A 57,468-nucleotide genomic window follows, 5' to 3' on the forward strand; every position below is an offset into this window, starting at 1 on the left:
TCAGCGGTAGATGCCCAGGTCAAACACGCAAGTGATGCCCCCCACCATCGGTCTGTTGCTGTGCAAGAGCAAGAACAAGGGGGTCGCGGAATACGCGCTGCGCGATATCAACAAGCCCATTGGCGTGGCGGAATACCCATTACTGGAGTCGCTGCCCGCCGAGCTACAGACCGACTTGCCCAGCATCGAGATGATCGAGCAGGCCTTGGCTGACCCCGCCTCAAAAGCCGAGTAAGCATGTACCAAGAAATCGACTTTGAAAACGACATTGAGCGTGCGCTGACCAGCAGCGGTGGCTAATGAAGGAGACAAACAAAATGTTCACCAAAATTCTGATCGCCAACCGCGGCGAAATCGCTTGCCGCGTTGCCGCCACCGCCCGCCGCATGGGTGTCAAAACCGTGGCCGTTTACTCCGAGGCAGACGCACGCGCCAAGCATGTGCAAGCCTGTGACGAGGCGGTGCTGATCGGTGGCCCCGCCCCCAAAGACTCTTACCTGCAATGGCAGCGCATCATCGACGCCGCCAAGGCCACGGGCGCACAGGCCGTGCATCCAGGCTACGGCTTTTTGAGCGAGAACGAGGACTTTGCCAAGGCCTGTGCTGAGAACGGCCTGGTCTTCATCGGCCCCTCGGCGCAAGCCATTTTGGCCATGGGCCTCAAGGCCGAATCCAAGCGCTTGATGGAAAAAGCCGGCGTGCCCCTGGTGCCCGGCTACCACGGTGCCGATCAGGATGCGGCCCTGCTCAAGCGTGAGGCGCAGCGCATCGGCTTCCCGGTGCTGATCAAAGCCAGCGCCGGCGGCGGCGGCAAGGGCATGCGGGCGGTGTTGGCGGCGGAGGAGTTTGACGCGGCGCTGGCCTCCTGCAAGCGCGAGGCTATCAATAGTTTCGGTGATGATGCCGTGTTGATTGAACGCTATGTTCAACGACCGCGGCATGTGGAGATTCAAGTCTTCGGCGATAACTTTGGCGATTGCGTTTACCTCTTTGAGCGTGATTGCTCGGTGCAGCGTCGGCATCAAAAGGTGCTTGAAGAAGCCCCCGCGCCCGGCATGAGCGAGGCACGCCGCCAAGCCATGGGTGAAGCGGCCGTGGCGGCCGCCAAAGCGGTGGGCTACAGCGGGGCGGGCACGGTGGAGTTCATCTGCGAGCACGACTTTGTTGACTCGGGCCGCTTCTATTTCATGGAGATGAACACCCGGCTGCAGGTAGAGCATCCGGTGACGGAAGCCATCACCGGCCAAGACTTGGTGGAATGGCAGCTGCGCGTGGCGGCGGGCCAGCCCCTGCCGCTCAAGCAGAGCGAGTTGCGCATGCAGGGCCATGCCATCGAGGCGCGCATCTGCGCGGAGAACCCCGAGGCCGGTTTCTTGCCCGCCACCGGCGCGTTGAAGGTGGCGCGCTGGCCCGAACACGTGACGTTCGAGCGCGGCGCGGTGCGCATCGATGCCGGTGTGGGCGAGGGCGACGAGATCAGCCCCTTCTACGACTCCATGGTGGCCAAGCTGATCGTTTGGGGCGAGGACAGGGCGCAAGCCCTGGCCCGCCTGGATGCCGCCTTGCGTGACACCCATATCGTCGGCCTGCAGACCAATGTGGCCTTTCTGCGCCGCTGCGCCGCCACAGCCTCTTTTGCGCAGGCTGATCTGGACACCGCGCTGATCGAGCGTGAGCGTGCAGCCCTGTTTGACCAACCCGGCCTGCCGTTGGCGATCACCGCAGCCGCAGTGGTGGCCCACAAGCTGGCCCATGAGACGGTCCTGCAGGACGCTGACCCCTGGAGCCACCGAGATGGCTGGCGCCTCTCCGGGGCGTCGGTGCGGCGCTTTGACCTGCGGGTGGGGGATCACATCCAGACGGTGGGCTTGTCACGCCATCATCAAGGGGGCATGCAGCTGCAGTTGGCCGATCAGACCTTGTCCTTTGCGATCAACTCCCGAAATTTGGAAACGCACGAATTGCTGCTGGGCACCGACTTGGGTCAATCACGGGTGATGGTCAACACCTATGCCGTGGGTGAAACGATCGCCGTGTTTGCGCCGCAGGGCTCGGCCTTGGTGACCGAGATTGACCCGATTGCGCATGCAGGCGATGGTGCCGCTGAGGCTGGGCGTTTGACCGCGCCTATGCCCGGCAAGCTGGTGTCTTTTTTGGCGCAGGTGGGCGCCACCGTGAGCCAGGGGCAGCCCCTGGCAGTGATGGAGGCGATGAAGATGGAGCACACCATCCTCGCGCCGCGTGACGGTGTGGTGGCCGAGTTGTTGTTTGCGGTGGGTGATCAGGTCGGCGATGGTGCTGAACTGCTGCGCTTGAAGACGGCTGATTGAAGCAGGAAACCTCGTGCTATGAACGCTTTGCCTCAGAAAGTCACCCTCGTCGAAGTCGGGCCGCGTGATGGCCTGCAGAACGAGAAGACCCCTGTTTCAACCGAGCACAAGGCGGCGCTGGTTGCCATGTTGCAGGCCGCCGGCTTGACGGAAATCGAGGTCACCAGCTTTGTCTCGCCCAAATGGGTGCCACAAATGGCCGACAACCTGGCGGTGATGGCGGCGATTGAACGCCGTGCCGATGTGCGCTACTCGGTGCTAACTCCCAATCTGAAGGGGTTGGAAGCGGCCTTGCTGGCCCTGCCGCATGAGGTGGTGGTGTTCGCCGCGGCGTCCGAGGCGTTCAGCCAGAAGAACATCAACTGTTCGATCACTGAAAGCATCGAGCGTTTTGCACCTGTGGTGCAGGCCGCGCATGCGGCGGGCATCAAGGTGCGCGGGGCATTGTCTTGTGCGTTGGGTTGTCCGTACCAAGGCGAAGTTAGTCTGGATGAGGTGGAGCGCGTGGCGCGTTTGATGCGCGCGATCGGTGTTGATCATCTGGGCGTGGCCGACACCATCGGCGTGGGTACCCCGCGCCGTGTTCAGCAGGCGCTGGAGCGGGCGTTGCGGTATTTTCCTCTGGCCGAGGTGAGCGGGCATTTTCATGACACCTACGGGCAGGCGCTGGCCAATATCTACGCCAGCCTGGAGGTGGGCGTGCACACCTTCGACGCCAGCGTGGCGGGCCTGGGCGGCTGCCCCTACGCCAAGGGGGCTACGGGTAATGTGGCCACCGAGGACGTGGTCTTTATGCTGAACGGTTTGGGGATAGACACCGGGGTGGACATCGACCGTTTGGTGGATGCGGGCGCCTTCATCTCCGGCGTTTTGGGGCGTGCGCCGGTATCGCGCGTGGCACGTGCCCTGCTGGCCAAGCGCGTGGCTTGAGCATCTCCTTTAGCCCTTTCAGTCCCTTATTCACCTAATTGCGAAACTGCGCGGGTTTCAGTTCAAAGACTTCGACGGAAGCCGCTCTCCCGCGAACGGCTTGCTGACCCAGGCTGACACTGCTGCAAATGGGTGGCAGGTCGGCGGTGCTCGCCGCCATGGCGGCTTGCGTGGCTTCGCCAATCAGGATCTCTGCACCCCGCTCGGCGCAGAGAGACTGCAGGCGTGCGGCCAGATTGACCGAGTCGCCCAGCACGGTATAGGCGCGCCGCTGGCGCGAGCCGAGATCACCCACCACCATGGGCCCGGTGTTGATGCCGATGCTGATGCGCAGGGTTGGCCAGCCCCGGGCGGCGAAGCGGCGATTCAACTCGGTCATGCTGGCGTGCATGGCCAGCGCGGCTTCGACGGCGTGCCGCGCATGTAACTCGTCAGCCAGTGGGGCGCCCCAGAAGGCCATCACGGCGTCGCCCATGAATTTGTCCAGCGTGCCCCGATGCTGGCCGATGATGCCAGCCATGGCGGTGAAGTACTCGTTCATCAACTCTGCCAGGGCGGTGGGGTTCAAGTGCTCTGAAATGCCGGTGAAGCCTTTGACGTCGGCGAACATCACGCTCAGCACCGCACTGCGGCTGGCCATGGAGTAGTGATCGGGCCGGTGGCTCATTTCTTCCACCAACGTGGGCGGCAGGTAGTGGCCGAACAAGCGGGTCAACTGGCGCCGTGCGCTGCGTGCACCCACGTTGGCAATGAGCAGCAGCAAGCCCGCCATGCCGGCCAACAAGGCCAGGGGGCTGGCCAGGGGCCAGGCTTCGTGCAGGCCGCGCCATGCCCAGAGGTTCAGGCTCAAGAGGCCGATCAGCAGGCTCAGCAGCAAGCCGGCATTGCGCCAGGTGGACAAGTGGGGCGCAAGCACCATCAAGGGCAGCCCGGTCAGTAGCAGAAGGCCGAGTTCGATCCAGGCGGTGTTGCTGGGGGTGTGCGCTAACGTGCCGTCGAGAATGCCCGTCAGCATGCTGGCATGAACCCCAACGCCTGGGTAGGACGGATGCAGGGGCGTGGCACGCTGGTCGAGCAAACCCGGCGCACTGCTGCCCAGCAAGACGACGCGCCCGTGCAAGGCCTGGCGTGGCAACTTTTTGTCCAGCAAGTCAGCGGCTGAAAAATGCGCGTAGTCGCCTTCGGCGGCACGGTAGGGGATCAGCGCGCCCGCGCTGTCATCGGTATTCAGCTGCAAAGGGCCACGCGGGGTTTGCAACCGCAACCCCAGCAGATTGCCGGCAGGAGACTCGACGCTTTGCAGCTTGGGGGCGTTCAGCAGCGTTTGCGCCAAAGCCAGCGGCAGTGAGGCAAAAACGGCGCTGCCTTGGCGGGCGAGCAAGAGGCTGCGCCGGGTGATGCCATCTTCGTCAGCCACGGCATTGAGAAAACCCGCCTGCCCAGCCGCGCTTTGCAGTCGGTCCAGATTGCCGCCGTGGCCTTGCCAATCGGGCAAGTCCTTCAAGCCTGGGCTGGAGGCTGCAAGGCTGGGCGGGGGCAAGGTGGCGGTTTGGGCAGAACCGTCTCCGTCAGAAAAATAGAAGCCCAGCACCACAGGGTGGCGTTGCAGCACCTGGGCCAGATGGCCGTCTTCATCGAGGCTTGGGCGCAGCGCGGCCAGTTGCTGGGCAAAAGCTGTGTTGCCTTGCAAGGGCCCGGCCGCAAGTCTCTCCAGCGTCGGCAGGCCGGAGCTTTTGTCGGCTTCGGCCAGAATCAAATCCAAGCCCACGACCAGCGCGCCATAGTCCTGGAAGGTGGACTCCAGCAGTTCGGCCAGCAAGCCACGCCGCCACGGCCAGCGCCCGTGGGCGGCCAGCGCCCGTTCATCGATGTCGATGATGACGATGCGCGGGTCTTGCTGGTCGGGCGAGAACAGGGCCAGGCGCGCGTCATAGAGGTAGCGGTCGAGCGCACGCAACGGGGCCAGATCGATCTGCTGTGCGGCGTGCGCCAGCAGCAGCACCCACCACACCAAGGCCGCGAGCCAGAGCACTACGGCGCTGCGCACGTTGCGAAAGGGCGTGCGCCGCGCTGGTCCACCAGGGTTTGAAGCGTCGGGCGCCGCCATACGCGGCGAGGCGGATTGTGGCGGTCGAGCGGGCGTCAAGGCTGCGGCGTTAGCGGAGTTTGATTTCGACACGCCGGTTGCGTGCTTCGGCCACCCCGCTGGCCGTGGGCACCAGGGGGTCGCGTTCACCGCGACCCGCGACGCTGATGCGCTCGCGCGGGATGCCTTGGCGCACCAGCAGATCGCGCACGGTCTGGGCACGCACCAGCGACAGTTTGTCGTTGGCCTCTGCGGAGCCGACGCGGTCGGTGTGGCCGATCACCACCAACTCACCCCCTGGTAGCGCATTCAGGGCCTCGCGGACCTGGTTGACGATGGGCGCTGTTTCGGCGGTCAATTCATTCGAGTTGCTGCGAAAGTTGACGATGAAGCTGCGTGGCCGCGCAGGTTGCATGACCAGCAAAGTGGCGTAGTTTTTCTGGACTGTGGCGGCGTCGCTCATGCTGGGCTTGAGCGCGCCCGCCGCAGCATCGGCCTGCGCATAGGCTTGCTCCAGCAGAAGGCTTTGCCCTTGCTCGGTGGTGACGAGCACGGCGCCACTGCTTCGGCCATCAGCCTGGGGCAGCAAGATGATGCGTTCACGCGGACTTTGGCAGCCGATGAGTGCGGCCAACACTGCGGCCGTTAAGGTTGCCCGCAATGAGCTCCGCAATGGGGCCGTTCGCATCAAATGTCACCCCCGGGCGCGTCGACGATGAATTCCGTGCCGCGCACACCCAGCACCACGCTGCGGGCTTTGATGCTGACTTTTTCAGGCGATTTCTTGGCGATCAAGCCGCTGACCATGTGCAGGCTACCGCTGGATAAGTTCACCTCCAGCGCGCCCTCGTAGGTCGTGGAGTTGAAGCTGAAATTACTCAGCAGCAAACTGCTGTTGGGGCCTGCGGTCAGCAGGCTGTCATCGTTGAGGGTGAGTCCTGCTGCACCATCAGCGCCGGTGCGCAGCCGATCGCCCTGTTGCAGGGTCATGCCGGACTGCACGGGCAGTGATTGGCCACCTCGCTCGACCGTGACTTGACCGCTGACGCGCTTGATCCGGCCGATGGCGGCGTTATCGTCCGCGTGAGCGGTCGGCAGGCCCAGCGCCAAGCTGGCCAGCAGTGGCAGCAGCGCCAGGGTGCGTGGGTTGAAGGTCATCATGCGAGTTGCTTGGAGAGAATCCGGTGAGTCTAAACCTTATGCCCGACGTGCTTGTCCCGCGTAAGAGCGACCCGATCTACGGGTGAATCAATGGCGGCGGGGCTCGGGTTGCGCTGCAGACATGCTGTATTCAGGGCTTTTCGGCGTTCAAGATCTTGGCGACCGGGTTGGGGCGCAGTCGAAAAGCATCTGGCAAGCCGGAGCCCAGCAGCGGGCGCAGATACAGGCGAAAGGCATCGGTCACGTCGGTTCCGCTGGCGCTGATGAACTCGTCCTCCATCACACGGGTTTTGCCGGCCACGGCGTTGAGCGGCAGCAGCACGTAGTCCACCGAGTAGTAGCCGCTGCGCTTGATGGCGACCGAGCCGTCTCGCCCGCCGTGGAAGGCGAACTGCACGGCCTTTTCGCCCACCTCGCGGGCTTCGCGCTGATCGACATCAGACACGCAACCGATGAAGCTGCGCTGGAGGTAACCCAGGGTGTCGCCGCGCACGCGTTTGATGCCCAGGCGCGCCTTGATTTCTTCGCACAACAGATCGGCCAGGGCACCGGTTCCGGACAATTGCACATTGCCATGGGCGTCGTGCTCCAGGTCTTTGGCCAGCTGTGCCGCAATCGGCTGGCCTGAGGCGTCGTGGATGCCTTCGGACACCGCAATGACGCAGCGGCCGTGGTTTTGCATCGTCGCCTTCACGTCGTCGAGAAAGCGTTGCAAGTCGAACACCCGCTCTGGTAAATAGATCAGGTGCGGGCCGTCGTCGGGAAACTTTTTGCCCAAGGCCGACGCGGCGGTGAGAAAACCGGCATGGCGCCCCATCACAACGCCCAGGTAGACGCCGGGTAGAGCGGCATTGTCGAGATTGGCGCCCGCAAAGGCCTGGGCCACAAAGCGCGCGGCCGACGGAAAGCCGGGGGTGTGATCGCTCAGTACCAAGTCGTTGTCAATGGTCTTCGGGATGTGGATGCAGCGCAGCGGATAGTGGGCGGCAGCGGCCTCTTCGCTGACGATGCGCACAGTGTCAGATGAATCATTGCCGCCGATGTAGAAGAAGTGCGTGATGCCGTGCGCCTGCAGCACGCGGAAGATGCGGTGGCAGTAGGCGGCGTCGGGTTTGTCACGGGTGGAGCCCAGGGCCGACGAGGGGGTGCTGGCCACCAGCTCGAGGTTGTGGCTGGTTTCCTGAGCGAGGTCGACGAAGTCTTCATCCACGATACCGCGCACGCCATGCCGTGCGCCATACACCGCTTGAACGGCGAGTTGGCGGCGAGCCTCCAGCACGACACCCACCAGGGATTGATTGATCACGGCGGTGGGGCCACCGCCTTGGGCAACGAGGATTTTTGCGGGTGTCATGGCCGTCTCCTGCAGGGGCAATGTGCAGAGTGTGCCGGGCGGCGCCCGACTGCATCACATCAGTTTCCCTTATGAATGTGTAGGCGTGTTGATGCAGATTCCCTTTCAAACACTTCAGCCGTACAACTCGTAGCGCTGTTTGTGCGATTCGCAGACGGCGTCAAACATAAAGCAGGCCGAGCGGCCCAGGAGACACTGATGAATGCAAACGTTATGACCGTGGGTTGCCCCAAGGAAATCAAAAACCACGAATACCGCGTGGGCTTGACGCCCGCCAGTGTGCGTGAGCTCACCTCGCGTGGGCACCAGGTGCTGGTGCAGGCGGGTGCTGGCGCGGCCATTGGCTTGCTGGATGAACATTACGCGGCGGCGGGTGCCACCTTGGTGCCTGACGCTGCGACCGTGTTTGCCAAGGCCGATATGGTGGTCAAGGTCAAGGAGCCGCAGCCGCAAGAATGCGCCATGCTGCGCGAGGGGCAAATCCTCTACACCTATCTGCACCTGGCGCCCGATCCCGAGCAAACCGCTGCCTTGGTGAAATCGGGCGCGATTTGCGTTGCCTATGAAACCGTCACCGGCCCGGGGGGCGGCTTGCCCTTGCTGGCCCCCATGAGCGAGGTGGCGGGGCGCATGTCGATCCAAGCGGGTGCCGCGCACCTTGAAAAGAGCAAGGGCGGCATGGGCGTGCTGTTGGGCGGCGTGCCCGGCGTGGCGCCGGCGCATGTGGTGATTTTGGGGGGCGGCGTGGTGGGCACGCATGCCTTGCAGATGGCGGTGGGCATGGGCGCCCGCGTGACCGTGTTGGACAAGAGTGTGGACCGCTTGCGGCAGCTTGACCTGGTGTTCGGCAATCGCATCAGCACCCAGTACTCGAATGTGCAGAGCGTTGAAGAGGCGGTACTTTCGGCTGACCTGGTGATCGGCGGGGTGCTGATCCCCGGCGCCGCTGCGCCCAAGCTGGTGACCCGTGCCATGGTGTCGCGCATGAAGCAAGGCGCGGTGGTGGTGGATGTGGCCATCGACCAAGGGGGGTGCTTTGAAACGTCACATGCCACGACCCATGCTGACCCCACCTTCATGGTGGACGGCGTGGTGCACTACTGTGTGGCCAATATGCCGGGCGCGGTGGCCCGTACATCGACCTTCGCGTTGAATAACGCCACGATCGCTCACGCGGTGGCACTGGCCGACAAGGGCTGGAAACAGGCCCTGAAAGACAACCCGCACCTGCGCGCCGGGCTGAATGTGGCGCAAGGGCAGCTGACCTACGAGGCCGTGGCGCGCGACCTGGGTTACGCCTATGTGCCTGCGGAGCGCTTGCTGGCTTGAGTGGGATGTATCGCATCCTGTGCGCAGGGCGGTGCGTGTCTTGTGGGGGTTCTCCTTCTGACCCCACTTGATTACGATCAACGACCACCACCCGCTTGCCACGTAGGCTGGGTGCCACCCACCGATCACAGGAGTGACCACCATGTCTGACATGAATTCTGCTCAAAAAGACCGTTTAATGAATGATCTGCATGCAGTCGTCGCCGAGGCTGAAAGCCTGTTGCGAGCCACGGCGGGCTCATCCGGCGAGGGGGCATCCGAGTTGCGGGCCAAGGTGCAGGCCAGCTTGGACAAGGCCCGGCGCAACCTGGCTGATCTGCAAGATGCCGCCGTTGAGCGTGCCCGCGCGGCGGGCCGCGCCACCGATGCCTATGTGCACGACAACCCCTGGCAATCGATCGGGCTGGCGGCAGGAGTGGGCTTGCTGCTGGGTATGTTGATCAGCCGCCGCTGAGACCCCAATGCCCTAAGGGGCACGTGAGACGGCCGGTTCGGGCGGCCGTCTCGGCGTGTTTTATTGCGGCGTTCCTTGCGCCATCCACCGCTCCAACTGCTCTGCGGGCATGGGGCGGCCAAATAGATAGCCCTGGCCTTCGTGGCAACCCAGCGCCTGCAATTGCAGACGCTGTTCTTCGGTTTCAATGCCTTCAGCAATCACGGTGAGACCCAGGCCGCGGCCCAGGTTGATCACCATTTGTGCAATGGTGGAGCCCGCGGAGGAACTTTGCGCCTCACGCACAAAGGCGCGGTCGATCTTCAGCCGGTCAACGTCGAGTTGGCGCAGATGGCTCAGCGATGAAAAACCGGTGCCGAAGTCGTCGATCGCGACGGTGATGCCGCTGCGTTTGATGTCGGCCAGGATGTGCATCACCAGTTCGGTGTCTTCCATGGCCATTGACTCGGTGATTTCCAGCTCGATATTGCGGCCGTCCACGCCGGTATCGCGCAGTGCCCGCAGCAAGGTGGTGATGAAGTCCTGATGGCGGAATTGCGCCAGCGACACGTTCACGCACATGCGGAAATCGGCATACCCCAGCTCCAGCATGCGTTTGGTTTGGTGGCAGGCAGTGCGCAGGACAAATTCGCCGATGCTGATGATGAGCCCGGACTTCTCGGCCAGCGGAATGAACTGGTCGGGCGGCACGAAATTGCCTTCCTCGGTGCGCCAGCGCAGCAAGGCTTCCGCTCCCAGCGCCTGGCCCGAGGTCAGATCCACTTGCGGCTGGTAGACCACGAACAGGCGGTTCTCTTCAAAACCGGCACGCAAGCCCTTGAGCAGCTTGAAGCGCTCGCGGGCGTCGGTTCCCATGGCAGGCGAGAAGTATTGCGAGGAGCCCCGGTGTTGCAGCTTGGCCTGCTTGAGCGCGATTTGGGCGTCCAGCAGCAATTCAGAGCCGATCGCCGCCGAGTCCTCCAGTCGAACCAGCCCCGTGGTGGCCGACAACTGCAGCCGCTCGCCAGACACCGCAAACTGTTCGGTGAATACGTCCTTGATCGACTCCGCGCAAACCAGCGCACTGGGGCCGAGCAAGCCGAAGGTGTCCGCACCGATGCGAGCCATCGACGTATTCAAACCTAATCGCTCACCTAGACGGACAACGACCGCTTGAAGCACCTGGTCACCGAATTGGTGACCGAACGCGTCGTTGATGTCCGAGAAGTCGTCGATATCGATCAGCGCCAGGGTAATGCCATCGGGATCTTTGAGGTTCTTGTCCAGCAATTCAACGAAGCGGTTGCGGTTGGGCAGTCGCAGGAGTTGGTCGTTGTAGGCCTGATCCAAGAGTTGGCTGTAGAGCACTACATTTTCGAGGCCCACCGCGATATTGGCGCAAAAAGCCCGCAGTAGGCGTTGGTCCATCTCACCCAGGGTGCGGCCGACATCCACCAGGGCGGCCATGGGGCGACCATTGGAGAGGCCGAAATACAGGCAAGTTCCGTTGTCGTAGATGTTCTCGCGCAGCTGCAAGCAGCGTTGCAGCGGGTTGCGTACGGAGGCAATCGGCACGGCCGAGAGCGGCAGGTCCATCAGCCCGCTGTACTGGCCGGCTGCTGCCACGATGCGCACATCCGAGAGAGCCTCAGAGCCGACCTGGGCGCAGACCAAGCCTTCGGGCAAGATACCCAACATGGCGCAAATCTGCGTGACCACCCCTTCAGAGAAACGGTGGAGGCCCCGCAGGCGGCTCAATTCGGTGCTGGCCTCGACGATCATTTCAAGGCCACGGCGATTGGCCTCCAGCGCGCAGATCTGGCGGTAGGAGCGAATTGCCGCTGTCAGCACCGTGTACAGCCGGGTGCGGGTCAGTTCAGACTTGGTCTTGTAGTCGTTGATGTCATAGGCTTGTACTGTTTCAATCTCGGGCGCGTAACCGGGCTGGCCAGTGCGCAACACGATGCGGATGGAGTCCAGCCGCAATTCGTCGCGGATGTAGCGCACCAATTGAAGGCCGGAGTCTTCGGTTTCCATCACTACGTCGAGCAAAACAACGGCCAAGTCGCCTTCGTGCGCGAGCACATAACGTGCTTCCGCAGCAGACCTGGCGTGCAGAAAGGTCAGCGATTGACCTTCGACCTGCAGGCCCTGCATGGCCAATTCGGTGGCTTTGTGAACGTCGCTGTCGTCATCGACAATGAGGATGCGCCAAGAAGCGGCAGACGAGCCGCCTTCTTGCTCTCCCGGTTCCGGGCCATCTAGGAATTCCAGCAAATCGTCGTCACCCTGTTCGTCAGAGTGAATCGGACTGTTTGTCTCTTGCATGGGGGCTATGCTCCAGCCGATAGATTGACAATAAGCGCAAGGGTATTCGATTCTGAGCACCCTCGCCATGCTCGCATACCTTTGGAGGGGAAACATCGCAACAGTTTTACAGAAGGTTGTAAAGTTTTCGAGGTTTCCCGTTCGATTGCAATGCGGGTGTGTTGATTGGGTGATGGGGGAATTGGCATGACAGATGAGCAAGAAAGGCCTGCAGGCCCGGCGGCAGCCTCGGACGCTGCGTCCATCGAGGGCTCGGGGTTGTTCAGCGGCCTGCGCCGCGTGGGTTTGCAGGGCATGGAGTTGTTGCAAGTTCGGTTGGAACTATTTTCAATCGAGCTTGAGGCTGAAAAACTGCGCCTGTTTTCTTCAGTGGCTCAGGCCTTGATGGCTCTGCTGTTGGGTGTCGCCGCGCTGGGCTTGCTGACACTCAGCCTATTGCTGCTGTGCCCGGATGCATGGCGTTGGTCTGTCGCGTTAGGGCTGGCGCTGGTCCACGGAGCATTGGCTTGGTGGTGCTGGGCTTGCGCGCGCCGTGGCCTGAGTCAGCCGGGCGGTGCCTTTGCCGGTTCGGTGGCTGAGTTGGCGCGAGACCGTGAAGCAATGGGAGCCTGACTATGTTCAAGCAAGAACTCCAAAACCTCAGGCAGCAGCAATTGGCCTTGCGCCTGCGAAATATCGAGTTACGTGAGCAGATCCGAACGGAGTTGGCCGGCCTGTCTCAGCCCTTGGGGTGGTGGGGACTGGCCGGCGGCGCCGTGGGAGCCGCCCTGCTCATGCGCAATATGCGCAGTCAGGGGCTTGGCAGCCCTCGCTGGCTGGCGTTTGTTCAACTGGCGCTGCGAGTCGTCAATCTGGTTCGGCAAGCGAAGTAGCCGCAGGCCGCACGAGCGCGGCGATTTGCGAATGAGGGCTCAACGACCGCGCTTGTTGGCCGGCCCCGGCTTCGCGGGGCTGGCCGAGGCGGGGCGACGCGCCCCGCCTGCGGCGGTGGGGCGAGACCCGTTGTCGCGAGGGGGCAGCCCGGTATGCTGGGTCATGATCTGGCCCGGGGCTGGGCGTGACTGCGACGGATGGTGCAATTGCTTGTTCAAGGGACGCGCCGCCGCCGAGGTTGGGGTGGAGTTTTTGCGGCGCGCACTCTCATAACTGCCATCCGTGACGGGTTGGTAGGTGGGAATCAGGTGGTGCTTGCCATTGCCGATCAAATCGCTGCGGCCCATGGTCTTGAGCGCCTCACGCAACATTGGCCAGTTGTTGGCGTCGTGGTAACGCAAAAACGCCTTGTGCAGCCGCCGGCGCCGGTCGCCGCGCACGATGTCCACGGTTTCGCTGTCGCGGGTGACTTTTTTCAGCGGATTTTTGCTGGAGTGGTACATCGCCGTGGCTGAGGCCATGGGGCTGGGGTAGAAGGTTTGCACCTGATCGGCACGAAAGCCGTTGCTCTTCAGCCAGACCGCCAGATTCATCATGTCTTCATCAGAGGTGCCAGGGTGGGCAGCGATGAAGTAGGGGATGAGGTACTGCTTCTTGCCGGCTTCCTCGCTGGCGGCGTCGAACATTTTCTTGAAGCGGTCATAGGTACCGATGCCCGGCTTCATCATTTTGCTCAACGGGCCATCTTCGGTGTGCTCGGGCGCAATCTTCAGGTAGCCACCCACGTGGTGGGTGACCAATTCTTTGACATATTCGGGCGACTGCACAGCCAAGTCGTAGCGCAGGCCAGAGCCGATCAGGATTTTCTTGACGCCTTTCAAGGCCCGCGCGCGGCGGTACATCTTGATCAAGGGGTCGTGGCTGGTGTTCAGGTTCTGGCAAATGCCGGGGTATACGCAGGAAGGCTTGCGGCAGGCCGCCTCGATTTCGGGTGATTTGCAACCGATGCGGTACATATTGGCCGTCGGGCCACCCAGGTCGGAGATGATGCCGGTGAAGCCCTTGACCTTGTCACGCATTTCTTCGATTTCGCGAATGACGGAGTCTTCGCTGCGGCTCTGGATGATGCGCCCCTCATGCTCGGTGATCGAGCAGAAGGTGCAGCCGCCAAAACAGCCGCGCATGATGTTCACGCTGAAGCGGATCATCTCCCATGCGGGGATCTTGGTGCTGCCTTCGTGACTGCCTGTTTCATCTGCATACACGGGATGCGGAGCGCGGGCGTAGTTGAGGTCGAAGACGTGGTCCATCTCCGGCGTCGACAGCGGAATCGGTGGCGGGTTGATCCACACATCGCGGTCGCCGTGGCGCTGCACCAAGGCGCGTGCATTGCCCGGATTGGTTTCCAGATGCAGCACCCGGTTGGCATGGGCGTAGAGGACAGGGTCGCTCTTGACCTGTTCATAGGCGGGCAGGCGAATGACGGTGCGCTCGCGCGGCGGCATCTGGATCTTGCCCGCCAAGGGCGCTGCGGCTGCGGTGCTGGTTCGATGAATCGTGATGGGCTGGCTGCCATCGGCATGAGGCACCTTGACTTGACCTGTCACGCAGCCTGCAGCCTTGTCTTCAGCGGTTTGCTCAATCGTTTGGTACGGGCTGATGTGGGCGTCGACGCGGCCGGGCAGGTCCACCTGCGAGGAGTCGATCTCAAACCATCCGTCTGCTGTTGGGTCGTTGGTTCGGCGCATGAAGGCGGTGCCGCGCACATCGGTGATGCTCTCGATGGGCTTGCGGGCCGCCAGGCGATGTGCGATTTCAACAATGGCACGCTCGGCGTTACCGTACACCAGCAGGTCGGCCTTGGCGTCAACCAGCACGGAGCGGCGCACCTTGTCTTGCCAGTAGTCGTAATGGGCGATGCGGCGCAGGGACGCTTCGATGCCGCCGATGACGATGGGCACATCGCTCCAGGCCTCTTTGCAGCGCTGGGTGTAGACCAGCGTGGCGCGGTCGGGCCGCCGGCCGCCTTCGCCGCCGGGTGTGTAGGCGTCGTCGCTGCGGATCTTCCGGTCGGCGGTGTACCGGTTGATCATGGAGTCCATATTGCCGGCCGCAATGCCAAAGAACAGATTGGGTTTGCCCAGCACCTTGAAGGGGTCTGCGCTCTGCCAGTCCGGCTGCGCAATGATGCCCACGCGAAACCCCTGGGCCTCCAGCGTGCGACCAATCACGGCCATGCCGAAGCTAGGGTGATCGACATAGGCGTCACCGGTGACGATGATGATGTCGCACGAGTCCCAGCCCAATTGCTCCATCTCGGCCCGGCTCATGGGCAGGAAGGGGGCGTGACCAAAGCGCTTTGCCCAGAACGGCCGATAGGCGGTCAGTGCCTTGGCAACTGGGGTGGATTTGGCGTTGGTTTTTTGGGCTGACATGCTGAACTGGCGCGGCAAAGGATCAGGCGGGCAGGGGCCAGCCAGATCACGCTCTAGATTTGGGGGAGGGGGTGATTGTCCCTTGTCCTGGGTCAAACCCGTACAAAGCCTATGGATTTCAGGGGCTTAGGGGGACTTGGCGGCGGGCTTTGTGCCGATTTCGCGGATTGACAGCGCTTGGCGGCCTCAGTTCGTCGCGGGCCTCGGCCGCGCGGCCGGCCGGGTCACTGGGTCATCGGGTGCTCGGACACACATTGCCTTGGCCCAGGCGCGCCAGTTCTTCCGCTGTCATAGGCGGCAGCAGCGGCTTGCCGGTGAGACTCAGAGCGGTCAGATAGGTTTCGACGGCGGTGCGCCCAACGGCGACCAGATCAAAGGCCTCCGGGTCCATGATCCATTGGTGCAGAAAGCCATCCACCAGTGCGACCAGGGTCACGGCCGCCGTTCGGGTGTCCAGGCTGGCGGGCAACTGGCCTTGTGCCTTGGCCCGCTCGAAGGCGCTTTGGTTCTGGTCTCGCCATTGGCGATGGGAGGTCAGTTTCCGCTCCCGCAGCGTCTGCATCTCGCCGGTGTACTCCACTTTTTGCATGGCGATTTCAAACACGCAGCGGGCACGCTCGTTGTGCATGGCCGCATGGAACACGTTCACCAAGCCCCAGCGCAACTCTGTCAGCGATATGCCGGGCGGCAATTTGTTCTTGGCGCTTGGGGTGGCCGAAGTGTCATCGGGAGCGAGGCTCAGCCCCTCCTCGAGCGGCATGGTGGCGCGCTCCATCATGGCGTTGAACACCTCGGCCTTGTCCTTGAAGTGCCAATAGATCGCACCCCGCGTGACGCCGGCGGCGACCGCAATGTCTTGCAAAGAGCTGCGAGACACCCCGTGCTGCTGGAACAGTTGTTCCGCCGCGTCCAGGATGCCCATGCGGGTCTCAAGTGCTTCTTGTTTGGTTTTTCTGGCCATGATGACCCTATTTTACGCTGGATTACATACATTCGCGAATGTATGTATATACTACGGACCCTGGTATAAACGCGGACATCCCACGTTTAAACCCCGCTTAGTCTTTCGGTTACTGATTGATGTGTCGCAAGATGCGCGATGTCAAGCCGTTCGTTCACGAATTGTCTATGTCCTGCCCCAACAGCCCGCCCCTCATGAACTATCAACAAACCTCCTCAATGCCCCGTTTGGGGACCGGCGCACGTGCGCTTTACTTGTTGCCCTTGGCGATTGCCGTGGTGGCAGCGCTGAGCGGCTGCGGCGGTGCTGACAAGGCCGCTGCTGCTGGCGGTGCCGGCGGCATGCCGCCCCCGCAGGTGGGCGTGGTCACCGCAACGATGCAGGCCGTGGCCTTGCAGACGGAGTTGCCGGGCCGCGTTGAAGCCCTGCGCACGGCGCAGGTGCGGGCACGGGTCAATGGTGTGGTGCTCAAGCGCTTGTTCACCGAGGGTGCCGAAGTGCGCGCCGGTCAGCCTTTGTTCCAGATCGACCCCGCTCCTTATCAAGCCGCACTGGACAGCGCGCAGGCCAGCCTGGTCAAGGCGCAGGCCAATTTGGCTCAGGCTGGCGCGCAAGCGGAGCGCAACAAGCCCTTGGCAGAAGGCAAGGCCATCAGCCAGCAGGAGTACATCACTTCGGTGGCGACGGCGAAGTCGGCTGAGGCCGATGTGGCCGCAGCCAAGGCTGCTGTGCAAAGCGCCAAGCTGAACTTGGACTATGCCGCCGTGACGGCACCGATTGCCGGCCGTATTGGCCGCGCCCTGGTGACTGAAGGCGCGTTGGTCAGCGCGTCCGAAGCGACGCAGCTGGCCTTGATCCAGCAGACCAGCAGCGTCTACGTCAACTTCACCCAAAGCGCCAATGAAGTCCAGCAATTGCGCCGCGCGATGAGCGCCGGCAAGCTGCGCGGTGTGGACGGCCAACAGGCGGCGCAAGTGCGCATCGTGCTGGACGACGGCACCGAGTTTTCCAAGCCGGGCAAGCTTTTGTTCACCGATTTGTCGGTGGACGCCAGTTCGGGTCAGGTGACGTTGCGGGCTGAAGTTCCTAACCCCAACAACCAGCTGCTACCGGGCCAATATGTACGGGTGCGCCTGAGCCAGGGCGAATTGCCCTCGGGCATCTTGCTGCCGCAACAGGCTGTGACGCGCGGCAACCAGGGTGACAGCGTGCTGGTGGTGGGCGCTGACAACAAACCGATGCAGCGCAAGGTCAAGATCGACCAGGCGCAGGGCAACCAGTGGGTGGTGCTGGATGGCTTGAAGCCGGGCGAACAAGTGATTGCTGATGGCTTCCAGAAGATGTTCGTGCCCGGTTCGCCGGTGACTCCGGTGCCTTGGCAGCCGGGTTCGGCAGCGCCGGCCGCAGCGCCTGCGTCCGCAGCCGCCAGCGGCTCTGCCCACTAAAAGGGGCTGCTCATGTCAAGATTCTTTATTGATCGGCCCATTTTTGCGTGGGTCATTGCACTTTTCATCCTGGTGTTTGGCGCGGTGGCAGTTACCGTGCTGCCGGTGTCGCAGTACCCCAAGGTCGCGCCCCCGTCGCTGGTGCTCAACGTGGCTTACCCGGGCGCTTCAGCCAAGACGCTGGACGAAAGCGTGATCTCCGTGATCGAGCAGGAGATGAACGGCGCCACCGGCCTGGCTTATATGGAGTCGGTGTCGCAGGCCAATGGCACGGGTTCGATCACCGTGACCTTCGAGCCGGGTACCAATATCGACCTGGCGCAGGTTGATGTGCAGAACCGGCTCTCGCGTGCCACGCCGCGCCTGCCCTCGGCAGTGACGCAGCAAGGCGTGCGCGTGGACAAGGCGCAGAACAACTTCTTGCTGTTCGTGACCTTGTCGAGCAAAGACGGCTCGAAGAGCCCGGTCGCCTTGGGCGATTACGCCGCACGCGCGATCATTCCTGAGTTGCAACGCATTCCCGGCATTGGGCAGGCACAGTTGTTCGGCAGTGAACATGCCATGCGCATCTGGCTGGACCCCGCCAAGCTCCTGAGCTACAGCCTGGGCGCGGCTGATGTGAACGCTGCGATTCGCGCGCAGAACGCCCTCACGCCCGGTGGTGTGATCGGTGATCTGCCCAATCTGAGCAGCCAGACCATGTCCGCCACCGTGGTGGTGAATGGCCAGCTGGAGAATGCGCGCCAGTTTGAGAACATCGTGCTGCGGGCCAATACCGACGGCTCCACGGTGCGTCTGAAAGACGTCGCCCGTATTGAGCTGGGCGGGCAGAGCTACGGCACCTACTCGCGTCTGAACGGCAAGCCGGCCACCGGCATCGGCATTCAGCTGGCGCCCAGCGGCAATGCCTTGGCGGCAGCCACGGCGGTGAAGAACCGCATGGCTGAGTTGCAGAAGTACTTCCCCGAAGGCGTGGTGTATGCCGTGCCCTACGACTCCTCGAAGTTCGTCAAGGTGTCGATCAGCCAGGTTGTCGAGACCTTGGTGGAAGCCATCGTGTTGGTGTTCCTGGTGATGTTCCTGTTCTTGCAGAACTGGCGCTACACGCTGATCCCGACGCTGGTGGTGCCGATCGCCTTGCTGGGTACGTTTGGTGCCATGCTGGCCTTGGGCTTCTCGATCAATGTGCTGACCTTGTTTGGCATGGTGCTGGCCATCGGTATTCTGGTGGACGATGCGATCGTGGTGGTGGAGAACGTCGAGCGCATCATGTCTGAAGAGGGCTTGTCGCCCTTGGAGGCCACGCGCAAAGCGATGACGCAAATCTCCGGCGCCATCATCGGCATCACCGTGGTGCTGGTGTCGGTGTTCGTGCCCATGGCCTTTTTCGCAGGTTCGGTGGGTAATATCTATCGCCAGTTTTCGCTGGCCATGGTGGCGTCGATGCTGCTGTCGGCGCTGATGGCGTTGACCCTGACACCGGCCCTGTGCGCGACCCTGCTCAAGCCCGTCGAGGCGGGGCACCACCATGAAAAGAGAGGCTTCTTCGGTTGGTTCAACCGGGGTTTCTCACGCACCGCCAAAGGCTATGAAGGCTGGGTCGCCAAGCTGCTGCGCCGCAGCGGACGCATGCTGGTGGTTTACGGCGTGATTTTGCTGGCCGTGGGTTGGTTGTATGTGCGCATGCCCACCTCCTTCCTGCCCAATGAAGATCAGGGTTATTTGATCGTCAATGTGCAGTTGCCGCCGGGCGCTACCGCCAACCGGACCGAAGACGCCGTCAAGCATGTGGAAGACTTCATGCTCAAACAGCCTGAGGTGGAGTCCACCGTGGGTGTGATCGGTTACTCCTTCTCGGGCCAGGGTCAGAATGCCGCGCTGGTGTTCGTCCCCCTCAAGCCTTGGGAAGAACGTGCCGGCGCCGCGCACAGCGCCAGCGCGCTGGCCGGCCGGGCCTTCGGCGCCATGATGATGCAGGTGCGTGATGCCTTCATCTATCCGCTGAGCCCACCACCCATTCCTGAGTTGGGCAATGCCACCGGCTTTTCGCTGCGCCTGCAAGACCGTGCCAATCTGGGCCACGCGGCTTTGCTGAATGCGCGCAATCAGCTGATGGGCATGGCCAGCCAGAACAAGCTGATTGTGGGTATGCGGCCCGACGGCCTGGAAGACTCGCCCCAGCTGCAGATCGACGTGGACCGCGACAAGGCGAATGCCCTGGGCGTGAGCTACGACGCAGTCTCCGCGGTGATCAGCACTTCGCTGGGTTCCGCCTACGTGAATGACTTCCCCAACAGTGGGCGCCTGCAGCGTGTGATGGTGCAGGCCGACGCGGCAGCGCGCATGATGCCGGAAGACATTTTGCGTTTGAACGCCGTCAACGCGCAGGGCAAGAACGTGCCGCTCTCGGCATTTGCCAGCACGCACTGGATTACCGGCCAGACACAGGCCGTCCGGTATAACGGTTATCCCGCGATGCGTCTGGCCGGCGATGCCGCCCCTGGCGCTTCGACCGGTGACGTGATGAAGGCGCTGGAGCAAATGACCCAGCAATTGCCTGCCGGCATTGGCTACGAATGGACCGGCCTGTCGCGCGAAGAAAAGCTCTCCGGCTCGCAAGCCATGGTGCTGCTGATGTTCTCGCTGCTGGCGGTGTTCTTGTGCTTGGCGGCCCTGTACGAGAGCTGGTCGATCCCGCTGTCGGTGCTGCTGGTGGTACCGCTGGGTATTTTGGGCGCGTTGCTGGGCATGACCTTCCGCGGTTTGCCCAACGACGTGTACTTCAAGGTGGGCCTGATCACGGTGATCGGCCTGTCAGCCAAGAACGCGATTTTGATCATCGAGTTCGCCAAGGATCTGCAGGCCGAGGGCAAAGGCTTGCTTGAAGCCATCCTGGAGGCTTGTCATCTGCGCTTCCGCCCCATCATCATGACCTCAATGGCCTTCATCCTGGGTGTGGTGCCGCTGTACTTTGCTAGCGGCGCGGGCTCGGCGAGCCAACGCGCCATTGGTACGGGCGTGCTGTCGGGCATGTTGACGGCCACCGTGTTGGCGGTGTTGTTCGTGCCGGTGTTCTTCTATGTGGTACGGCGGATTTTCAAGGCGCCCGCCAAAGGCCATGGCGCGAAGATTGGTCACGCCGCGCCCGCCCCTCAAGCCGAGGAGCACTGAAAATGATGAAACTTCAAAAATCTTCCTGGGTTCGTACTGGCGTGGCTCTGGCTGCTGGCGTGATGTTGAGTGCTTGCGGTGCCTTGGCGCCCAATAACGAGCGGCCCGCCGCGCCCGTGGCGCAGGCTTGGCCAGCCTCGGATGTGGCGGTGACCGGTACAGGAACCCCCGCCGCCGAGTTGTCTTGGCAGCGTTTTTACGGCAGCGACGCCCGCTTGGCCGAACTGATTCGCCTGGCCTTGGCCAACAACCGCGACATGCGTGTGGCGGTGCTCAATGTCGAGCAGGCGCGGGCGTTGGCGGGCGCCACTGATGCGAATCGGTGGCCGACAATCAATCTGGGGCTGCAGGGCTCGCGCTCGCCCAACAGTGCGGGCAACAATGTCAGCAGCTATCAGGCCGGCTTGCAAGTTTCGTCCTACGAGGTCGATTTGTGGGGCCGTTTGAAGAACCTGAGCGACGCGGCCGGCGCACGTTATCTGGCCAGCAGTGAAGGCAGCCGCGCGGCGCAGATCAGCCTGGTTTCGGGTGTGGCCTCGGCTTATCTGGCTTGGGTGGCCGATAGCGAGATGCTCAAGCTCACGCAAGACACCTTGGCCAGCCGTGTGGAATCTTTACGCCTGACGCAGTTGAAGTTCGACGGCGGTGCCGCCTCCGGGCTGGACCTGCGCGCGGCTGAGTCGGCCTACGCGGCGACCCTGGCCAGCTTGGCGCAGGCCAAACGCAACGTGGCGCAAGACAACAATGCGCTGACCTTGCTGGTTGGCCAGCCTTTGCCGGCGGATTTGCCGGCGGGACGCGGCTTGGCGGCACAGTCGCTGGCCGATGTGCCAGCAGGCGTACCGTCCGAGGTGTTGGCGACGCGCCCGGATGTCTTGCAAGCGGAAGCCTTGTTGATGGCCGCCAATGCGAATATCGGCGCCGCCCGGGCCGCGTTTTTCCCGAGCATCCTGCTGACTACCAATTACGGCACGGCCAGTTCGGCGCTGTCGGAATTGTTCAAGAACTCGGTCTGGACCCTCACTGGGCAGGCCTTGATGCCGATCTTTGACGCAGGCCGCAACCAAGCCAATCTCGACTCCGCCAAGGCGGCGCAGGGCATTGCGCTGGCCCAGTATGAAAAGGCGGTGCAAACCGCCTTCCGTGAGGTGTCAGACGGCTTGGCAGGGCGCGCCACCTACGGCGAGCAATTGCAGGCGCAGGGTGCGCAGACCCGGGCTGAGGCCGAGCGGCTCAAGCTGACCGAGTTGCGCTACAACAATGGCGCATCCAACAGCTTGGAGTTGCTTGACGCACAGCGCTCCAGCTTTGCGGCGGAACAAACCCTGGTGCAACTGCGCCTGGCCGCCTTGCTCAATGGCGTGAACCTTTACAAGGCGCTGGGCGGTGGAGTTGAGGTGCCTAAGAAAGGTTGACGAAAAAAGGGGCCGTTCAAGTCGGCCCCAGTTTCTTTTCAAAGGCGCCCGTGCACCGCACCGGGCGCCTTTTTTATGGCAGGTACAACGCCGTTCAGTGCACGGCGTGGATCCAGGCCAGGCCTTCGGCGGTGGCGTAACGCACGGCGGCACGTTGGGTGTGGAAGCGCTTGGTGAAGCGCATCACCCGGTCGTGGCTGGCCGAACCGCGGCCGGAACGGATAGAGACAGAGGCGGCAAAACTGCCGTCGTCTTGAGCTTTGATGATCGGTGAGACAAGATATTTGCCCACCTCGATGCTTGTTTTGTTTTGCATGATTCAAGGAGGTGTGCACCGTTACACGAGGACTGGGCAAACGGGTCGGGCTGGAATGGCGACGCATGGCCATGAGGCATGCATTGAATGCATGTGCAGGCGATGGGGTGCGAGTCAAGCCGTGACGGGCTTGCGTCAGAAATGGACGCGTTGCGGTGCGAATGGCGAAGGGAAAAATACTACGCGATGGCGCGTGTAGCGGTCCGTGAGTCTTCGAGGCCTCAAACGGACAAGGCGGGCTTGAGATGCCCTGGCCTTTCAGGAGTTCTGTGTCAGCCTTTGATTCTTTTGGTCTTGGCAGGGCACAGAGTAAAAACAAAGCACCCGGTGAAGGGTGCCTTTGACTTCAACTTGGCGCTCACGCGTCAAGTGTGGGCGGGTTGGTCGTGAAACCGTCCCGCCCTGCGGTCATTACAGAGCGCGGATGTTCGAAGCTTGCAGACCCTTGGGACCTTGCTTGACTTCGAATTCAACCTTTTGGTTCTCGGCCAGCGTGCGGAAGCCGCCGTTGTTGCGGATTTCGCTGTGGTGGGCGAACAGATCCTTGGAGCCGTCTTCAGGCGTGATGAAGCCGAAGCCCTTGCCGTCGTCGAACCATTTCACGGTACCAGTTTGCATTGTCGTCATGATGTGTTCCTTTTGAACAAATTGAAAAACCCTTCGCGGCGGCGCTTGCCATTCAACACGTGCGAAAAAACACGTGCCTATGCCTGCGAAGACAGAAACACTCAAGAACAGTCAAACGGGGAGTTGAAACTGAAGCGAGCCCTGTCGCGACCGTTGCGCAAAATCTTTTCAAATTTCACGACCGTTGGGCGGTGGGGGCTGCAGATTGAAGACCTTGAAGAAACGGTCTTGTGCGTATCTATCCGCCGAGTCTAACACAACCAAATCAAATCACCTAATTGAACCTGGGGGGCGGGCAAAGGGCAGCCTGCCCAGCCATATGCCAGTCAGGCGGTTTGCGCTGTTGGCACGGCCTGCACCGCTTGCAGTTGCACGCTCACGCCTGACAACACCGCGTTGCCTGATAGAGGGTCTCGCACTGTGTCACTGAGCAGGCTGTTGAGATTGACGCCTGGCCGCTCAGCGGCCACACCCAGGCGGATGCCGGCCAAATCGTGTCCCCAGCCATGCGGCAGGCTGACCACGCCCGGCATCATGTCCGCACTGATGTTGACGGTGGCGCGAAGCTGGCCTGTCGCCGTGCTGAGCAAGGCTTGGCCGCCGTCTTGCAGGTTCAGGCGTTGGGCGTCGTCGGGGTGGACCAGCAAGGTGCAGCGCTGTGGGCCTTTGGCCAGCACCGGCAGGTTGTGCATCCAGCTGTTGCCGGATCGCATGTCGCGCCGCCCGATCAAGGTCAGGGTGACGGGTGTTGTGGGTGCAGTGGGAGCAGAGGCCGCCAGCGCGGCGTCGACATGGCGCAGGTCCGCCAGCAGGGCCGGGGGCGCTAGCTCAATTTTTCCGCTGGGCGTGCGCAGCAGTTCGGGGATGCGGGGCTGCAAGGCGCCGAGATCAATGCCGCCGGCGGCATTGCGCACCCGGTTCAGCGTCAAGCCGTCTGGCCGCAGGCCGAAGCGGTCGCCATAAGGGCCGCTGCGCAGCGCCAGGTCGATCAACCGTTCCGGGCCGCGCAAACACGACAAAGCCTGCATCACGGCGTCTGCCTGGTCGCCGGCCTGCCGTGCGACGTCTGCCCGAACGGCGGCTTCGTCCAGCGCATCGACATCGCCGCGCCAGTCTTTTCCTTCGATCAGCGCAGCGAGCCGGATCAGCGTCTCCCACTCTTCAGCCTGCCCAACGCGCTTCTCCAGGACCGGGCCGGAAAAGCGGGCGTGATTGCGCCACGACAGCTGCGGGAACACCATGTCGAAGTGCAGGTCCTCCAAGGGCGACAGGCCCGGCAGGATCACGTCCGCGTGGCGGGTGGTTTCGTTCAGGTAAATGTCCAGGCTGACCATGAAGTCCAGCGAGGCCAGGGCCTTGTCGATGCGAGGGCTATTGGGCGCCGACAGCACCGGATTGCTGGCGATGCTGATGAGGGCGCGCACTTGGCCCGCGCCAGGCGTCTCGATTTCTTCGGCCAGGCAGATGATGGGCAATTCACCAAACACCTCGGGCGCCTGGCTGACCCGGCTGACCCGGCGGCCGACGCTGATGCCCTTGCCGATGCCCGGCTTGCCGGTGGTGTTGGGTGCAAAGGCCGCCGCTTTGGGGAACATGGCGCCGCCTTCGCGGTCCAGGTGCCCGGTCAAGATGTTGAGCACGTCCACCAGCCAGCTGTTCAGCGTGCCGAAACGCTGGGTGCAGGTGCCGATGCGGCCATAGAGCGCCGCCCGGTCGGTGCCTGCCAACTCGCGTGCGAGACGGCGCTGCGTGGCGGCGGCAATTCCGCAGCCCGCAGCCATGCGCTCCGGGCTGTAGGGGGCTACCGCCGTGCGCAACTCGTCCAGGCCCTTGAGGTGCGCTTGCAAATGCCGGAGCTGGATCAACTGTTCGTCGAACAGGGTGTGCACCATGCCCAGCAGCAGGTAGATGTCGCCTCCGGGTTGAATGGGCAGGTGCTCATCGGCGGCCTGGGCGGTTTCGGTACGGCGGGGGTCGATCACGACGATGCGACCGCCGCGCTCCCGCATGGCGCGGGCCTTGCCGCGGTAGTCCGGCACGGTCCACATGCTGCCGTTGCTGACCATGGGATTGCCGCCGAGGATGATCAGCAGATCGCTGCGTGGTAAATCGGGCACCGGCACGCTCAGCCAATGGCCAAACATCAGTCCTGCGCTGAGTTGTTTGGGCATTTGGTCCAGGGTGGATGCCGAGAACAAATTGCGGGTGCCCAAGGCCCGCGCCAGCCGCGGGAAGTAGGCCATCAGGCTGATCTTGTGCGCCGCCGGGTTGCCGATGGTGGTGGCCACGGCGTCGGGGCCATGGGTTTGCAGAATGGGCAGCAGCCGGCGTTCGATCTCTTCAAACGCTTCGTCCCAACTGGCGGGCTCGAACCGGCCGTTGCGCTTGATCAGAGGTTGGCGCAGGCGGTCCGGGTCTTCGTGCAGGTCTTTCAGGCTGACGCCTTTGGGGCAGATGAAGCCGCTGCTGAAGACGTCATCGCTGGCCCCTCGGATGCTGATGACCTGCTCGCCCTGCGTGCGTACTTCCAACCCGCAACAGGCTTCGCACAAGGGGCAGATGCGGTAGTGTGTGGTGACGGCAGCAGCGGTGGCGGCTGCTTGGGCAGCGGTTTCAGAAGCGGGCATGGCAATCTCCTCGGTGGCAGCGATTGTGGGCGCCCAGGCGCCTAGGCCGCGTCGACTTGGCGACAGCCCGCGTGCGAGGAGACTCGGTGTTTTACCGGGGGGGAGGGGGCAGCGCGGGCGAAAGAAGGGTGCGCAACGCCCGCGTCAAAAACCGATCAGCGCGCCCAGCTCGCGCTCCACCAAGCTGGCGTCGCCGGTGTTCATTTCGACCAAGCGGCGCAGATGGGTGATGCTTTCAATGTCGATGCTGCGGCACAGCAACCCGGCGGATGTTGATTCGACGTGTGCCAACTCGCCCGCCATCGCGATGGTGGTTTCTTTGTCGGCCAGGGTGATCTTGAGCAAACAGGGCTGGCCTGGCAGCAGGCGCGACGGGTGCGCCTCATCGGTGGCGGACTCCGGCAGCTTCAACAGCGCCCCCTTGAGAGACAAGTCCAGCACATGCGCCTTGATCTGTTCGTGCGTGGTGATCAACTCGGCCTCGACGTCGAAAGCGACGCGGGTGAAATTGCGGCGTTCGGTATTGATGGCGGACTCCCAAAAGTCTGTTTTGATGCTAGCAGAACCACTGCTCGCCGGGTCATCGATTTGTTCGACAAATCTTGCCCAGATCAGTTCAATGGCGAATTTTTTCTGGCGTTGGGCGGAGTCATTGGGGCTGCCGGAGTTGGCCAAGCCGTCGGCGTCGCCAACCAATCCTGCACGGCCCGGTTGAAGGCCGCCGGTTGGCGAACCATTACCCAGTGGTCGGTGTCAAAGCCTTGCACCGCATGTTGTGGGGCCTCGCTCATGTCCTGAAGCCAGCTCTGGCTGTGGAACATAAAGGGCTTTTTTCGACCGTAGGCAAAGAACATCGGGCAGGGCGGGTTCATGGGCAGCAGGCCTCGAAGCGAGCCGTAGCTGCCGGTCCACTGCATGTCGTAGGGATAGTTCATGCCGATTCCGATTTGCTCAGCGGGCGCTGGGCAGCGCAGGGCTTGCGCGATCCAGCGCGTCATGCGCAGGCTGAGGCGCCCGCCAAACCAATCCCGCAGGCGCCAAGCTGACACCAGCCACAACTGGTAGGCGGCAATCATGAGTTTGACCTTGGGTTTGAGGCTGTGCAAATAGGCCGCGCTGCTGGCATCACCAATGTCCACGCCGACCAGTCGGCTGATTTTTTGCGGCTGCTGCATGGCGAATTGGTAGCCGAACATGCAACCCCAGTCATGCAGCATCAGAACGATGGGCGCGTCGGGCGACACGGCGGTGACGATGGCCTTGAACAGCGCCATCAGCGACTCCAGCGAATGCCCCTGGGGCGCTTGTGAGGCGTCGAAGCCGGGCAGGGTGAATCTGATGCAGCGGTAATGGTCGCGAAAAAACTCGACCTGAGCGTCCCACACACGATAGGTGTCGGGCCAACCGTGGATCATCACCAGGGCTGGGGCTCCGGGCGGGCAGCGGGTGTCGTCAATCCAGACTTCAGTGCCTTCGATGATCATTGATCTGCTCATGAATTTTCTCAATTGGCAAAACGGACATCTTAAGAGGCTCAACTTAGATTTCGCCAGAATCTGCCTGAACTTGCGGGCGGTACCGCGCGGCGCCGGCGTCGAGGCGTTGTTGTTGTGGGTGTATGTGCTCACTAACAAATATTGGGCATGAAAATACGCGCTAAAAGCATCAGCAAGAAAGCTGCCGAGGGTCTGACGCCCATCAATTCAGGCTGGCTAAGATGGCCGCATGATGCCCCCCGTCCCGCATTCTTCGGAAAGATTTTGATGAGCTCGCCCAACCCCACCCAACAGAGTTTTGATGAGGCCCTGGCCATCACTGGTCAGCTGCCCTTGATGGCTTCGGCACAAGCGTTGCCGGGTCAGGACATCAGCGTCGAGGTGCTGTTGGAAAAGTATGCCAAAGGCGATGAGCAGACGCTGGATGACTTGCGCCAGCGCGTGGCGCGCGCCTTGGCACAGGCCGAGGCACCTGAGGCGCGAGCTGATTGGGAGCGCAAGTTTCTGGACGCACAGCGGCGTGGTTTTGTGCCGGCCGGGCGCATCAACTCGGCCGCCGGCACCGACCTCAGTGCCACCTTGATCAACTGCTTTGTTCAGCCGGTGGGCGACTCCATCGCGTCGATGGACGACGGGCATCCGGGCATTTACACAGCGCTCACCGAAGCCGCTGAAACCATGCGCCGGGGTGGCGGCGTGGGCTACGATTTTTCCCGCATCCGTCCCCGGGGCGCCTGGGTCGGCTCGACCCAGAGCAGCGCCTCCGGCCCGGTCAGCTATATGCGCGTGTTCGACCGCTCTTGCGAGACGGTTGAAAGCGCGGGTAGCCGGCGCGGCGCCCAGATGGGCGTGCTGCGCTGCGACCACCCGGATGTCGAGGAGTTCATCCACGCCAAAGACAAGGGCGACCTCAAGAACTTCAATATTTCGGTGGGCGTGACCGACACGTTCATGAAGGCTGTTGACGATAACGCCGATATTGAGCTGACCCACAAGGCCGAGCCGGGCGTCAAGCAACGTGAAGCTGGCGCCTACCAGCGCGCGGACGGTCTCTGGGTGTATGCCAAGCTCAAGGCGCGTGATTTGTGGGACCAGATTATGCGGTCCACCTACGACCACGCCGAGCCCGGCGTGCTGTTTCTTGACCGCATCAATGCCGACAATAACCTGCACTACTGCGAGTCCATTTCGGCCACCAACCCCTGCGCTGAGCAGCCGCTGCCGGCCTACGGTTGCTGCTGCCTGGGGTCGGTCAATCTGACCACCTTTGTGCGCGATCCCTTTGGCGCCGACGCTCACTTCGACGCCGAAGGATTTGCCGAGGTTTGCCGTGTCGCCACACGCATGCTCGACAACGTGCTGGACGTCACGCCCTGGCCCCTGCCAGCGCAGCAGCAAGAAGCGCGCAACAAGCGCCGCGTGGGTCTGGGCTTTACCGGTCTGGGCGATGCCCTGGTGATGCTGGGCCTGCGCTACGACAGCGAGGCGGCCCGTGCCATGGCACGGCACATCAGTGAAGTAATGCGTGACGCCGCCTATTCAGCATCGGCTGATCTGGCGGTGGAGCGCGGGGGATTTCCGCTCTTTAACGCCGACCTGTATTTGTCGGGCGGCAACTTCGCATCGCGCTTGCCGCAAGGCATCAAGGACAAGATCCGCGCGCAAGGCCTGCGCAACTCGCACCTGCTCTCCATCGCGCCCACCGGCACGATCAGCCTGGCCTTTGCCGACAATGCCTCCAATGGCATCGAGCCCGCCTTCAGCTGGAGCTACACCCGCAAGAAGCGCATGCCTGATGGCGGCTACAAGGAGTACGCGGTCGAAGACCATGCTTGGCGTTTGTACCGCCATATGTTTGGCGCCAGCGCGCCGCTGACCCAAGCATTCGTCACCGCGCTGGAGCTGAGTGCCTCAGACCACGCCTTGATGGTGGCGGCGGTGGCACCCTATATCGACACCTCCATTTCCAAGACCGTCAATGTTCCGGCGGACTATCCGTATGTCGAGTTTCAAAATCTCTATCACCAGGCCTGGAAGGCCGGGCTGAAAGGGCTGGCCACCTACCGTCCTAATAGCGTGTTAGGGTCGGTGCTGAGCGTGGATGCACCGGTGGCTCCAGCCGCCGCATCGGCATCCACAGCACCTGAGCCACTCAAGCCCGTGAATGGCAGCAGCAGCGGCAGCAATCAGCGCATGCTGCTCACCCGCCTGCCCAATGCTGTGCTGGCCTCGCTGCGCTGGCCCAGCCGCCCCGAGTTGCCCGGCGGTAATCCTGCTTGGAGCTACATGATCCGCCACCCGCATGGCGACTTCGCGCTCTTCGTGGGCGAATTGCCGGCGGTGGGCCCTGATGCCGGTTTGTTCGGCAAGAACCTGCCCTTTGAGGTTTGGGTCAACGGCGCTGAACAACCGCGTGGTTTGGCAGCAGTGGCCAAAACCCTGTCCATGGATTTGCGCTGCAACGACGCCGCTTGGCTGCGGCTCAAGCTCGACGCCCTCGCCACCGTTGCGGAAGAACGTGCCTTTGAAATGCCCATGCCCCCCGGCGGCGAACAGCGCTTGTTCCCCGGCGTGGTCGCGGCCACGGCGGCGGTCATTCGCTGGCGGTGCGAGCAACTCGGCGCCTTGGCTGAAGGGGGCCCCACGCCGGTGCTCGATGCCATGTTCAGCCGCGAAGAGCCCCGCACCAGCACCATGGGCACGCTGGCCTGGGCGGTGGACGTGGACAACCCTGCCACTAACGAGCAATTCACACTGACCCTGAAGGAGGTCAGCCTGCCCACGCCAGAAGGTGGCGTGGTGACCCGTCCCTGCGCCATGGGCTTCTCCGGCAATTACCCCAAGGCACTGGACGGCATGGCGCGCCTGCTCTCGCTGGACATGCGCGTGGTCGACCCTGCCTGGATCGGCATGAAGCTACGCAAATTGCTGAACGTGGGCGAGCCGCTGGGCCACTTCATGGCGCCCGTGCCCACCTTGTCGGGCGAACGGCGGCAGCAAATCTGGCCCTCTACCGTGGCCTACGTCGCCCGCCTCATCATCCATCGGTACGCCATGTTGGGCGTGCTGGACGAGCAAGGGCTGCCCTTGGTCGACATGGGCCTGCTCCAGGCCCCGCGCGCCCAGGCCGCCAGCGGCAACACCGTCCAGGCCATGGCCGGCAAGCCCTGCCCTGAATGCGGCAACGCCACCATGATCCACAAAGACGGCTGCGACTTTTGTACCGCCTGTGGGTACGTGGGGCAGTGCGGCTGAGATGTAAGCGGGCCGATAATTTGGGCGGTTGTGCGGCGGCTCGGCTTGCGCCATCCAGCTGAGATGGGCGGGGCCGAGGTGGATGCACTCCTGGCTTACTTGGCGCTTGCTCGGGGTCTTGGTACCGTCCAGTAGAGCGTGGACAAATGCACGTTCACCCACAGATCGGCCGTTCCGCACTTGATCTGGCACAGTCATTTGTCTGACAATTGACGGCGTTGGTACACCTGTGCGAAAGGCAGGGTCACAAAGCTTCCGGTCTACTTCCCGTGAGGGGCATGACAGCGGGGCTGCCTCTGGATGCTTGACTGCGTCTGGAGTTCAATCGCTTGGCCTCAAGCGATTGCGCGGTTTGCCTTTCACTGCAGTGCCAGCCGAAGTTGAGATCAGCGGTGGTTCATTTCCGCCGCGTACTCACACAAACGATCGCATCCCAAGATTTCGCACAAGCCTCCTTGCAGTTGCTCTGCACGCTGGGCAGGAGTGCGCTTGGCTGTGGAACTGTCTGGAAGGGCCTTAGGCTGAAATTCAGGGCAGTTCATCCTCTCATGAATTTTTGGAAGTACTGTTGATGATGACGAATTGGCTTAAACGATCCAGCCTGGGTACGAAGCTCTCTGCGGCAAATTTTGCGCTGGTCACGGGGGTTGTGGGATTGTTTGTCTGGGCGGCCAGCTATTCCAGCGCCCGCATTATTGAGGCGCGTGCATTTGACGAGGTTGAGCAGAAGACTCAGTTGCTGGTCAAACTGGTTGAAGCCTCTGATAAAGACATCCGCTATCGCAGCAACTCATTGGGCCAGGCTTTTCAAGCCACGCTGAAAGGCCAGATGACGTTGCTTGACAGCACGGTTGATATCAAGGGCCGTGCGACACCGACATTGGCTTTGAATGGCCGGCCTATCAATCTCGACTTCTCGTTTGTGGATCCTTTCACGGAAACGACAGGCGCCGTGGCGACCGTGTTTGCCAAGACCGGGGATGACTTTGTCCGCATCGCAACGTCCTTGAAAAATGAGAAAGGCGAGCGTGCGGTGGGTACCTTGTTGGACCGCGAGCATCCGGGCTACAAGGCCGTGATGGCGGGCGACAGCTTTGTGGGTGTCGCCACCTTGTTCGGGCGCCAGTACATGACCCGTTATGACCCGATCCGCAGCGCGGCGGGCCAGACCATTGGCCTGAGTTTCGTGGGCCTGGATTTCACTGAATACCTGGCGACCTTGAAGGCCACCGTCCGCGACTTGAAAATCGGCCAGACCGGCTACTTCTTCGCCCTGGATGCCCGGCCTGGCAAGAGCTTCGGCAACATGGTCGTGCACCCGACGCTGGAGGGAAAAAATCAGCTCGATCTCAAGGATGCAAATGGCCGAGAGTTCATCAAGGAAATCCTCGAGAAAAAGTCGGGCTCCATCACTTACGCCTACATGAACCCGGAGCGTGGCGAGACCGCACCGCGTGACAAGGCCGTGTCGTTTACCTATTTCAAGGATTGGAACTGGGTCATCGCGGGTGGTACTTATGTGGACGAATACACCGCTGAGATTCGGCATCAGCGCAACGCCTATGTGGTGCTGGCAATCTTCCTGGTGACAGGCATGAGTGCCACCTCCTATTTCCTGCTGCGCCGCATGTTGAGCCAGCCCTTGGCGCAAGTGCAGGACATGGCGGAGCATCTGGCCACGGGGGACCTGACGGTGCGTTTGCCAGTTCAACGCAGTGACGAGATCGGGGCGCTGGTGGCCGCCATGAACCGCATCGGTGAGAGCCTGACCACGGTGGTCGACTCGGCACGTGAAAACGCCAACAATGTCGCTACCGCCTGTGCGCAGATTGCCAGTGGCAATCAGGATCTCTCGGCGCGAACCGAGAGCCAAGCCAGTGCGCTGGAGCAGACAAGCGCCTCGATGCGCCAACTCAGCGGTACGGTTCAGCAAAATGTGGACTTTGCGCACCAGGCCAATGAACTCGCAGCAGGCGCCAGCGAGGTGGCCAGCAAGGGCGGAGCGGTGGTGGCACAGGTGGTGGACACCATGAAGGGCATCACTACGTCGAGCAAGCGAATCGAAGACATCACCTCTGTGATCGATGGCATCGCGTTTCAAACCAATATTCTGGCCTTGAATGCGGCGGTGGAAGCTGCTCGTGCGGGTGACGCTGGTCGGGGGTTCGCGGTGGTCGCCACTGAAGTTCGCAGTTTGTCCGGGCGTTGCGCCGAAGCCGCCAAGGAGATCAAGAAACTGATCGGCGACAGCGTTAATCGCATCGAGCGTGGCAGCGAATTGGTCGATCAGGCGGGCATCACCATGAATGAGGTGGTCAACAGCATCGAGCGTGTGACGCGCATCATGAGCGACATCCGCAGCGCCAGCGGCGAGCAGGCCACCGGCGTTCGCCATGTTGACCAGGCGGTTGCGCAGATGGATCAATCAACCCAGCAGAATGCGGCCTTGGTTGAGGAGATGGCCGCGGCCGCCTGCAGCCTGGAACTGCAGGCGCAGACCATGGTGCAGTCGGTGGCGTTGTTCAAAATCTAAACCTGAGCGCCAACGACCCTGGGCTGTTGGCGCATAGGTTTGCGCCGTCCAACTGTTCTTGTTATCGCTGGTTCAGTGTGCTTGGGTGACGCGGCTGGTGTCCGCCCACAAAGCCAGCCCCCCGTTCAGACTCCAGGCTTGCCGGTGGCCCAGGCGACGCAGTGCCTGGGCGGCGGCCGCGCTGCGGTTGCCGCTGCGGCAATAAAACAGCACCGGGGTGTCAGCGGGCAGGGCCAGCCATTCGGGCAGGACGTTGATCAGGCCTGAAAGGGGCACGGCGCGATGATGCGCGGCGCGGCCGAATGCGGGCCTTGTGCCGACCCGGTGTTCGTAGGCTTCGCGGACATCCACGAGGTGTAGGCCAGGGTGGGTGTGCAGCAGGGCCGCAACAGCCTCGCCGCAAAGCTCGACGGTGTCGGTGGCCTCGTTGGCGCAGGCACGGTCCACGCGGGCACCGCAGGCGAGGGTTTGATGGACGGTGAGCCCCAGGCCCTGCTCCAGTTTGGCTTTGCTGGCGGCGAAGACGGCGGGGTCCATGCCGTCTTGCAGAACCGCTGCAAGCAAAGGCTGGGCACCAATTTCGGTGCGCAAACAGGTCGCGTGACGGTCGTCGTAGTCGTGGCCAGGCAGCAGCAGGGTGTCGGGCCCCACGGTGTGCAGCAGCTTGAGCAAGGACGGGCCAAATTCAAAGGGCGCGCTTTGCATGAAGTCGCTGCGGCCCAGGGCGCCGGGCATCACCATGTCGCCGACAAACGCCAGGCGCAGGCTTGCGCCTTCATGCAGCAAGTAGGCGGTGGAGTCCTGGGTGTGCCCGGGGAGGGCCAGACGCGTGAGGCCTTGTTCGCCCAGGACAATCCGCTCAGTGTTCTCGGGCCAACCCAAGGCGCCAAACGGTGTGTTGTCTTGCTGCGCCGCGGGCACTGCCGCGCGCAAGTCGGCGGCGGCTGAGGTGTGATCGCCGTGGCTGTGCGTGTCCAACGCGGCTGCCAGCGTGTAACCCTGGCAACGCAGCCATTGCGACAGGGGCTCGGTCAACTCGGGCAGCGGGTCGATCACGACACAGCGGCGGCTCGACGCATCGGCAAGTACGTAGCAGCAGGCGCCATTCACGGCATAACGCGTCAAGCCCACTGGGGCTTCGGGGCGCTCGCGCGTGGCCAGCGCCGGCATGGGCGGGTTCAGGCAGCTGGCGCGCAGCGCCGCACCGCAGGCCTTGATGCGTGCACAGGCTTCGTCGATGAAGGCTTGCTCGGCCGCAGGACCGAAGGACAGGCGCACGGCCGATGCCGCCTGCCACGCGGGTAAGCCCATGGCCTGCAGCACGTGGCTGGGCTGGGCCTTGGCGGCGCTGCAAGCTGAGCCGCCGCTGACTCGCACGTTGGCGGCATCGAATAAATCCAGCAGCAATTTGGCGCTCAAGCCCGGCACCGAAAAGTTCAGCGTGGTCGGTAGGCTCAAGTCGAAGTCCGCGTTGAAGATCAGCCCGTTGAAGGTCTGCGTCAGGGTTGCAGCAAGTTGCTCGCGGTAGTGGGCAAGCGTGGCGGGGGACTTGAGCACCTGGCCCGCCTCTATGGCATCGAACACGGCGCCCAGCGCGGCGATACCGGCCATGTTTTCGGTGCCCGAGCGCGAGGCGTCTTCCTGCCCGCCACCGGCCATCAACGGCGTGAAGGGGGCGCCTTCTCTGACGTAGAGCATGCCAATGCCTTTGGGTGCATACAGCTTGTGGCCGGAGAAGGGCGCGTAGTCGATCGTTTTGCCGGCAAAGTGCCCATTCAACCGCAGCGGCAATTTACCCAAGGCCTGCACGCTGTCCACCAGCCACAGGGCGGGGCTGTCAGCCAGGACCGCACCGATGCCTTCGAGGTCGCTGACCACGCCGGTTTCATTGTTGGCAGCCATGGTGCACACCAGGCCTGCCCGTGAGGCGTGGGCGCGCAGCCAAGCGAGGTCATGCCGCCCATCGGGGCCGACCGGAATGGCCAACACCTGCAAGCCCAGGCCCAGCAGTTCGTTCCAATGCTTCAGCGCCTCGGGCACGGCCTTGTGCTCGGTCGCGCCGTACAGCAGCCAGGCCAGCGCGTCGCCCTGCGTGCCGGGGGCGCTTTGCCGGTCTTGCAGATCCTTCAGCGCCGACAGCACGGCGGTTTGAATGCCTTCGGTGGCGCCGCTGACAAACACCAGGCGGCCCGAAGGCGCACCCAATACCCGGCGTGCGCTCAAACGCGCTGCGTCGAGAAGCGTCCGGGCCTTCAGGCCGGTGCTGTGAATACTGCTGGGGTTGCCGAAGGTGTCGGTCAAGGCCGACATCGCGGCATCGCGAGCCTGCGCCAGCACAGGCGTGGTGGCATTGGCGTCGAGGTAGATTTCCATGGGGCAGCCCGATTCGTCTGTGGCGCTGTGCCGGGCGGCCGCCAGCGGCTCCGCATGCAGGTGCCACCCAGTTGCCGAACCTCGCGGCACAGTCAAAGGCGCAAATTCTGCGGGCTGCCTGCAGGAATGGGCTTGCGTTCAAAGGCGTATGAGCGCTTAAATTTGGAAGTTGGTTCCCAATTTTTGCGACTCGACGGAATATTTTTCCAAGTCGGCTGTCGGGCGCCGATTTACCGGCGATGAACCGCCAACTGCAACCCGGCCCTCAGTTCGCGTAATTCAAGGGCAAGGCGGTGGTGAACTTGATTTCTTCCATGGCAAAGCTGGAGCTGACATCAAACAATTGGGTGTCTGCGGTGAGGCGCTTGTAGACGGTGTCATAGGCGGCGATGTCCGGCACCACCACCCGCAGCAGGTAGTCGATATCCCCGCTCATGCGATAGAACTCCACCACCTCAGGGATGGCCTGCACCGTGGCCTTGAAGTGCTCGAACCAGGCTTGGCTGTGCGTGCTGGTGCGCACCGACACAAACACCGTGACACCCACATTCACCTTGTGCGGGTCGACCAGCATCACATTGCGGGTGATGACGCCGGCTTCTTTCAGCCGCTGGATGCGCCGCCAGCACGGGGTCTGCGAGAGACCGACCTGGTTGGCGATTTGCGCCACCTGTTGTTCTCCATCTATCTGGAGAATTTCAAGAATTTTCCTGTCAATAGCATCTAGTTTCATAATTTTTTTAATTGTTGGAATGAAATTCCGAATGTTTGATTTTTCTGAGTCTACAACGCATGCCAGTTGCTGGTCATGCCTTGCAGAATTCGGGCATTGAAAACTGCATCGGAGCACACCATGAAATCCATTGGCCTGATCGGCGGCATGAGCTGGGAATCCACCACGCTGTACTACCAAATCATCAACCGCGAGGTGGCCAAACGCCTGGGCGGCCTGCGCTCGGCTCCCTTGCACCTGATCAGCCTCGACTTTGAGCAAGTGGTGGCGGGGCAAAAGGCGGGCGATTGGGATGGCTTGGCAGCGCTGTTGAGCGATGCGGCACAACGACTGCAAACTGCTGGTGCCGACTGCGTGCTGATCGGCACCAACACCATGCACCGGGTGGCGGAGCCGGTTCAGGCCGCCATCGGCGTGCCTCTGCTGCACATTGCCGATGTCACGGCCGAGGCCATCGTGAAGGCGGGCTGCAAGCGCGTCGCCCTGCTGGGCACCCGCTACACCATGGAGCAGCCCTTCTATGTGGAGCGCCTGGCGCGCTACGGCATTGAGTGCGTGGTGCCTGATGAGGCCGACCGCGCAGAAGTGCACCGCGTGATCTTCGAAGAATTGTGCAAAGGCGAGTGCTCGGCGCAGTCTCGCCAAGGCCTGATGGATATCATCGCCCGCCAAGTGGCGCGCGGCGCGGAAGGCGTGATCCTGGGCTGTACCGAACTGCCGCTGACCTTGTCGCAGGCCAACGTGGCGCAGCCCCTGTTCGACACCACTGCCTTGCATGCACTGGCTGCCGTGGACTTCGCCCTGGGTACGGCGCATGGGGACTGGCGGCTGCCCGAGGCGGCCTAAGGCCGATTAAGCCAATAGCGCGTTGCCTGACCCCCAGGCTCAGCGGGCTCGCATCTCTTGTCACAATGCACAGCCTGCCACTGTCGGCGGTGCATGAAAGGTGACCGATGACCCGCGAAACAGAACATGCCATTCATCCCCAATTCACGACCCGTTGGAGTCCGCGTGCGCTGACCGGCGAAGCGATTGAGTTGCCCACCCTGCTGAGCTTTTTCGAAGCCGCGCGGTGGAGCCCCTCGGCCTCCAATGTGCAGCCTTGGCGCTTCGTCTACGGCCTCAAGGGCACGCCCGGGTTTGATGCGATCTTTGGCAGCTTGGTTGATTTCAACAAAGGTTGGGCCAAGAACGCCTCCGCCCTGGTGGCGGTGATTTCCGCCCAAACCTGGCTGCCTCACGGTACGCAAGAGGCCATTCCTTTCGCGACCCACGCCTTCGACACCGGTGCGGCTTGGGGTTATCTGGCCCTGCAAGCTGAACATGCCGGTTGGGTCACGCACGCCATGGGCGGGTTTGACGCCGAGGCGCTGCGCCAGGCTTTGGCCATTCCCGAAGGTTTTGCCACCCACTGCGTCGTCGCCATCGGCAAGCGCGGCGACAAAGCCATGTTGCCCGAGCCCCTGCAAGCCCGCGAAACCCCCAGCCCCCGCAAGCCCCTGAGCGAGATTGTGGCTGAAGGGCGATTCAAGTTCTGAGGCCGGTGTTGGCGCCGGGTGGTCTCTGCCTGACTGGCGCCATCCGCCACGGGCATTCCACTCAATGCATCTCAACCAATCGAATGATCTGCTACGGTTTGACTGCGAGATGAGTCGGCAGCTCGACGAGGTTTTAGCTTCATAAACGGCTTTTCAATTAAATTCCAGCTCGCCAAGCCTAGTATGAAGCTGAGAAATAGTGATAGAAATATCAGTGGAATTGGAGTTATTCCTTGAATTTGTGATATCAAGAGTTGCTGTACAGGCCAGCCGTAGAGGTAGGTGCCATAAGAAATGTCAGGCAAGGTTTGAAATGGTTTGAGTAAAGAAATGGGGGCCGCGGCGAATCGAAACATTAAGAATCCGCCCAGTATGGCGAGAGCAGGCTCCGCACTTGCCCACCGGAACATGGCGAGAAGAAGTGCAATGCTGAAAATTGCATCAACCCAATAAGGTTGCTTGAGAATTTTTTTGCACAGAAAGAATGAGCCCCCTGAAAAAAAGAACATTGCCAACCGAAAGAATGAGCCATCTAGGCCGAGATTGATGCCCAAGATTGTTGGAGTAAACCCAATTCGAACGAAAACAAGGCGCTGGGCTAAAATCACTACAAAGATTGTTGCAGTGATCATAAGCCAACCTAGGCGATGTCGAATCAGACCAATTGCGCCAAGCGTCAGAACAAGCAAGTAGCATAAAAATTCCCAGTGGATGGTCCACATGGCGCCGTTGACGCCATCGTAAGGATTGTTCGGGAAGGTGCTTGGGGTATTAGGGGTTTGTAATGAAAGTATTGCCGGCAGCCATTTTCTGCTGTCAAGTTGCTCAAAGTATCCGGCGGGATTGGCTCCGAGCGGGGCGACAATAAAAATACAAATTAATGATGCGGCAATGAAGCCTGGATATATTCTTAATATTCGCTTCAGTAAAAATGCATAAATATTTGGCGTCTGAGACCAGCTTTGCACTATTAAATAGCCGCTAAGCAGAAAGAAGCCGTCGACGGCGAATTCGCCGAATGAGATTGTATTGAACGCGCGTGTAAGTAACTCGCGATTTCTATTTCCGTCGATCAATTCGAAGGAGTGAGACAAGATAACCAGCGATGCAAAAACAAGCCTAAGAAAATTAAAATTATTTGTGTGGCTTGATTTGGTGATTCTGTTTTCCGCCATATTGTTTGATCTTGATCTCGATGTTATTTTTAATTTTGCGGGTGAGTAAAGGCTTGACGCAATTCCTGGATTGGCACCGTCAACATGCTTTTCGCGCGTGCTGTCAGTTTGCCGACTAACCCCGCCCCGGCCACATACGGCGCAGCACGCCGTCTTTCAGCAAGAAGTGGTGGGCCAGGGCGGCGGCGGCGTGCAGGGCGGCGACGACGAGAAGGGTGTTGGCGAGCAGTTCGTGCAACTCCACGGCGTCGTGGCGCAAGCTCTTGTTGGCGGGGTCATAGGCCGGCACGGTGAAAAGGTTGAACAAGTTGTCGCCACGAATCCAGACGCAGGCGATGCCCACCGCCAGCACGGCTGCCAGCAGCAGGTAGAGCAGGTGGTGCACGCCGATGGCCAGGCGGCCTTGCAGGCCCGGGTTGGCGGCGGGCAGCTGGGTGCCGCCGTTGCGACGCCAGCGCAGACGCAGTACCAGCAGCATCGCCAGCACGCCACCCAAGCTGATGTGCAGGCTGCGCACCATCACGCGCGGGTCGCCCTTGGCGAAGTTGTCAATGGTCTGGCCGACGACCCACAAACCCAGGACCAACAGGGCGCTGAGCCAATGGAAGATGATGGTGCGGCGGTCGTAGTGTGCGGGTGTACCGGGCGTGCTTGGGCGTGAGGTTGGATGGCTCATCGGGTGTTTCAATCGAAGTTGAGAGGGCCTGACCCAGTCAGCTGGGTTGAGCGCTTAGGGCATTGAGATCGGCGAAGCGTTCAACGCAGTCGAAGTGCTCAGTGTGGTGCCTTTGTCACGGCGCAATATTGATCCAACGCCATTCCAGCCAATTGTCCGGGCGGTGGACGACGCTGACGGTGTTGCGTGCGGCCCAAGGGATGAACTGGCGGTGCAGGGGGATGTAGTGCACCTGTTCAGCTTCGCGCTTGAAGATTTGCCGGATCAGCGCCTCGCGTTTGACCGGGTCAGCCTCTTTGCTGCTGGCGGCCACCAGGGCGTCTAGCGTGTCGTCTTTGAAGTTGCCGCGGTTGTATTCGCCCATGCCTTGCTCGCCCCGGTTGCGCAGGTGCGTGGTGAAGATCACCTCGGCGTCGGTGATGGAGCCGCCCCAGCCAAACAAGTAGGCGTTGGTGTCTATGAGCTCGACCTTCTTGAAGAAGAGCGCTTTGGGCTGCGCGTTCACACGGGTTTTGACGCCGACCTTGGCCCACTGCGAGGCCAGGGTGATGCAAAGACGCTCGTCATTCACGTAACGGTTGTTGGGGCAGTCCAGCGTGAACTCGAAGCCGTCGGGGTAGCCCGCCTCTGCCAGCAGCTTTTTGGCTGCGGCGGGGTCGTAGGGCAGGCGTGCTTCGATGGTGGGGTCGTTGAAGGCACCGAGCGGTGAGGGCGTTAGCGCACCCGTGGGGCTGGACTGGCCGTTCATCAGCTTGGTCTTGATGGTCTCGATGTCGATGGCCTGGTACAGCGCCCGCCGCACGCGCACATCTTTGAAGGGGTTGCGGCCCTTGATATTGCTGCCCTGCAGTTCGTCGCGGCCTTGGTCCATGCCGATGAAGATAATGCGGTTTTCCTGGCCGCTGACGACTTTGACGCCGGGCGTTGCGGAGAGCCTCTCAAGATCGCGCGGGGAGGGATCGAGCAGGAAGTCGATCTCGCCCGAGACCAGCGCCGCGGTGCGGGTGGCGTCGCTTTTGATGGGGGTGTAGATCACGTTTTGAACGTTGCCTTCAATCTGTCCCCAGTAGTTCGGGTTGCGCTTGAATACGGTCTTGCTGTCGGGCGCACGGCTGACCAGCATGAAGGGGCCAGTGCCGTTGGCATGGAAGGCGGCATAGGCCTCTTCGTTCTTGGTGAAGTCCTGGGTTCGCGTGGCCTTGTTCTCTTCTGCCCAGCTCTTGCTCATGATGTAGAGCGTGTTGAGATGCTGCAGAAAAATGGGGTTAGGCCGGCTGAGGGTGAACTCAACCGTCAGTTTGTCGACGGCGCGCGCTTCGCCCATGGCGTTGGCATAGGTCGAGATTTGCGAGCTGGCTTGTTTGGCCCGGTTGAGCGAGAACACCACGTCCTCCGCAACAAAGGGGCGGCCATCTTGAAACTTCACGCCGGGCCGGAGTTTGAAGACCCATTTCAGCGGCGCGGTTTGCTTCCACTCCGTGGCGAGCAAGGGCACCAAGTTCAGCTGCTTGTCACGTGCCACCAAAAACTCATAGATCTGACCGTTGAGCTGGTTGGTGAGGGTCTCGTTCTGGGCGTAGGGGTCCAGCGTCAGCAGATCGCCGCTGGAGGCCCAGCGCAAGGTTTGCGCCTGCACCTGCGTGGGGGTTGCAACAAGCAAGCCGGCCAGCAAGGCACTCAGCCCCACAAACATGGCGAGGGGGGCTGATCGCGACAAACGTTTCATCAAATTTCTCCGAAGTTGGGCTTGGCAAGGGCCTGATCTGGCGATATGCTGTATACCCATACAGTACTTTTTGTGAACACCGACGCCAGCATACAAGCACCCGCAAAGGTTCTCCATCATGTCTTCTCTCTACCGTCAGACCTATACGCCCCTTCCTGCCAAGCATGTGCCCGTGTGGCTCTTGCGTGTATGGCGTTGGTTGTAACTGCGCGGCGAGGGGCTCAGCGGGCCTTGTCCTGCAGGTCAAACAGGCTCAGGCGTGAGGCGTTCAGGCGCACGTGTTGGCCGCTCTGCAGGTTCAGGGCGAGGGCTTGTTCGCGGCTCAATTCAGCCTCCAGATGCTGGCCGTCCGGGCCTAGCAGTTCCACACGCGCGGCTGCGCCAAAGCTCAGCACGCGCTCCACGGTGGCGCGCAGCCCTTGCGCGTCGGCCGCAACCTGAATCTGCAATTCATGCGGGCGGGCGTAAGCCTGCACCCGGCCTTGCAAGGGGGTGCTGCCGCCCGTGTTGTGGCTTAGTTGGTGCTCGCCGATGTGCAAAATGTCACCTTCGGCTTGGCCTTCAAAGCGATTCACCGCGCCCAAAAAACCGTACACAAAAGGCGTGGCCGGCCGCTCGTATACCTCTTGCGGCGTGCCCACTTGTTCGACCCGGCCGTGGTCCATCAGCACCACACGGTCGGCGACTTCAAGCGCTTCTTCCTGGTCATGGGTGACGAAGACGCTGGTGATGTGCAGGTCGTCATGCAGGTGGCGCAGCCAGCGCCGCAATTCCTTGCGCACCTTGGCGTCGAGCGCGCCGAAGGGCTCGTCCAGTAGCAGGACACGGGGCTCTACAGCCAAGGCGCGGGCCAGCGCAATGCGCTGGCGCTGCCCACCGCTGAGCTGCGGCGGAAAGCGGTCGGCCAGCCAATCCAACTGCACCAGGCTCAGCAGTTCGTGCACCTTTTTCTTGATGGCACTCTCGCTGGGCCGCTCTTTGCGCGGCTTCACGCGCAGGCCAAATGCCACGTTGTCGAACACCGTCATGTGCCGGAACAGCGCGTAGTGTTGGAACACGAAGCCGACTTGGCGTTCACGCACATGGGTGTCTGACGCATCTTGGCCGTCCAGCAAAACTTGGCCATGATCGGCAGTTTCCAGGCCGGCAATGATGCGCAGCAGGGTGGTTTTGCCGCAGCCTGACGGACCGAGCAAGGCCACCAGCTCCCCGCTGGGAAAGTCAAGGCTGACGTCACCCAGCGCCGTGAAAGCGCCAAAGCTCTTGTGGATGTTCTTGACTTGAATGCTCATAAGGATGAACTCTCGATGGTTGTGAACGGCTACTGCCGTTCGGCGCACCGCTGAAGGCGCGCCGGGTTTCTCAGTCGTGCCGGGCGCGATGGGCGCGCCACTCGATGAATTGTTTCAACACCAGGGTCACCAGCGCCAACAGCGCCAGTACCGAGGCCACCGCAAAGGCCGCGGCGAACTGGTACTCGTTGTACAGAATCTCGACATGCAGGGGCAGCGTATTGGTCATGCCGCGAATGTGGCCCGACACCACCGACACCGCACCAAACTCCCCCATGGCGCGTGCGTTGCAAAGAATCACGCCGTACAGCAAGCCCCATTTCACATTGGGCAATGTCACCAGCCAGAAGGTCTTCCAGCCGGAGGCGCCCAGCACGGTGGCCGCTTCTTCTTCATCGCGCCCCTGGGCTTGCATCAAGGGAATCAACTCGCGCGCCACAAAGGGGAAGGTGACAAACACGGTAGCCAGCACAATGCCGGGCACGGCAAAGATGATCTTCAAGTCATGCGCTTGCAACCAGGGACCAAACCAGCCTTGCGCGCCAAACAGCAGCACGTAGATCAGGCCGGCCACAACGGGCGACACCGAAAAGGGCAGGTCGATCAAGGTGATCAGCAACTGCTTGCCGCGAAACTCGTGCTTGGCAATCGCCCAGGCAGCGCTCACGCCAAACACCAGGTTCAGCGGTACCGACACCAGCGCGGCGATCAGGGTCAACTTGACCGCCGCGACGGCATCCGCCTCGGTGATGGCGGCCAGATAGACGTCGAGCCCCTTGCGCAAAGCCTCCGTGAACACCGCCACCAGCGGCAGTACCAGAAACAGCGCGAAAAAACCCAGGCCCAACGCCAACAGGGTGGCCCGCACCCAGGGTGCTTCGCGGGTGGCGGGGTTGCTTTGGTAGCGGCCTAGGGGCGCTCGAGCCGATTGAACTGCATGAGCCGATTGAGTTTTTGCCGGCCCCTTCGCCAGCGACGAGATTGCGGCAGCCATCAGCGACGACCCTCCTGGCCATTGCGTTTGGAGCTCCAGGCTTGCAGACCGTTGATGGTCAGCAGCAGCACGAAGGAGAAGATCAGCATCACCGTAGCGATGGCGGTGGCGCCCACGTAGTCGTATTGTTCCAGCTTGGAGATGATCATCAGCGGCGTGATCTCGCTGACCATGGGCAAGTTGCCGGCGATGAAAATCACCGAGCCGTACTCGCCCACTGCCCGTGCAAAGGCCAGGGCAAAGCCGGTCAGCAGCGCCGGGGTGAGCGTGGGCAGCACCACCAAGCGAAAGGTCTGCCAGCGGTGCGCGCCCAGGGCGGCGGCGGCTTCTTCCAGCTCGGTTTCCATGTCTTCAAGCACGGGCTGCACGGTGCGCACGATGAAGGGCAGGCCGATGAAGATCAAGGCCACCAGCACCCCCAACGGCTTGAAGGCCACTTGAATGCCCCAGGGCGCCAGCCACTGCCCAAGCCAGCCGTTTGGCGCATACAGGGCCGTCAGCGCGATGCCAGCCACGGCCGTGGGCAAGGCAAAGGGCAGGTCGACGAGGGCATCCACCAACTTCTTGCCCGCAAACTCATAGCGCACCAGGCACCACGCCAGGATCAGGCCGAACACCACGTTGATGATGGCGGCCAGCAGCGAAGCACCAAAGCTCAGCTGATAAGAGGCCAGCACGCGCGGCGCAGTGGCCGCCGCCCAGAAGGCCTCAAACCCGTGGCCTGCCGATTTGATGAACACCGCCGAGAGCGGAATCAAAATGATCAGCGACAGGTAGAACAGCGTGAAGCCCATCGTCGGCGCAAAGCCCGGCAGCACGCGCCGGGGCTTGCGTTTGGGGGGCCTGGCGGCCTGAGTCATAACGAGAGATTCCATCGTGCTTTGATCGACTTTCTAGGGCATCAACGCTTGAGCGTGGCGATGATCTGGTCATATTGGCCGCCATCGGCAAAATGGGTCTTGCTGACCTTGGGCCAACCGCCCAGCACTTGATCCACCGAGAACAGCTTGATGGCGGCAAAGCGCTTTTCATGGCGTTTCAACACCGCCGGGTCACGTGGGCGAAAGTTGTGGCGGGCGATGATGTCTTGGCCTTCGGGGGTGTACAAAAAGTCCAAATAGGCTTTGGCGAGCACGGCGGTGCCCTTCTTGGCGGTCACCTTGTCAACCACGGCCACCGGGGCTTCGGCGTCGATGGAGATGCTGGGCGCGACCACGTCGAACTGGCCCTTGCCGAATTCGTTCTCGATCAGCTCGGCTTCAGACTCAAAGGTCAGCAGCACGTCACCGATGCCGCGTTGCGTGAAGGTGGTGGTGGCACCCCGCCCGCCGCCGTCCAGCACCGGCACATTGGCGAAGATTTTGCTGACCAACTCTTTGGCCTGCGCCTCGTTGCCGCCCTTGGCAATCACGCTGCCCCAGGCCGCCAAATAGCTGTAGCGCCCGTTGCCTGTGACTTTGGGGTTGGGGATGATGACTTGCACGCCGGGGCGTGTCAGGTCGGCCCAATCCTTGATGCCCTTGGGGTTGCCCTTGCGCACCAGGAACAGAATGGTCGAACTGTAGGGCGCGGCATTGTTCGGAAAGCGCTTGCGCCAGTCGGCCGGAGTCAGGCCTTTTTCGGCCAGCATGTCCACGTCGGTGGCCTGGTTCATGGTGACCACATCGGCCTCCAGCCCGCCGATGACAGAGCCAATCTGCTTGCTGCTGCCGCCATGGGATTGGTTCAAGGTCACCGACTTGCCGGTCTTGGCCTTCCAGGCCGCGGCAAAGGCCGGGTTGATTTCTTTGTAGAGCTCGCGGCTGACGTCGTAGGACACATTCAACAAGGTGTCTGCTGCTGGTTGAGTCTGTGCCTGTGCCGGAGCCCAGGCGGGCAGCGCCAGGGTGAGCGCCAGCAGGGCGCCCGTGGGCCAAGCGCGACGGGGGATGAGCGACAGCTTGTTCGTCATGGAAATCCTCAGGCAAAGAGTCAGCGAAGCTGTGCAGAATGCCTTGAAGTCTTTATTACAGGAACGATTGTTTTTGCATTTGCTTATCCGTAATAGGCAAATAGCAGGGGCGCAGGCTCTTCGGTGCGCCTCTCGGCTAAAACCCCTATTAATCTCCCCCCATGGACAAGGACCCGTCGACGATGAACACCCCGCATCCCCTGGACATTTGGCACCATATGGTCCGCAGCCACGATCCCTCGGGCTTGGACGCGTTGTTGGCGGAGGAGGCTGTTTTTCACTCCCCCGTTGTACACACCCCGCAGCGGGGCAAGAAGCTCACCGCGCTGTATTTGGGCGCCGCCTTTCAGGTGTTTTTCAACCCCAGCTTTCGCTATGTGCGCGAGGTGGTGGGCCCCAGTGATGCGATGCTGGAGTTTGAGACTGACATTGACGGCGTGGCGGTCAACGGCGTTGACATCATCCGATGGAACGAGGCCGGGCAGATCGTGGACTTCAAGGTCATGCTGCGGCCGTTGAAGGCAATCAATCTGATCCACCAGAAAATGGCCGCCATGCTGCAAACCAAGGCCTGATGCGTTGTTGGTGCGTTGTTGGTACGCTGTTGAGGCGCTGCTGACACCTTGCGAGGTCTTGCAACCAGCGCGCGAGCCCCCATTTGGAAAAAGATGAGCGCCAAGAACCCGCCGCCCGGAAATCCTGATCGGCCCGCGTCGATGTTGCCGATGCTGCCGCAAGACGCCGATGGCGGCTTGGCCGCGCGCGTGTCGGCGGCCTTGTTGGACTTGGTGGCGACGCGACCCAGCTCCCAGCGGTCAGCCAGCGCGCAGCCCAGCGACGCGGCACGTGCGGCCCAGGGCGTTGTAGAGCAGGCGGCCCGCAAAGCGGCCTTGGCCGCAGGCTCTCTGGCTTTGCCGCCCGGCGCGATAGGCTGGCTGACCGTGTTGCCCGAGTTGTTGACCGTGTGGCGCATCCAGCGTCAGGCGGTGGCCGACATCGCGGCCATCTACGGCCGCTCGGCCGATCTGGGGCGTGAGCAGATGCTTTACTGTCTGTTCAGGCACACCGCCGCGCAGGCGGTGCGTGACTTGGCGGTGCGCATGGGCGAGCGGGTGGTGATTCAACCCGCAACGGCGGGCATGCTGAAAATCATCAGCAGCAAGATCGGCGTGAGCTTGAGCGAGAGCCTGCTGCGCAAGTCCATTTCGCGGTGGATACCGCTGGCTGGTGCGGCGGCTGTAGGCGCCTATGCCTTCTACGACACCCAGCGGGTGGTCAGTACGGCCATCTCGTTATTTGAAGGCGATGCGTGACGGCGCTGTGTGTGAAGATGCTGTGTGAAGGTATTTTGGCCCCGCGTTGATCAGCCCTGCGCGCCTGCCCGGTGCCACTGCCAAGCCGCTAGCGAGGCCAGCGCCAAGCCGGTGTGCAGCAGGCCAAAGCCGTTGTGCATCGATTCCGGAATCAGGTAGTACAAGCCGTAGGCCAGCGCCACCACCGCGCCCAACAGGCTGCAAAGGACCAGGCCGGTGCGGCGTTGCGGGCGGCGGTTGGGCTCGCGCGTCAATCGCCAGCCTTGCGGCAGATGCTGGCCGGCGACCGCGCCGAGGCTCAGCAGCGCGCTGAAGCTGGCCAGGCCGTGCAGGCGCATCAGCCAGGGCTCGGCGGGTGAAGGCAGGCCCTCGGGGTCGCTCAGCAGGTAGTGAATGAGCAACCAACCCGCACCGCTCGCCAGCAAAACAAAGCCCGAGGCATAAAGCCAGCGCTTCAGCCAGGGGCTCAATTTCAGGCGGGGGCGGTGGTGTCTCATGCAGGCGGATGGATGAAGGCCGTGGCGCCGAAGCGCGCCAGCAGCGGGTGTTGGGCATTGCCGCTGGCTGCCACCAGTTTGGTCAGCGCATCGGCCCAGATGCAGCGCGGCGCGGCCACGCTGATGTGGGCGGCATTATCAACGCAGCCGCCGTGCAACTGGCTGCGGCTGCTGGGGCCCAGGTGGCTGCTGGCGAAGCTGCCTTCACTCAGGCTGCCCCACTCACGCGTGCCGCCCAACTGCTCATCCCGCAGGTGCAGGCGTACCGCGCGCGGGCCAAATGCGCGCAGATCGCCACCGGCATTGACACTCCCCCACGCGCAGCCGGCACGCTTTAACGCCGCCACGGCACGGTCCACCGCCAAGCCTTTGGCAATGCCCCCCAAGTCCAACCGCACGTCGGGGCTGTGCTTGTGCAAACGCCCAAGGTCAACTGACCAGGCTTCGGCGGCAGAGGCGGCAACGGTGGCCGCACCGGTGCCTTGGCTGATGTCGAATACACCCTCGCTCAGGCGCTGCAGCAGCGCTGCCGCCCGCAGCACATGGGCGCTCAAAGGCGCAAGCGCCACGCTATCGCCCGCGCTCAATGCGTTGAAGCGGGCGATATCGCTGCTCGGCTCGAACCTTGAAAGCAGGGCCTGCACGTGCCGCAGCGCGGCAAAACCAGCCTCGAATTGCTGCGGCGTGGCGTCGCCCGGTAAACTGATCTCGCACAGCGTGCCCAGCAGCGCCTGGGCTCGGCGCCGTGCCTCGGGTTCAGTCTCATTTGACTGTGGCAAGGTCGGCATGCGGAAGAACCTTCTTGATCGGCTCAAACCGCGTTCAACATCCCACCCTTGCGGGCCAACTCAAACACTGCCAGCACGCGCTTCACGCCTTCGGTGAGATGGGTGCAACTCAGCGTGGCGCCGGAGATATTGGCAATGTCTTCTCCCACCTGAATGGGCGCGGCCTGGGTTTTGCCGACAAACTGTTTGCGCCAGGCCGGCAGGCGCACTTCGCCACCATGGCTCTCGCGGTAAGCCAGGATTTCAACGCCCCGGATGCGGCCATCGGCAGCAACGCCGACGGCATAGCTGATTTGCTCGAATTTACCCAGCACCTGGTCGGCCACCAGCACGCCCAGCAATTCCTTGCCGCGCCAGGCCAACCGCGCGGTGACATGGCTGCCTGTGGCGGCGCTGCGCGGCTTGAGGCCCTGCTCGACGAGCTTTTGCAGCATGCCCGTGTCGAGCAGCCATTCACGGGTCTCAAAGCGCTCGGCCTCAGGAAACAGTTGCCGTGCGGCCTGCTCGGCGTTCATATAGTCCACCGCAAAAGCCGCGGTGGGCGCCAAGGCGAGCAAGGCCGTTGCCGAGAGGGTCAAGCGCATCAGAAGCTCCAGCCCACGCCCAGGTTGAGCCGGTCGGCATCCTTGTTTTCGCGCAAGCGCTGAACGTCGACCTTGAACACCACGCCTTCCGCGATTTCAAAGTTGGCGCCCAGGGTCAGCACGCGCTCTGTGGCGGCAGCGTCCGGCGTCAGGCCTTGGCCCAGGTCGGCATAACTGCGAGCCGTGTTGTACTGCTCCCAACGGGCAAAGGGCAGCAGGCGGTAGCTGCCGCTCTCCCACAGCTTGTAGCCGGCTTGCGCGTACCAGCCGTCAAAGCTTGCGGGAATCAGCGTGGCGCTGCCCACCAGGGGCGCATTCAGCAAGGCGGTGTTGCTGATGGTGCCCCGGGTGTAGAGGGCCGATAGATCCCAGCGGCCCGGGGTCCAGCGGGCGTGCATGTCCCACAGCGTGATGCGCGAGTCGATGGCGGTCTGCTTCTGGGTGGCTTCACCGCTGAAGACGCTGGCGCCCAGCAACAGTCCCGGAATACCGCGCCAGTTGGCCGCACCGAACATGGCCAGGTCATGGCCGCGTGCCTGGGCCATTTCCTGGTGGATGGCGCCCAGCGGCGACTCCTTGCCCTCGGTCGAGGTGGCGTCCCATTTGTTCAGGTTGAAGCTGGTGGTGACGCCGGCTTGCAGCGTCAGGCCGTTGTCGTAGTTGCCGATCAGCTGAAAGCCGCCTTCGCGCCAGGTGCTGGGGATGATGGCGGTTTCAACAAAATTGCGCTCAACGCCGAAGTAGTGCGTGGGCTCATGGTTCTCGTTCAGCAAGCCCACGGGCATCAGGAACAAGCCGCCGCGCACCGCGTAGGTCGGGTTGATCTGGTGCTCGATATAGGCCTGCTCGATTTCCACCTCACCGGGGTCGCTGGCAGAGGCTACGGCGTGCTCCACCTCGATCTCGGTCACGACCTTGGTCTTGTCGTCAAAACGGTGCTGATAGCCGATCACGCCGCGGCGGATGTCGGCTTGCGCGTCTTTGCTGGACTTGAAGGGGCGGTTGTAATTTACCTCGGCATAACCCGTGATCACGGTGGCGGGTTGGGCTTCAGCCGCTGTGCTGACGCTTGCTGCGGCCGGTGGTGTAGCGGCCGGTGTTGTCGCGGCGCTGGCCGCCACCGCGGGCGGGCGCTGTTGTTGCAATTGGGCCAATTCCGACTTCAGTTTGCCCAGCTCGGCAGCGAGTTGGTCGACGCGGCGTAGCAGTTCTTGCTCGGTGGCGCTTTGGGCCTGTGCGCCGGCCATGACAAAGCAGCTGGCCAAGGCGAGGCAGAGACGGGTGGTTCGGATCATGGGGGTCTTCATGAAAGGGTCCTGTAGGTCCTGTAGATTTACGGAGTTATTGGTTATTTCTTGTAGCCGTCCGTGAGCGTGCCGAGGAAGGCAATCACGTCGTCAATTTCGGCCTCGCTGAGCGCGGGCGCCTGACCCGGCACGCGGTTGTAGGGGCCTTCTGTCACATTCACGTTGCTGCGCAGGGCCAGGGGCAGGTCGTCGAACTTGTTGACCGTGCCGTCGGCGTTGCGTGAATACCATTTCTCCGGGTTGGTGTCGCGCTGTACATAGAACTGCAGCACCTCGCGAAGGCTGTCGAATCGACCGTTGTGGAAAAAGACTTTGCGCACGGCGACATTGCGCAGCGTGGGCACCTTGAACTTGCCGCAGAGGTCTTGGCGCGACAGCAGATCGTCCCCATCGCGGGCGCACAGGCCGAGGTCGTAGAAGCTGGCGTCCTGGTTCTGAGCAAGCTTGGCGTTGCGCGGCACGCCCAGGCTGTCGTAGGTGAAATCGGTGAACAGCGGGAAGCTGCCGTCAGCCCCTTTGGCTGAAGGGTGGCAGGCGGCGCAATTGCCCTTGTCCTTGGCGTTGAACAAGGCCAGGCCGCGCAACTCCTGGTCATTCAGGCTGACCTGGCCGCGCAGGAACTGGTCGTATTTGCTGTCGTAGGGATGAAAGTCGGCATCTTCTTGCTGGTAGGCCTGCAGGGCCAGGCCCACCCGCTGCAACGCATCTTGCGGGCGAGAAAAAATGTCGGCGCCGTACAGGCTGCGCATCTCGTCGGCATAGCTCGCCTTGGACAGTCGGGCGATCAGCGCTTCCACGCTCTCGTTGGCCATCTCCTTGGGATTCAGAAAAGGCTTGGTGGCCTGTTCATGCAGGGAGTTGACCCGGCCGTCCCAGAAGAAACCGCCGGTGGGTGTGCCATCCGCCGCGAAGAAAAAGGCTGTATTGCTCACCAGGTAACGCATGCCCGGCGAGTTGCGGCCGCCCTGCAGATCCAGCTTGGCGCCGCCCAGCTGCGCAGACAAATTGTTGGGCGAGGCATGGCCTGTGTCGGGGGCATGGCAGCTGATGCAAGCCTGTTGGCCCGAGGCGGAGAGCGACACGTCCTTGAAGATCTTTTCCCCCAATGCGGCCGTACTGCTCAACGTTGTTGTGGCGTTATTGCCGCTGCTGTTGGTGCTGTCATTGCTTGAAGAGCCGCCGCCACAGGCCGCCAGCAAGGCGCTCAACATCACGCACAGCAACGGCCCCACAGTGCGCCCACGGAGCTGCTGGACGGGGCGGGGAAAGGGGGCGAGAAGCGGGTGGAGAAACGAACGCGGCGTCTGCATGGCAACTTTGGGAAATCTTTATTTGTTGATCTACATGATAACGATTCGCAATAGCAACATTGATTGATTGAGGTCAACAAACAACAAACTTTCAGTGGAGTCAGGGACCCAACGAGTAAGCGGGTTGATCGCCAATTCGACGCTTCACCGCCTGTCGCCTAAGTTTCCGGCCCCGCTGAGTTTCGGGGTTTGCCCTCTTGGGTAGGGGGACACAAGCGCACGCGCCCTTGCTATGCTGGCTGCATGAGCATCCCGGCCATCCTTGATGTCGAGGCTTCCGGTTTCGGGCGGGGCAGCTACCCCATTGAGGTAGGTTTTGTCGATGCGGCGGGCGAATTGTTTTGCTCGCTCATTCAGCCCGAGCCTGAATGGCAGCACTGGGATCCGTCGGCTGAAAATCTGCACGGCATCAGCCGGGAGGTCTTGCTCAAACATGGCAAGCCGCCCGGCTGGGTGGCACAGCAACTCAACGAGCGCCTGCAGGGGCAGGTGGTGTATTGCGATGCCTGGGGGCATGACTATCCCTGGTTGGCGCGTCTGTTTGACGCGGGTGGCTGCCTCCCGCGTTTCAAACTGGCCGACCTGCGCAGCGAACTCAGCGAGGACGAACAAGCGGCCTGGCAAACCGCGTTGGAGCAGGTGCGGGGCGAGTGCGCCTTGACGCGGCACCGCGCCAGCACCGATGCGCTCATTCTTCAGCGCACGCTCAAGCGCTTGCGGCAAGAGACTGGGCCATGTTCGGTGGAGCTGCTCAGTCAGCGGCTCGTTCAACAAACACGTTTGGCTTGATCCATGACAAGCCGACGCCCATCCGCCGGCAGGAAGATCAAACAGAATTCAAACCCTGAACTGCTGAGGCTGCCATGTTTTTTCACCGTATTCTTGTACCGACCGACGGATCCGCCACGGCCCAGCGCGCCGCCTTGGTGGCTGCCGATATGGCAAAGCGTTATGGCGCTGTACTGGACATTGTCAGCGTCATCGACCCCTCACCTTTTTTGTACTTTCCTGACGCCGGAGGGGAGGCCATGGCGTACTACATGGAAGCGAGCGAAGCCGCGGCCCGCCAAGGCATTGAGCACGCCGAAGACGCGGCGCGCAGCGCGGGCGTGAGCTTCACCAGCCATGTGCTGCGCGAGCACGGGCCGGCGCAGTCCATCGTGGCCCATGCGGGCAGCAGTGGCTGCGACCTGATTGTGATCGGCTCCCACGGGCGGCGCGGTATGGACGCTGTGCTGCTGGGCAGCGTGGCACAGAAGGTGTTGACCCTGGCCACGGTACCGGTGTTTGTGATCAAGTAGTCAAATAAGCGGCGGAATCACCGTCGATCGCAACATTTCACGGGGCTTTCCCGGGGCTGATCGGATGTTTTTGCGCGCATTTGCATGCCATCATTGACGCAGTGATAACTGCTTACTTAGAGGGCATGGGATGGCCAATGCCGTCGACATCAGTAACGAAGAACTTCAGCGGCTGAAGGCATTGCATGAATTTTCGGTACTGGACACAGCAGCCGAGCCTGCTTTTGACGACTTGACGCAGTTGGCGGCGCAGCTGTTTGCGGCGCCCATTGCGCTTGTCACCTTCATTGACGGCAATCGCCAATGGATCAAAGCCTGTCAAGGCATCGCCATCCGCGAGACACCCCGTTCCGTCGCGATGTGCGATCTGACCATTCGAGGCGCTGAAGTCCTGGTGATTGAAGACGCATTGCTGGACAACCGTACCGCCCAGAATCCCTTGGTGACGGGGCCCCCCGGACTGCGTTTTTATGCGGGCGCGCCGCTGATCACGCCGGAAGGTTTTGCCCTGGGAAGTTTGTGCATCCTGGACACCCGGCCTCGCAGTTTTGACGCGCAGCAGTGTGTTTGCCTGCAGCAATTGGCCCGCCAAGTGATGTCGCAATTGATGCTGCGGCGCCAGAACAGGCAGCTGACCGACACGCTGACTGAAATCCAGCACGTTGACGCCAAGCGCCGCGAGAGTGAGGCTATTTACGCCCTGCTGTTTGCCAACAGCATGGACGGTGTCTTGCAGACGCGTTCGCATTCGGTCATCTTGAGCGCGAATCCCATGGCCTGCGAGATCCTTGGTTTGCGCGAGGATCAGTTGTGCGGCATGACGCGCAAGAAGCTGCTGAAACTGGACGATCCCCGGCTGCCCCCGCTTTTGAACGAACTCGAGCGAATGGGCAAAGCACACGGCGAGGTCACCATGATTCGCGGCGACGGCGAGTATTTTGAAGCGGACATTTCCATCGTCACCTACCGTGACGAAGCGGGCGAGGATTTCGCCAGTGTGGTGTTTCGCGACGTCACCGAGCGGCGCGTGTGGGCCCGAAAGGTCGAGCAAAGCCTGGAGTTGTTGGGCAATCTCGCCCGGCGGGTGCCCGGCGCCCTGGTTCAGTACCGCTTGGACGCCGAGGGAAGCGCCAGTTATCCCTATTGCAGCGAGGGCATTTACAACATTTACGAAGTCAGCCCGCAAGACCTTCGCAACAACGACGTCTTGGTGCGCCAGCGCGTGCACCCCGATGATGCGGCGGACTTGGCCGATTCAATACGGCGATCCGCGGCCACGTTGCAGCCCTGGCATCACGAGTTTCGGGTCATGTTGCCGCGCCAGGGTTTGCGCTGGCGCCTGGGCAGTGGCCAGCCGGAGCGCCTGGCCGACAACAGTGTGCTCTGGCACGCCTTCTTGACCGACATCACCGAGCGGAAACAATCCGAGCAGCACACCCATTGGCTGGCTTATTACGATGTGCTGACCGGCCTGCCGAACCGGCGCATGCTGCTGGACCGCATTGCGCATGACTTGGCGGTGGCGCGTCGTTCGCGCCAGCAGGGGGCGGTGATGTTCATCGACCTCGATAACTTCAAGCACATCAACGACGCGCTGGGCCATTCGGTCGGCGACGACCTGCTCAAGCAGGTGGCGCAGCGCCTGCGCAAAGTCGCGCGCGAAGGCGATACCGTGGCTCGCCTGGGTGGGGATGAATTTGTGGTGTTGGTCAGCAATTTGGGCCTGGACGGCGAGCATGCATCGCGCCACGCCATGGCGGTGGCCGAGAAGCTGCGTGAGGTGCTGGTGATGGACTACCGCATCAATGACCACAGCTATAGCGTGTCGGGCAGCATCGGCATCACCTTGTTCCCCAAAGGGGCGGAGGCGGTGGACGACCTTCTGCGCGAGGCGGACACCGCCATGTACCGCGCCAAAGCGGCGGGCCGCAATCGCGTGGCCTTCTTCGAGGCGCTCATGCATGTGGAAGTGCAAGACCGCCTGCACCTGGAGCGCGATCTGAGAGAGGCCTTGTTGCTGGAGCAGTTCCACCTGCATCTGCAGTCCCAGTTCAATGCCGAGGGGACGGAGATTGGTGGCGAGTTGCTGCTGCGCTGGCAACATCCGCTGCGTGGCGCCGTGTCGCCTTTGCAGTTCATCCCGGTGGCTGAAGATTCTGGGCTCATCATCGAGTTGGGCAACCGCGTGCTGCGTCAGGCTTGCTTGGCGTTGGCGCGCCTGCAGAAGGCGGGTTGTTTGCAGAGCTTGTCGGTCAACGTCAGCCCGCGGCAGTTCCGCCGAGATGATTTTGTCGACGGCCTGAGAAGAATCATCTTTGAAACCGGGGCGCCGGCCTCGTTTCTCATTCTGGAGGTGACTGAAGGGCTGTTGATCGAGAACTGGCAAGACACGATTGCGCGCATGTCCGAGCTGGGCGCCATGGGCCTGCGGTTTTCCATTGACGACTTTGGCACCGGCTACTCCAGCCTGGCGTATTTGAAGAAGCTGCCCCTGTACGAGCTCAAGGTGGACAAGAGCTTTGTGCAGGACACGCCCAGCGATCCCAATGACACCGTCATCGTCGAGGCGGTGGTGTCGATGGCCAAGCACTTGAACCTGCGCGTGGTGGCTGAGGGCGTTGAAACGCAGGCGCAGCGAGACTTTCTGGTTGCCGCTGGATGCGATTGCCTGCAGGGTTATCTGTTGGCGCGCCCAGGGCCCTTGGAGGACTGGCTGCTCAAGCGGGGTGCATAACCGGCGTGACCGGCTAGGCCGTTTGTCGCAATACCAGTTCAGTGGGTAACTCGACCGGCAAGGTGCCTTCGCCTTCCAGTTGCGCGATCAAGGCGCCGACCAGCGCCTCGCCCGCCACGTCAATGGATTGGCGTACGGTGCTCAGCGGCGGCTGGTAGTGCACGGCCAGGGCGATGTCGTCATAACCGATCACGGCCACGTCTTCAGGGACCCGGCGGCCATGACGGCGCAGCGTGCTGATGGCGGTCATGGCCACGAGATCGCTGGACGCAAAAATGGCATCCAGCGGTTCGCCGCTGTCCAGCAACGCATCCAGGTCTTGCTCGATGGCTGCACTGACAAAGGGCACGGGCCGGCACAGCGCGGGCGTGGGGCTCAGCCCGCGCGCCCTATGGGCTTGCACATAACCCTCATAGCGCTGGGCAATTTCAGGCAAGCTGGGGTCGCCGAGAAAGGCAATGTGCTGCGCGCCTTGGTTGAGCAGGTGCTCCACCGCGAGGCGCCCGCCGGCCAAGTTGTCGCTGCCGACGGTGCAATACAGCTGCTGCGGCAGTTTGGCGCCCCACACGACCAGCGGCACCCGTCGCAGCGCCAGCTCATTGAGTTGATCGTGGTGATGCCATTGGCCGATCAGGATGATGCCAAGGGCACGGCCCGTGGTGTAGGGGCGCCCGGCATCGTTCAGGTGCTCTGCGTCCACGCGCGACAGCAGCATGTCGAAGCCGCGCTTGGTGCAGGCATCGGCAATGCTGCCGATCAGCGCCAGAAAGAAGGGGTCTGACAAACTCTGCCGGGTGGCGGTGTCGTAGGGCACGATCACCGCGATGGTGTTGATCTGCTTGAGGCGTAAATTCTGCGCGCCCACATTGACCGAGTAATTCAGCGAAGCCGCCAACTCTGCCACCCGGGCGCGGGTCTTTTCATTGACCAGTGGGCTACCGGCCAGCGCGCGCGACACGGTGGAAACGGCAACGCCCGCAAGGCGCGCAATATCGGCCATTTGGGCGCGCCCTGCTGGGGTGGTGATGCTGGGCTTTTTCTGGGTAGTCACGCAGGAGGCGGCGAACAAGCAGTGGGCTGCGCCGGTCGAGCTTCGTGGGTCAACAGGCGGGTGAGTTTGCCGCCAAGTATATCGACGGCCACCCGGCCTGTTCTTGTCCCCGCCGCTGCTCCGCTCGCTTCAAAGCTCAGCCACGCTCTTGATGCGCTGCGGCGCCGCAACCGGCTGCATCGGAGCTTGGGTCGTGCGCCCGTGAAAGCGATCGAGCAATTCCCGCCATTGCGCCTTGACGGTGCCGACATGGGCCAGCTTGACATGCCCATAACCCCGAATTGACTCAGGCAGGCGCGCCAATTTGAGGGCGGCATCCCACTGGGCGGGCGTTGACTTTATGCTCAGGTGCTGCAGCAACTCATCAATCAACGTCTCGTAGTCGCGGATCAGGCTGCGCTCCAGTCGGCGTTCTGCGCTGTGTCCAAACGGGTCCAGCAGGCTGCCTCGCAGGCCCTTGCCTTTCGCCAGCAGCTTCAGCAGCGTGAAGGTCCAGGCGCCCAGCTCGATTTTCTTCACCCGGCCATCGGCGCCCGGCTTGGCCAGGAGCGGCGGCGCCATGTGAAAGCTCAAGCCTTGCCAGTTTTCAAACTGGGCCCGTAGCTGCGCCTCAAAGCGCCCATCGGTGTAGAGACGCGCTACCTCCCATTCATCCTTGATGGCCAGGAGCTTGGCGTAGTAGCGTGCTACGGCCTTGCTGAGCCGCTCCGCCTTGCCGTCCTCACCCAGGCTGGCTTCCGCCGCACGCACCCGCTCCACGAGCCGAACATAACGCTGTGCATAAGCGGCATTTTGATAGGCTGTGAGGTGCTGGCTGCGGCGGGCGATCAAGCCGTCGGGACCGTCCAGGCGGTCTTGTCCAGGCAGCCAGTGCACGGTCTGGCGGTCTCTTTTGCCCAGGCGGGCCAGCGCCTGCGGCGCGCCAATGGCCAAGCGGCCTAGGGCGAACGCGGTCTTGTTGCCTTCAACGGCCACGCCATTGAGCTCAATGGCCCGCATCAGGGCCGCTTCGCTCAAGGG

Annotated in this window: 46 protein-coding genes, 1 pseudogene and 1 riboswitch (2 of these 48 running past the window's edge); of the genes and pseudogenes, 19 read left to right on the plus strand and 28 right to left on the minus strand. The window is 62.2% G+C overall.

Annotated features, from left to right (window positions below; all coding sequences use genetic code 11):
• The 3 genes and pseudogenes from PRZ01_RS09170 to PRZ01_RS09180 form a co-directional block, all read left to right on the plus strand.
• A pseudogene (locus PRZ01_RS09170) lies at positions 1-235 on the plus strand (PDDEXK nuclease domain-containing protein) (it extends 804 nt beyond the left edge of the window).
• Positions 236-317: 82 nt separating this feature from the next.
• Positions 318-2,330: an acetyl/propionyl/methylcrotonyl-CoA carboxylase subunit alpha gene (locus PRZ01_RS09175; protein ID WP_273596481.1), complete on the plus strand. Its 2,013-nt coding sequence runs from the start codon at positions 318-320 to the stop codon at positions 2,328-2,330.
• An 18-nt stretch (positions 2,331-2,348) separates the two neighbouring features.
• Entirely contained in the window at positions 2,349-3,260 is a 912-nt protein-coding gene (locus PRZ01_RS09180) for a hydroxymethylglutaryl-CoA lyase (RefSeq protein ID WP_273596482.1), read from the plus strand.
• A gap of 34 nt (positions 3,261-3,294) precedes the next feature.
• Here PRZ01_RS09180 and PRZ01_RS09185 read toward each other — a convergent pair whose 3' ends face one another.
• The 4 genes from PRZ01_RS09185 to PRZ01_RS09200 all read right to left on the minus strand — a co-directional run bounded on the left by PRZ01_RS09185 (position 3,295) and on the right by PRZ01_RS09200 (position 7,861).
• Positions 3,295-5,406, minus strand: coding sequence for a CHASE2 domain-containing protein (locus PRZ01_RS09185; RefSeq protein ID WP_273596483.1), 2,112 nt, complete (start codon positions 5,404-5,406; stop codon positions 3,295-3,297).
• A gap of 10 nt (positions 5,407-5,416) precedes the next feature.
• Complete coding sequence (locus PRZ01_RS09190) at positions 5,417-5,980, minus strand: OmpA family protein (protein ID WP_273596484.1); 564 nt, start codon at positions 5,978-5,980, stop codon at positions 5,417-5,419.
• A gap of 53 nt (positions 5,981-6,033) precedes the next feature.
• The gene (locus PRZ01_RS09195; protein WP_273596485.1) at positions 6,034-6,507 is read right to left on the minus strand and encodes a FecR family protein; all 474 of its coding nucleotides are present in this window, start codon (positions 6,505-6,507) and stop codon (positions 6,034-6,036) included.
• A gap of 130 nt (positions 6,508-6,637) precedes the next feature.
• Positions 6,638-7,861: a 6-phosphofructokinase gene (locus PRZ01_RS09200; RefSeq protein ID WP_273596486.1), complete on the minus strand. Its 1,224-nt coding sequence runs from the start codon at positions 7,859-7,861 to the stop codon at positions 6,638-6,640.
• Positions 7,862-8,074: 213 nt separating this feature from the next.
• Here PRZ01_RS09200 and ald point away from each other — a divergent pair, with 213 nt between their 5' ends.
• Entirely contained in the window at positions 8,075-9,190 is a 1,116-nt protein-coding gene (ald, locus tag PRZ01_RS09205) for an alanine dehydrogenase (RefSeq protein ID WP_273596646.1), read from the plus strand.
• 142 nt (positions 9,191-9,332) lie between these two features.
• Complete coding sequence (locus PRZ01_RS09210; RefSeq protein ID WP_273596487.1) at positions 9,333-9,644, plus strand: DUF883 family protein; 312 nt, start codon at positions 9,333-9,335, stop codon at positions 9,642-9,644.
• Positions 9,645-9,704: 60 nt separating this feature from the next.
• On the opposite strand, the gene PRZ01_RS09215 is transcribed toward PRZ01_RS09210, so the two are convergent.
• Positions 9,705-11,951 (minus strand): putative bifunctional diguanylate cyclase/phosphodiesterase, encoded by a 2,247-nt coding sequence (locus tag PRZ01_RS09215; protein ID WP_273596488.1) that lies wholly within the window; start codon positions 11,949-11,951, stop codon positions 9,705-9,707.
• A gap of 186 nt (positions 11,952-12,137) precedes the next feature.
• Between PRZ01_RS09215 and PRZ01_RS09220 the strand changes: the two genes are divergently transcribed.
• Together PRZ01_RS09220 and PRZ01_RS09225 are read left to right on the plus strand one after the other, a co-directional pair.
• The gene (locus tag PRZ01_RS09220; RefSeq protein WP_273596489.1) at positions 12,138-12,563 is read left to right on the plus strand and encodes a phage holin family protein; all 426 of its coding nucleotides are present in this window, start codon (positions 12,138-12,140) and stop codon (positions 12,561-12,563) included.
• Positions 12,564-12,565: 2 nt separating this feature from the next.
• Positions 12,566-12,823 (plus strand): hypothetical protein, encoded by a 258-nt coding sequence (locus PRZ01_RS09225; protein WP_273596490.1) that lies wholly within the window; start codon positions 12,566-12,568, stop codon positions 12,821-12,823.
• A gap of 39 nt (positions 12,824-12,862) precedes the next feature.
• On the opposite strand, the gene PRZ01_RS09230 is transcribed toward PRZ01_RS09225, so the two are convergent.
• Positions 12,863-15,259: a YgiQ family radical SAM protein gene (locus PRZ01_RS09230; RefSeq protein ID WP_273596491.1), complete on the minus strand. Its 2,397-nt coding sequence runs from the start codon at positions 15,257-15,259 to the stop codon at positions 12,863-12,865.
• Between the two features lie 232 nt (positions 15,260-15,491).
• Positions 15,492-16,220 carry a TetR family transcriptional regulator gene (locus PRZ01_RS09235; protein ID WP_273596492.1) on the minus strand — a complete coding sequence of 243 codons (729 nt, stop codon included), beginning with the start codon at positions 16,218-16,220 and terminating at the stop codon, positions 15,492-15,494.
• A gap of 218 nt (positions 16,221-16,438) precedes the next feature.
• On the opposite strand from PRZ01_RS09235, the gene PRZ01_RS09240 reads away from it, so the two are divergent.
• Genes PRZ01_RS09240 through PRZ01_RS09250 form a run of 3 tightly spaced genes read left to right on the plus strand, consistent with a single transcriptional unit; the run spans position 16,439 to position 22,251 of the window.
• The gene (locus tag PRZ01_RS09240; protein WP_409993830.1) at positions 16,439-17,665 is read left to right on the plus strand and encodes an efflux RND transporter periplasmic adaptor subunit; all 1,227 of its coding nucleotides are present in this window, start codon (positions 16,439-16,441) and stop codon (positions 17,663-17,665) included.
• A gap of 12 nt (positions 17,666-17,677) precedes the next feature.
• Positions 17,678-20,836, plus strand: a complete 3,159-nt coding sequence (locus tag PRZ01_RS09245) for an efflux RND transporter permease subunit (protein WP_273596494.1) — start codon at positions 17,678-17,680, stop codon at positions 20,834-20,836.
• A 2-nt stretch (positions 20,837-20,838) separates the two neighbouring features.
• The gene (locus PRZ01_RS09250; RefSeq protein ID WP_273596495.1) at positions 20,839-22,251 is read left to right on the plus strand and encodes an efflux transporter outer membrane subunit; all 1,413 of its coding nucleotides are present in this window, start codon (positions 20,839-20,841) and stop codon (positions 22,249-22,251) included.
• Positions 22,252-22,345: 94 nt separating this feature from the next.
• On the opposite strand, the gene PRZ01_RS09255 is transcribed toward PRZ01_RS09250, so the two are convergent.
• The 5 genes from PRZ01_RS09255 to PRZ01_RS09275 form a co-directional block, all read right to left on the minus strand.
• A complete protein-coding gene (locus PRZ01_RS09255) occupies positions 22,346-22,567 on the minus strand; it encodes a hypothetical protein (RefSeq protein WP_273596496.1) in 222 nt (73 codons plus the stop codon).
• A gap of 411 nt (positions 22,568-22,978) precedes the next feature.
• Positions 22,979-23,185: a cold-shock protein gene (locus PRZ01_RS09260; protein ID WP_058720877.1), complete on the minus strand. Its 207-nt coding sequence runs from the start codon at positions 23,183-23,185 to the stop codon at positions 22,979-22,981.
• A 335-nt stretch (positions 23,186-23,520) separates the two neighbouring features.
• Positions 23,521-25,821, minus strand: coding sequence for a molybdopterin-dependent oxidoreductase (locus PRZ01_RS09265; RefSeq protein ID WP_273596497.1), 2,301 nt, complete (start codon positions 25,819-25,821; stop codon positions 23,521-23,523).
• Positions 25,822-25,965: 144 nt separating this feature from the next.
• Positions 25,966-26,496, minus strand: coding sequence for a PilZ domain-containing protein (locus PRZ01_RS09270; RefSeq protein ID WP_273596498.1), 531 nt, complete (start codon positions 26,494-26,496; stop codon positions 25,966-25,968).
• Complete coding sequence (locus PRZ01_RS09275) at positions 26,433-27,317, minus strand: alpha/beta fold hydrolase (protein ID WP_273596499.1); 885 nt, start codon at positions 27,315-27,317, stop codon at positions 26,433-26,435. The genes PRZ01_RS09270 and PRZ01_RS09275 overlap by 64 nt, the downstream gene beginning before the upstream one ends.
• A 336-nt stretch (positions 27,318-27,653) precedes the next feature.
• On the opposite strand from PRZ01_RS09275, the gene PRZ01_RS09280 reads away from it, so the two are divergent.
• Positions 27,654-30,572, plus strand: a complete 2,919-nt coding sequence (locus PRZ01_RS09280; RefSeq protein ID WP_273596647.1) for an adenosylcobalamin-dependent ribonucleoside-diphosphate reductase — start codon at positions 27,654-27,656, stop codon at positions 30,570-30,572.
• 210 nt (positions 30,573-30,782) lie between these two features.
• A riboswitch (cyclic di-GMP riboswitch) is annotated at positions 30,783-30,870 on the plus strand.
• A 273-nt stretch (positions 30,871-31,143) separates the two neighbouring features.
• Positions 31,144-33,105 carry a methyl-accepting chemotaxis protein gene (locus PRZ01_RS09285; protein WP_273596500.1) on the plus strand — a complete coding sequence of 654 codons (1,962 nt, stop codon included), beginning with the start codon at positions 31,144-31,146 and terminating at the stop codon, positions 33,103-33,105.
• Between the two features lie 72 nt (positions 33,106-33,177).
• Here PRZ01_RS09285 and PRZ01_RS09290 read toward each other — a convergent pair whose 3' ends face one another.
• Positions 33,178-35,478, minus strand: a complete 2,301-nt coding sequence (locus tag PRZ01_RS09290; RefSeq protein WP_273596648.1) for an aminotransferase class V-fold PLP-dependent enzyme — start codon at positions 35,476-35,478, stop codon at positions 33,178-33,180.
• A gap of 265 nt (positions 35,479-35,743) precedes the next feature.
• Positions 35,744-36,211 (minus strand): Lrp/AsnC family transcriptional regulator, encoded by a 468-nt coding sequence (locus PRZ01_RS09295; RefSeq protein ID WP_273596501.1) that lies wholly within the window; start codon positions 36,209-36,211, stop codon positions 35,744-35,746.
• 120 nt (positions 36,212-36,331) lie between these two features.
• On the opposite strand from PRZ01_RS09295, the gene PRZ01_RS09300 reads away from it, so the two are divergent.
• Both PRZ01_RS09300 and PRZ01_RS09305 read left to right on the plus strand, forming a co-directional pair.
• Positions 36,332-37,057 carry an aspartate/glutamate racemase family protein gene (locus PRZ01_RS09300; protein ID WP_273596502.1) on the plus strand — a complete coding sequence of 242 codons (726 nt, stop codon included), beginning with the start codon at positions 36,332-36,334 and terminating at the stop codon, positions 37,055-37,057.
• Between the two features lie 107 nt (positions 37,058-37,164).
• Positions 37,165-37,749 (plus strand): nitroreductase family protein, encoded by a 585-nt coding sequence (locus PRZ01_RS09305; protein WP_273596503.1) that lies wholly within the window; start codon positions 37,165-37,167, stop codon positions 37,747-37,749.
• Positions 37,750-37,820: 71 nt separating this feature from the next.
• On the opposite strand, the gene PRZ01_RS09310 is transcribed toward PRZ01_RS09305, so the two are convergent.
• The 7 genes from PRZ01_RS09310 to PRZ01_RS09340 form a co-directional block, all read right to left on the minus strand.
• The gene (locus PRZ01_RS09310) at positions 37,821-38,924 is read right to left on the minus strand and encodes an acyltransferase family protein (RefSeq protein ID WP_273596504.1); all 1,104 of its coding nucleotides are present in this window, start codon (positions 38,922-38,924) and stop codon (positions 37,821-37,823) included.
• A gap of 115 nt (positions 38,925-39,039) precedes the next feature.
• Complete coding sequence (locus PRZ01_RS09315; protein ID WP_273596505.1) at positions 39,040-39,600, minus strand: cytochrome b; 561 nt, start codon at positions 39,598-39,600, stop codon at positions 39,040-39,042.
• Positions 39,601-39,715: 115 nt separating this feature from the next.
• Positions 39,716-41,326, minus strand: coding sequence for an ABC transporter substrate-binding protein (locus PRZ01_RS09320; RefSeq protein ID WP_273596506.1), 1,611 nt, complete (start codon positions 41,324-41,326; stop codon positions 39,716-39,718).
• 221 nt (positions 41,327-41,547) lie between these two features.
• Entirely contained in the window at positions 41,548-42,618 is a 1,071-nt protein-coding gene (locus PRZ01_RS09325; protein ID WP_273596507.1) for a sulfate/molybdate ABC transporter ATP-binding protein, read from the minus strand.
• A 70-nt stretch (positions 42,619-42,688) separates the two neighbouring features.
• Positions 42,689-43,612 carry a sulfate ABC transporter permease subunit CysW gene (gene cysW, locus PRZ01_RS09330; RefSeq protein WP_273596508.1) on the minus strand — a complete coding sequence of 308 codons (924 nt, stop codon included), beginning with the start codon at positions 43,610-43,612 and terminating at the stop codon, positions 42,689-42,691.
• Entirely contained in the window at positions 43,612-44,487 is an 876-nt protein-coding gene (cysT, locus tag PRZ01_RS09335; protein WP_273596509.1) for a sulfate ABC transporter permease subunit CysT, read from the minus strand. The genes cysW and cysT overlap by 1 nt, the downstream gene beginning before the upstream one ends.
• Positions 44,488-44,513: 26 nt before the next feature.
• Positions 44,514-45,563 (minus strand): sulfate ABC transporter substrate-binding protein, encoded by a 1,050-nt coding sequence (locus PRZ01_RS09340; protein ID WP_273596510.1) that lies wholly within the window; start codon positions 45,561-45,563, stop codon positions 44,514-44,516.
• Positions 45,564-45,724: 161 nt separating this feature from the next.
• Here PRZ01_RS09340 and PRZ01_RS09345 point away from each other — a divergent pair, with 161 nt between their 5' ends.
• Positions 45,725-46,138 (plus strand): nuclear transport factor 2 family protein, encoded by a 414-nt coding sequence (locus tag PRZ01_RS09345; RefSeq protein WP_273596511.1) that lies wholly within the window; start codon positions 45,725-45,727, stop codon positions 46,136-46,138.
• A 93-nt stretch (positions 46,139-46,231) separates the two neighbouring features.
• A complete protein-coding gene (locus PRZ01_RS09350) occupies positions 46,232-46,876 on the plus strand; it encodes a hypothetical protein (protein ID WP_273596512.1) in 645 nt (214 codons plus the stop codon).
• A gap of 50 nt (positions 46,877-46,926) precedes the next feature.
• On the opposite strand, the gene PRZ01_RS09355 is transcribed toward PRZ01_RS09350, so the two are convergent.
• From PRZ01_RS09355 to PRZ01_RS09375, 5 genes are read right to left on the minus strand one after another with little or no spacing between them, the layout of a single operon-like run.
• Positions 46,927-47,373, minus strand: coding sequence for a hypothetical protein (locus PRZ01_RS09355; RefSeq protein WP_273596513.1), 447 nt, complete (start codon positions 47,371-47,373; stop codon positions 46,927-46,929).
• On the minus strand, positions 47,370-48,152 hold the full coding sequence (locus PRZ01_RS09360) for an FAD:protein FMN transferase (RefSeq protein WP_273596514.1): 783 nt from the start codon (positions 48,150-48,152) through the stop codon (positions 47,370-47,372). Before PRZ01_RS09360 ends, PRZ01_RS09355 begins: the two co-directional genes overlap by 4 nt.
• 32 nt (positions 48,153-48,184) lie before the next feature.
• Positions 48,185-48,745 (minus strand): FMN-binding protein, encoded by a 561-nt coding sequence (locus PRZ01_RS09365; RefSeq protein WP_273596515.1) that lies wholly within the window; start codon positions 48,743-48,745, stop codon positions 48,185-48,187.
• Positions 48,745-50,052 (minus strand): porin, encoded by a 1,308-nt coding sequence (locus PRZ01_RS09370; RefSeq protein ID WP_273596516.1) that lies wholly within the window; start codon positions 50,050-50,052, stop codon positions 48,745-48,747. The genes PRZ01_RS09365 and PRZ01_RS09370 overlap by 1 nt, the downstream gene beginning before the upstream one ends.
• 41 nt (positions 50,053-50,093) lie before the next feature.
• On the minus strand, positions 50,094-51,362 hold the full coding sequence (locus tag PRZ01_RS09375) for a cytochrome-c peroxidase (RefSeq protein ID WP_273596517.1): 1,269 nt from the start codon (positions 51,360-51,362) through the stop codon (positions 50,094-50,096).
• A gap of 243 nt (positions 51,363-51,605) precedes the next feature.
• Here PRZ01_RS09375 and PRZ01_RS09380 point away from each other — a divergent pair, with 243 nt between their 5' ends.
• The 3 genes from PRZ01_RS09380 (at position 51,606) to PRZ01_RS09390 (ending at position 55,397) form a co-directional block, all read left to right on the plus strand.
• Positions 51,606-52,151 carry a 3'-5' exonuclease gene (locus PRZ01_RS09380; RefSeq protein WP_273596518.1) on the plus strand — a complete coding sequence of 182 codons (546 nt, stop codon included), beginning with the start codon at positions 51,606-51,608 and terminating at the stop codon, positions 52,149-52,151.
• A 74-nt stretch (positions 52,152-52,225) separates the two neighbouring features.
• Positions 52,226-52,663 carry a universal stress protein gene (locus tag PRZ01_RS09385; protein WP_273596519.1) on the plus strand — a complete coding sequence of 146 codons (438 nt, stop codon included), beginning with the start codon at positions 52,226-52,228 and terminating at the stop codon, positions 52,661-52,663.
• Positions 52,664-52,793: 130 nt separating this feature from the next.
• Positions 52,794-55,397 carry a bifunctional diguanylate cyclase/phosphodiesterase gene (locus PRZ01_RS09390; protein ID WP_273596520.1) on the plus strand — a complete coding sequence of 868 codons (2,604 nt, stop codon included), beginning with the start codon at positions 52,794-52,796 and terminating at the stop codon, positions 55,395-55,397.
• 13 nt (positions 55,398-55,410) lie between these two features.
• On the opposite strand, the gene PRZ01_RS09395 is transcribed toward PRZ01_RS09390, so the two are convergent.
• Positions 55,411-56,448: a LacI family DNA-binding transcriptional regulator gene (locus tag PRZ01_RS09395; RefSeq protein ID WP_338111460.1), complete on the minus strand. Its 1,038-nt coding sequence runs from the start codon at positions 56,446-56,448 to the stop codon at positions 55,411-55,413.
• Between the two features lie 129 nt (positions 56,449-56,577).
• On the minus strand, positions 56,578-57,468 hold the 3' portion of the coding sequence (locus PRZ01_RS09400) for an indolepyruvate ferredoxin oxidoreductase family protein (RefSeq protein WP_273596521.1). Its footprint extends 2,697 nt past the window's final position; 891 of the gene's 3,588 nt are visible here — the last part of the coding sequence; the start codon falls outside the window, past its right edge; it ends in the stop codon at positions 56,578-56,580.

It is taken from the genome of Roseateles koreensis (assembly GCF_028595305.1).
GTDB lineage: Bacteria > Pseudomonadota > Gammaproteobacteria > Burkholderiales > Burkholderiaceae_C > Paucibacter_A > Paucibacter_A koreensis.

Coding starts and splice junctions, on each gene's coding strand:
- PRZ01_RS09175 (WP_273596481.1), top strand. CDS start 318: ATGTTCACCAAAATTCTGATCGCCAACCGCGGCGAAATCGCTTGCCGC.
- PRZ01_RS09180 (WP_273596482.1), top strand. CDS start 2,349: ATGAACGCTTTGCCTCAGAAAGTCACCCTCGTCGAAGTCGGGCCGCGT.
- PRZ01_RS09195 (WP_273596485.1), bottom strand. CDS start 6,507: ATGATGACCTTCAACCCACGCACCCTGGCGCTGCTGCCACTGCTGGCC.
- PRZ01_RS09200 (WP_273596486.1), bottom strand. CDS start 7,861: ATGACACCCGCAAAAATCCTCGTTGCCCAAGGCGGTGGCCCCACCGCC.
- ald (WP_273596646.1), top strand. CDS start 8,075: ATGACCGTGGGTTGCCCCAAGGAAATCAAAAACCACGAATACCGCGTG.
- PRZ01_RS09210 (WP_273596487.1), top strand. CDS start 9,333: ATGTCTGACATGAATTCTGCTCAAAAAGACCGTTTAATGAATGATCTG.
- PRZ01_RS09215 (WP_273596488.1), bottom strand. CDS start 11,951: ATGCAAGAGACAAACAGTCCGATTCACTCTGACGAACAGGGTGACGAC.
- PRZ01_RS09220 (WP_273596489.1), top strand. CDS start 12,138: ATGACAGATGAGCAAGAAAGGCCTGCAGGCCCGGCGGCAGCCTCGGAC.
- PRZ01_RS09225 (WP_273596490.1), top strand. CDS start 12,566: ATGTTCAAGCAAGAACTCCAAAACCTCAGGCAGCAGCAATTGGCCTTG.
- PRZ01_RS09230 (WP_273596491.1), bottom strand. CDS start 15,259: ATGTCAGCCCAAAAAACCAACGCCAAATCCACCCCAGTTGCCAAGGCA.
- PRZ01_RS09235 (WP_273596492.1), bottom strand. CDS start 16,220: ATGGCCAGAAAAACCAAACAAGAAGCACTTGAGACCCGCATGGGCATC.
- PRZ01_RS09240 (WP_409993830.1), top strand. CDS start 16,439: ATGCCCCGTTTGGGGACCGGCGCACGTGCGCTTTACTTGTTGCCCTTG.
- PRZ01_RS09245 (WP_273596494.1), top strand. CDS start 17,678: ATGTCAAGATTCTTTATTGATCGGCCCATTTTTGCGTGGGTCATTGCA.
- PRZ01_RS09250 (WP_273596495.1), top strand. CDS start 20,839: ATGATGAAACTTCAAAAATCTTCCTGGGTTCGTACTGGCGTGGCTCTG.
- PRZ01_RS09255 (WP_273596496.1), bottom strand. CDS start 22,567: ATGCAAAACAAAACAAGCATCGAGGTGGGCAAATATCTTGTCTCACCG.
- PRZ01_RS09260 (WP_058720877.1), bottom strand. CDS start 23,185: ATGCAAACTGGTACCGTGAAATGGTTCGACGACGGCAAGGGCTTCGGC.
- PRZ01_RS09265 (WP_273596497.1), bottom strand. CDS start 25,821: ATGCCCGCTTCTGAAACCGCTGCCCAAGCAGCCGCCACCGCTGCTGCC.
- PRZ01_RS09275 (WP_273596499.1), bottom strand. CDS start 27,317: ATGAGCAGATCAATGATCATCGAAGGCACTGAAGTCTGGATTGACGAC.
- PRZ01_RS09280 (WP_273596647.1), top strand. CDS start 27,654: ATGGCTTCGGCACAAGCGTTGCCGGGTCAGGACATCAGCGTCGAGGTG.
- PRZ01_RS09285 (WP_273596500.1), top strand. CDS start 31,144: ATGATGACGAATTGGCTTAAACGATCCAGCCTGGGTACGAAGCTCTCT.
- PRZ01_RS09290 (WP_273596648.1), bottom strand. CDS start 35,478: ATGGAAATCTACCTCGACGCCAATGCCACCACGCCTGTGCTGGCGCAG.
- PRZ01_RS09295 (WP_273596501.1), bottom strand. CDS start 36,211: ATGAAACTAGATGCTATTGACAGGAAAATTCTTGAAATTCTCCAGATA.
- PRZ01_RS09300 (WP_273596502.1), top strand. CDS start 36,332: ATGAAATCCATTGGCCTGATCGGCGGCATGAGCTGGGAATCCACCACG.
- PRZ01_RS09305 (WP_273596503.1), top strand. CDS start 37,165: ATGACCCGCGAAACAGAACATGCCATTCATCCCCAATTCACGACCCGT.
- PRZ01_RS09310 (WP_273596504.1), bottom strand. CDS start 38,924: ATGGCGGAAAACAGAATCACCAAATCAAGCCACACAAATAATTTTAAT.
- PRZ01_RS09315 (WP_273596505.1), bottom strand. CDS start 39,600: ATGAGCCATCCAACCTCACGCCCAAGCACGCCCGGTACACCCGCACAC.
- PRZ01_RS09320 (WP_273596506.1), bottom strand. CDS start 41,326: ATGAAACGTTTGTCGCGATCAGCCCCCCTCGCCATGTTTGTGGGGCTG.
- PRZ01_RS09325 (WP_273596507.1), bottom strand. CDS start 42,618: ATGAGCATTCAAGTCAAGAACATCCACAAGAGCTTTGGCGCTTTCACG.
- cysW (WP_273596508.1), bottom strand. CDS start 43,612: ATGGCTGCCGCAATCTCGTCGCTGGCGAAGGGGCCGGCAAAAACTCAA.
- cysT (WP_273596509.1), bottom strand. CDS start 44,487: ATGGAATCTCTCGTTATGACTCAGGCCGCCAGGCCCCCCAAACGCAAG.
- PRZ01_RS09340 (WP_273596510.1), bottom strand. CDS start 45,563: ATGACGAACAAGCTGTCGCTCATCCCCCGTCGCGCTTGGCCCACGGGC.
- PRZ01_RS09345 (WP_273596511.1), top strand. CDS start 45,725: ATGGACAAGGACCCGTCGACGATGAACACCCCGCATCCCCTGGACATT.
- PRZ01_RS09350 (WP_273596512.1), top strand. CDS start 46,232: ATGAGCGCCAAGAACCCGCCGCCCGGAAATCCTGATCGGCCCGCGTCG.
- PRZ01_RS09355 (WP_273596513.1), bottom strand. CDS start 47,373: ATGAGACACCACCGCCCCCGCCTGAAATTGAGCCCCTGGCTGAAGCGC.
- PRZ01_RS09365 (WP_273596515.1), bottom strand. CDS start 48,745: ATGCGCTTGACCCTCTCGGCAACGGCCTTGCTCGCCTTGGCGCCCACC.
- PRZ01_RS09370 (WP_273596516.1), bottom strand. CDS start 50,052: ATGAAGACCCCCATGATCCGAACCACCCGTCTCTGCCTCGCCTTGGCC.
- PRZ01_RS09375 (WP_273596517.1), bottom strand. CDS start 51,362: ATGCAGACGCCGCGTTCGTTTCTCCACCCGCTTCTCGCCCCCTTTCCC.
- PRZ01_RS09380 (WP_273596518.1), top strand. CDS start 51,606: ATGAGCATCCCGGCCATCCTTGATGTCGAGGCTTCCGGTTTCGGGCGG.
- PRZ01_RS09385 (WP_273596519.1), top strand. CDS start 52,226: ATGTTTTTTCACCGTATTCTTGTACCGACCGACGGATCCGCCACGGCC.
- PRZ01_RS09390 (WP_273596520.1), top strand. CDS start 52,794: ATGGCCAATGCCGTCGACATCAGTAACGAAGAACTTCAGCGGCTGAAG.